This is a genomic window from Pantoea sp. Seng (genome assembly GCF_009829935.1).
Lineage (GTDB): Bacteria > Pseudomonadota > Gammaproteobacteria > Enterobacterales > Enterobacteriaceae > Pantoea > Pantoea communis.
Map to the genome: position 1 here is coordinate 1 of NZ_SZZV01000006.1, position 57497 is coordinate 57497.

55 protein-coding genes (1 of these 55 running past the window's edge) are annotated in these 57497 nt (G+C 54.1%); 35 read left to right on the top strand and 20 right to left on the bottom strand.

Annotation, left to right across the window (positions count from 1 at the left end):
• The first annotated feature begins 857 nt into the window (after positions 1-857).
• Together FD737_RS07395 and FD737_RS07400 are read left to right on the top strand one after the other, a co-directional pair.
• Positions 858-2057 (top strand): AAA family ATPase, encoded by a 1200-nt coding sequence (locus FD737_RS07395; RefSeq protein ID WP_058960453.1) that lies wholly within the window; start codon positions 858-860, stop codon positions 2055-2057.
• 7 nt (positions 2058-2064) lie between these two features.
• The gene (locus FD737_RS07400) at positions 2065-3036 is read left to right on the top strand and encodes a ParB family protein (protein ID WP_160833129.1); all 972 of its coding nucleotides are present in this window, start codon (positions 2065-2067) and stop codon (positions 3034-3036) included.
• A gap of 448 nt (positions 3037-3484) precedes the next feature.
• Here FD737_RS07400 and FD737_RS07405 read toward each other — a convergent pair whose 3' ends face one another.
• Positions 3485-5416, bottom strand: coding sequence for an aliphatic sulfonate ABC transporter substrate-binding protein (locus FD737_RS07405; protein WP_370523040.1), 1932 nt, complete (start codon positions 5414-5416; stop codon positions 3485-3487).
• Between the two features lie 276 nt (positions 5417-5692).
• On the opposite strand from FD737_RS07405, the gene ssuD reads away from it, so the two are divergent.
• The 8 genes from ssuD (at position 5693) to FD737_RS07445 (ending at position 15164) form a co-directional block, all read left to right on the top strand.
• Positions 5693-6865, top strand: coding sequence for an FMNH2-dependent alkanesulfonate monooxygenase (gene ssuD, locus FD737_RS07410; RefSeq protein WP_160833131.1), 1173 nt, complete (start codon positions 5693-5695; stop codon positions 6863-6865).
• Between the two features lie 14 nt (positions 6866-6879).
• Positions 6880-8286 (top strand): FAD/NAD(P)-binding protein, encoded by a 1407-nt coding sequence (locus FD737_RS07415; RefSeq protein WP_160833132.1) that lies wholly within the window; start codon positions 6880-6882, stop codon positions 8284-8286.
• A gap of 75 nt (positions 8287-8361) precedes the next feature.
• Positions 8362-9756 carry an LLM class flavin-dependent oxidoreductase gene (locus tag FD737_RS07420; RefSeq protein ID WP_160833133.1) on the top strand — a complete coding sequence of 465 codons (1395 nt, stop codon included), beginning with the start codon at positions 8362-8364 and terminating at the stop codon, positions 9754-9756.
• Positions 9753-10772: a methionine ABC transporter ATP-binding protein gene (locus FD737_RS07425; protein WP_097117642.1), complete on the top strand. Its 1020-nt coding sequence runs from the start codon at positions 9753-9755 to the stop codon at positions 10770-10772. The genes FD737_RS07420 and FD737_RS07425 overlap by 4 nt, the downstream gene beginning before the upstream one ends.
• Entirely contained in the window at positions 10769-11467 is a 699-nt protein-coding gene (locus FD737_RS07430) for a methionine ABC transporter permease (protein ID WP_160833134.1), read from the top strand. The genes FD737_RS07425 and FD737_RS07430 overlap by 4 nt, the downstream gene beginning before the upstream one ends.
• Entirely contained in the window at positions 11464-12339 is an 876-nt protein-coding gene (locus FD737_RS07435; protein WP_160833135.1) for a MetQ/NlpA family ABC transporter substrate-binding protein, read from the top strand. The genes FD737_RS07430 and FD737_RS07435 overlap by 4 nt, the downstream gene beginning before the upstream one ends.
• Before the next feature lie 174 nt (positions 12340-12513).
• A complete protein-coding gene (locus FD737_RS07440; protein ID WP_160833136.1) occupies positions 12514-13947 on the top strand; it encodes an MFS transporter in 1434 nt (477 codons plus the stop codon).
• Between the two features lie 2 nt (positions 13948-13949).
• A complete protein-coding gene (locus tag FD737_RS07445; protein ID WP_160833137.1) occupies positions 13950-15164 on the top strand; it encodes an acyl-CoA dehydrogenase family protein in 1215 nt (404 codons plus the stop codon).
• Positions 15165-15199: 35 nt separating this feature from the next.
• Here FD737_RS07445 and FD737_RS07450 read toward each other — a convergent pair whose 3' ends face one another.
• Positions 15200-16054: a LysR family transcriptional regulator gene (locus FD737_RS07450; RefSeq protein ID WP_160833138.1), complete on the bottom strand. Its 855-nt coding sequence runs from the start codon at positions 16052-16054 to the stop codon at positions 15200-15202.
• A 108-nt stretch (positions 16055-16162) separates the two neighbouring features.
• Between FD737_RS07450 and FD737_RS07455 the strand changes: the two genes are divergently transcribed.
• On the top strand, positions 16163-17122 hold the full coding sequence (locus FD737_RS07455) for a zinc-binding alcohol dehydrogenase family protein (RefSeq protein ID WP_160833139.1): 960 nt from the start codon (positions 16163-16165) through the stop codon (positions 17120-17122).
• A gap of 33 nt (positions 17123-17155) precedes the next feature.
• On the opposite strand, the gene FD737_RS07460 is transcribed toward FD737_RS07455, so the two are convergent.
• Positions 17156-18103 carry a sulfonate ABC transporter substrate-binding protein gene (locus FD737_RS07460; RefSeq protein ID WP_160833140.1) on the bottom strand — a complete coding sequence of 316 codons (948 nt, stop codon included), beginning with the start codon at positions 18101-18103 and terminating at the stop codon, positions 17156-17158.
• Between the two features lie 252 nt (positions 18104-18355).
• On the opposite strand from FD737_RS07460, the gene FD737_RS07465 reads away from it, so the two are divergent.
• Both FD737_RS07465 and FD737_RS07470 read left to right on the top strand, forming a co-directional pair.
• Positions 18356-20413, top strand: a complete 2058-nt coding sequence (locus FD737_RS07465) for an FUSC family protein (RefSeq protein WP_160833141.1) — start codon at positions 18356-18358, stop codon at positions 20411-20413.
• A 93-nt stretch (positions 20414-20506) separates the two neighbouring features.
• A complete protein-coding gene (locus FD737_RS07470) occupies positions 20507-21202 on the top strand; it encodes an aspartate/glutamate racemase family protein (protein ID WP_034822365.1) in 696 nt (231 codons plus the stop codon).
• A 122-nt stretch (positions 21203-21324) separates the two neighbouring features.
• On the opposite strand, the gene FD737_RS07475 is transcribed toward FD737_RS07470, so the two are convergent.
• The 6 genes from FD737_RS07475 to FD737_RS07500 form a co-directional block, all read right to left on the bottom strand.
• The gene (locus FD737_RS07475; protein ID WP_160833142.1) at positions 21325-22596 is read right to left on the bottom strand and encodes an alanine racemase; all 1272 of its coding nucleotides are present in this window, start codon (positions 22594-22596) and stop codon (positions 21325-21327) included.
• Positions 22597-22607: 11 nt separating this feature from the next.
• Positions 22608-23345, bottom strand: a complete 738-nt coding sequence (locus FD737_RS07480; RefSeq protein ID WP_034822369.1) for an amino acid ABC transporter ATP-binding protein — start codon at positions 23343-23345, stop codon at positions 22608-22610.
• Complete coding sequence (locus FD737_RS07485; RefSeq protein ID WP_045815500.1) at positions 23342-23986, bottom strand: amino acid ABC transporter permease; 645 nt, start codon at positions 23984-23986, stop codon at positions 23342-23344. Before FD737_RS07485 ends, FD737_RS07480 begins: the two co-directional genes overlap by 4 nt.
• Positions 23983-24720: an amino acid ABC transporter permease gene (locus FD737_RS07490; RefSeq protein ID WP_045833600.1), complete on the bottom strand. Its 738-nt coding sequence runs from the start codon at positions 24718-24720 to the stop codon at positions 23983-23985. The genes FD737_RS07485 and FD737_RS07490 overlap by 4 nt, the downstream gene beginning before the upstream one ends.
• A gap of 50 nt (positions 24721-24770) precedes the next feature.
• Positions 24771-25595 carry a transporter substrate-binding domain-containing protein gene (locus FD737_RS07495; RefSeq protein WP_034822375.1) on the bottom strand — a complete coding sequence of 275 codons (825 nt, stop codon included), beginning with the start codon at positions 25593-25595 and terminating at the stop codon, positions 24771-24773.
• Between the two features lie 139 nt (positions 25596-25734).
• Positions 25735-26127, bottom strand: a complete 393-nt coding sequence (locus FD737_RS07500) for a RidA family protein (RefSeq protein WP_058960439.1) — start codon at positions 26125-26127, stop codon at positions 25735-25737.
• Positions 26128-26508: 381 nt separating this feature from the next.
• Between FD737_RS07500 and FD737_RS07505 the strand changes: the two genes are divergently transcribed.
• The 4 genes from FD737_RS07505 (at position 26509) to FD737_RS07520 (ending at position 31330) form a co-directional block, all read left to right on the top strand.
• Positions 26509-27264 carry an IclR family transcriptional regulator gene (locus FD737_RS07505; RefSeq protein WP_034822379.1) on the top strand — a complete coding sequence of 252 codons (756 nt, stop codon included), beginning with the start codon at positions 26509-26511 and terminating at the stop codon, positions 27262-27264.
• A gap of 211 nt (positions 27265-27475) precedes the next feature.
• The gene (locus tag FD737_RS07510) at positions 27476-28582 is read left to right on the top strand and encodes an ABC transporter substrate-binding protein (RefSeq protein WP_160833143.1); all 1107 of its coding nucleotides are present in this window, start codon (positions 27476-27478) and stop codon (positions 28580-28582) included.
• A 160-nt stretch (positions 28583-28742) separates the two neighbouring features.
• A complete protein-coding gene (gene zigA / locus FD737_RS07515; protein WP_160833144.1) occupies positions 28743-29954 on the top strand; it encodes a zinc metallochaperone GTPase ZigA in 1212 nt (403 codons plus the stop codon).
• 185 nt (positions 29955-30139) lie between these two features.
• A complete protein-coding gene (locus FD737_RS07520) occupies positions 30140-31330 on the top strand; it encodes a GTP-binding protein (RefSeq protein ID WP_097117931.1) in 1191 nt (396 codons plus the stop codon).
• 1 nt (position 31331) lies between these two features.
• Here FD737_RS07520 and FD737_RS07525 read toward each other — a convergent pair whose 3' ends face one another.
• Complete coding sequence (locus FD737_RS07525; RefSeq protein WP_097117654.1) at positions 31332-31559, bottom strand: hypothetical protein; 228 nt, start codon at positions 31557-31559, stop codon at positions 31332-31334.
• 72 nt (positions 31560-31631) lie between these two features.
• On the opposite strand from FD737_RS07525, the gene dksA reads away from it, so the two are divergent.
• Positions 31632-32051 (top strand): RNA polymerase-binding protein DksA, encoded by a 420-nt coding sequence (dksA, locus tag FD737_RS07530; protein WP_160833145.1) that lies wholly within the window; start codon positions 31632-31634, stop codon positions 32049-32051.
• 32 nt (positions 32052-32083) lie between these two features.
• On the opposite strand, the gene FD737_RS07535 is transcribed toward dksA, so the two are convergent.
• The gene (locus FD737_RS07535) at positions 32084-32755 is read right to left on the bottom strand and encodes an O-methyltransferase (protein WP_160833146.1); all 672 of its coding nucleotides are present in this window, start codon (positions 32753-32755) and stop codon (positions 32084-32086) included.
• Positions 32756-32836: 81 nt separating this feature from the next.
• Here FD737_RS07535 and FD737_RS07540 point away from each other — a divergent pair, with 81 nt between their 5' ends.
• Together FD737_RS07540 and FD737_RS07545 are read left to right on the top strand one after the other, a co-directional pair.
• The gene (locus tag FD737_RS07540; protein ID WP_370523031.1) at positions 32837-33475 is read left to right on the top strand and encodes a TetR family transcriptional regulator; all 639 of its coding nucleotides are present in this window, start codon (positions 32837-32839) and stop codon (positions 33473-33475) included.
• A 137-nt stretch (positions 33476-33612) separates the two neighbouring features.
• Positions 33613-34434: a Cof-type HAD-IIB family hydrolase gene (locus tag FD737_RS07545; RefSeq protein ID WP_045815508.1), complete on the top strand. Its 822-nt coding sequence runs from the start codon at positions 33613-33615 to the stop codon at positions 34432-34434.
• A gap of 76 nt (positions 34435-34510) precedes the next feature.
• On the opposite strand, the gene FD737_RS07550 is transcribed toward FD737_RS07545, so the two are convergent.
• Positions 34511-35686 carry an MFS transporter gene (locus tag FD737_RS07550; protein ID WP_160833148.1) on the bottom strand — a complete coding sequence of 392 codons (1176 nt, stop codon included), beginning with the start codon at positions 35684-35686 and terminating at the stop codon, positions 34511-34513.
• Positions 35687-35788: 102 nt separating this feature from the next.
• Here FD737_RS07550 and FD737_RS07555 point away from each other — a divergent pair, with 102 nt between their 5' ends.
• Positions 35789-36703, top strand: coding sequence for a LysR family transcriptional regulator (locus FD737_RS07555; RefSeq protein ID WP_160833149.1), 915 nt, complete (start codon positions 35789-35791; stop codon positions 36701-36703).
• Here the strand turns inward: FD737_RS07555 and FD737_RS07560 are convergent.
• A complete protein-coding gene (locus tag FD737_RS07560) occupies positions 36688-37578 on the bottom strand; it encodes an SDR family oxidoreductase (protein ID WP_160833150.1) in 891 nt (296 codons plus the stop codon). The genes FD737_RS07555 and FD737_RS07560 overlap by 16 nt on opposite strands.
• 103 nt (positions 37579-37681) lie before the next feature.
• On the opposite strand from FD737_RS07560, the gene FD737_RS07565 reads away from it, so the two are divergent.
• Positions 37682-38506: a helix-turn-helix transcriptional regulator gene (locus FD737_RS07565; RefSeq protein WP_160833151.1), complete on the top strand. Its 825-nt coding sequence runs from the start codon at positions 37682-37684 to the stop codon at positions 38504-38506.
• On the opposite strand, the gene FD737_RS07570 is transcribed toward FD737_RS07565, so the two are convergent.
• Positions 38448-38879 carry a helix-turn-helix domain-containing protein gene (locus FD737_RS07570; protein WP_097117663.1) on the bottom strand — a complete coding sequence of 144 codons (432 nt, stop codon included), beginning with the start codon at positions 38877-38879 and terminating at the stop codon, positions 38448-38450. The two genes, FD737_RS07565 and FD737_RS07570, sit on opposite strands and share 59 nt — an antisense overlap.
• 110 nt (positions 38880-38989) lie before the next feature.
• Between FD737_RS07570 and FD737_RS07575 the strand changes: the two genes are divergently transcribed.
• A complete protein-coding gene (locus tag FD737_RS07575) occupies positions 38990-40039 on the top strand; it encodes an NAD(P)-dependent alcohol dehydrogenase (RefSeq protein WP_097117664.1) in 1050 nt (349 codons plus the stop codon).
• Between the two features lie 34 nt (positions 40040-40073).
• On the opposite strand, the gene FD737_RS07580 is transcribed toward FD737_RS07575, so the two are convergent.
• The gene (locus FD737_RS07580) at positions 40074-40997 is read right to left on the bottom strand and encodes a formyltransferase family protein (protein WP_097117665.1); all 924 of its coding nucleotides are present in this window, start codon (positions 40995-40997) and stop codon (positions 40074-40076) included.
• A 196-nt stretch (positions 40998-41193) separates the two neighbouring features.
• On the bottom strand, positions 41194-41634 hold the full coding sequence (locus FD737_RS07585) for an ester cyclase (RefSeq protein ID WP_097117666.1): 441 nt from the start codon (positions 41632-41634) through the stop codon (positions 41194-41196).
• Positions 41635-41745: 111 nt separating this feature from the next.
• Here FD737_RS07585 and FD737_RS07590 point away from each other — a divergent pair, with 111 nt between their 5' ends.
• From FD737_RS07590 to FD737_RS07600, 3 genes are all read left to right on the top strand, one after another.
• A complete protein-coding gene (locus FD737_RS07590; RefSeq protein ID WP_160833152.1) occupies positions 41746-42657 on the top strand; it encodes a LysR family transcriptional regulator in 912 nt (303 codons plus the stop codon).
• 117 nt (positions 42658-42774) lie between these two features.
• On the top strand, positions 42775-43416 hold the full coding sequence (locus tag FD737_RS07595; RefSeq protein ID WP_160833153.1) for an aspartate/glutamate racemase family protein: 642 nt from the start codon (positions 42775-42777) through the stop codon (positions 43414-43416).
• A gap of 137 nt (positions 43417-43553) precedes the next feature.
• The gene (locus tag FD737_RS07600) at positions 43554-45389 is read left to right on the top strand and encodes a methyl-accepting chemotaxis protein (RefSeq protein ID WP_097117668.1); all 1836 of its coding nucleotides are present in this window, start codon (positions 43554-43556) and stop codon (positions 45387-45389) included.
• Positions 45390-45429: 40 nt separating this feature from the next.
• Here FD737_RS07600 and FD737_RS07605 read toward each other — a convergent pair whose 3' ends face one another.
• Positions 45430-46692 (bottom strand): MFS transporter, encoded by a 1263-nt coding sequence (locus FD737_RS07605; protein ID WP_160833154.1) that lies wholly within the window; start codon positions 46690-46692, stop codon positions 45430-45432.
• Positions 46693-46833: 141 nt separating this feature from the next.
• Positions 46834-48168 carry a PLP-dependent aminotransferase family protein gene (locus tag FD737_RS07610; protein WP_160833288.1) on the bottom strand — a complete coding sequence of 445 codons (1335 nt, stop codon included), beginning with the start codon at positions 48166-48168 and terminating at the stop codon, positions 46834-46836.
• A 97-nt stretch (positions 48169-48265) separates the two neighbouring features.
• Between FD737_RS07610 and FD737_RS07615 the strand changes: the two genes are divergently transcribed.
• Entirely contained in the window at positions 48266-49165 is a 900-nt protein-coding gene (locus tag FD737_RS07615) for a DMT family transporter (RefSeq protein ID WP_160833155.1), read from the top strand.
• Between the two features lie 126 nt (positions 49166-49291).
• Positions 49292-50377: a diguanylate cyclase gene (locus FD737_RS07620; RefSeq protein ID WP_160833156.1), complete on the top strand. Its 1086-nt coding sequence runs from the start codon at positions 49292-49294 to the stop codon at positions 50375-50377.
• Here the strand turns inward: FD737_RS07620 and FD737_RS07625 are convergent, their stop codons facing one another.
• Both FD737_RS07625 and FD737_RS07630 read right to left on the bottom strand, forming a co-directional pair.
• Positions 50378-50836 carry an OsmC family protein gene (locus FD737_RS07625; protein WP_160833157.1) on the bottom strand — a complete coding sequence of 153 codons (459 nt, stop codon included), beginning with the start codon at positions 50834-50836 and terminating at the stop codon, positions 50378-50380.
• A gap of 72 nt (positions 50837-50908) precedes the next feature.
• On the bottom strand, positions 50909-51568 hold the full coding sequence (locus tag FD737_RS07630) for a helix-turn-helix domain-containing protein (RefSeq protein WP_034822430.1): 660 nt from the start codon (positions 51566-51568) through the stop codon (positions 50909-50911).
• 133 nt (positions 51569-51701) lie between these two features.
• On the opposite strand from FD737_RS07630, the gene FD737_RS07635 reads away from it, so the two are divergent.
• From FD737_RS07635 to FD737_RS07665, 7 genes are all read left to right on the top strand, one after another.
• A complete protein-coding gene (locus FD737_RS07635; protein WP_160833158.1) occupies positions 51702-52619 on the top strand; it encodes a carbon-nitrogen hydrolase family protein in 918 nt (305 codons plus the stop codon).
• Positions 52612-53394 carry an ABC transporter ATP-binding protein gene (locus FD737_RS07640; protein WP_034822435.1) on the top strand — a complete coding sequence of 261 codons (783 nt, stop codon included), beginning with the start codon at positions 52612-52614 and terminating at the stop codon, positions 53392-53394. The genes FD737_RS07635 and FD737_RS07640 overlap by 8 nt, the downstream gene beginning before the upstream one ends.
• 12 nt (positions 53395-53406) lie before the next feature.
• The gene (locus FD737_RS07645) at positions 53407-54249 is read left to right on the top strand and encodes an ABC transporter permease (RefSeq protein WP_160833159.1); all 843 of its coding nucleotides are present in this window, start codon (positions 53407-53409) and stop codon (positions 54247-54249) included.
• A gap of 2 nt (positions 54250-54251) precedes the next feature.
• Positions 54252-55259 carry an ABC transporter substrate-binding protein gene (locus tag FD737_RS07650; RefSeq protein WP_160833160.1) on the top strand — a complete coding sequence of 336 codons (1008 nt, stop codon included), beginning with the start codon at positions 54252-54254 and terminating at the stop codon, positions 55257-55259.
• A gap of 65 nt (positions 55260-55324) precedes the next feature.
• Complete coding sequence (locus FD737_RS07655) at positions 55325-55528, top strand: hypothetical protein (protein WP_097117674.1); 204 nt, start codon at positions 55325-55327, stop codon at positions 55526-55528.
• Entirely contained in the window at positions 55521-56891 is a 1371-nt protein-coding gene (locus FD737_RS07660; RefSeq protein WP_160833161.1) for an amidase, read from the top strand. Before FD737_RS07655 ends, FD737_RS07660 begins: the two co-directional genes overlap by 8 nt.
• Positions 56892-56896: 5 nt before the next feature.
• Positions 56897-57497, top strand: the 5' portion of a protein-coding gene (locus tag FD737_RS07665; protein WP_176505746.1) for a DMT family transporter. It continues 266 nt past the right edge of the window; 601 of the gene's 867 nt are visible here — the first part of the coding sequence; it begins with the start codon at positions 56897-56899; its stop codon lies beyond the right edge, outside the window.

Below are 57497 nucleotides of genomic sequence, written 5' to 3' on the forward strand. Positions count from 1 at the left end.
CTCCTGACTCCTGACTCCTGACTCCTGACTCCTGACTCCTGACTCATGACTCCTGACTCCTGACTCATGACTCCTGACTCCTTTACTGATTACAGTGAACGTTCTCACGTACGCCCTACCCTTTCCGCCGATTATGGCGTATCCATTTAAGACAAAACTGCTGATTATAGTGAACGCTACGCTGAGAGAACGATTTGGGTTACTGATTACAGTGAACGTCTGAATGAGGCTTAGACAAATTGCTGATTACAGTGAATGCCAGCTAGCCATACGAGCTGTTGATTACTGATTACAGTGAACACTCGGATTAAATCAATGCTCCCCACATGCAGTCTACTGATTATAGTGAATGCTTATATTAGGACTAAGCTGTCTCTACTAACCGAAAACGCCTGCAGCCGATTTCGTCATGGAGAGCCCTGGCTTTCAACTGCTCAGCGTGAAAATCAATATCACTGATTACAGTGAACGTAGCGCAATTGTTTACTGATTACAGTGAACCTATTGCCACTTACAGTGAACGTTTACTGATTACAGTGAATCTTATGCCGAATATAGTGAATACAGGCTGTGATTTCGGCCATATCACCCTGCCCGCAAATCTCGTGCAACGGACGATCAAATCTCTGATTACAGTGAATGCTGGAACAAATACGCGAATGAGGCGTTGCTCACACTTTCATCCATTATTCCGCCCTGATTAAAACATCTCCGCTGATTACAGTGAACGTTTGCACTAACACGCTCTTACTCAAGGTATTTTCACAGCGCTAAATGTTTCGCATTAGATGAGATAGATTTGCCTCATGTGCAGGATTTCGGTATAAAGTCATAAATCCTACATGTGTGGAGCAAGTATGGCTAACGATGAGAAGCAAGTTCTGAAAGTCGCACAACGTTCAGAAAAAATGCTAATGAGCCTGACGGAACAGATTCAGGCGCAGAAAGAAGAGTTGCAGGAAAACACTTTTTATCAGGTTTACGCCAAAGCGGCGTTAGCCAAACTCCCTAAATTAACGCGTGCGAGCGTTGATTACGCCGTAAATGAAATGGAAGAGAACGGCTATCCATTCGATAAACGCGCGGCGGGCAGCTCTACCAAGTACGCAATGTCCATCCAAAACATCATTGATATCTACCATCATCGCGGCGTGCCAAAGTATCGCGATCGTCACGCAGAGGCATTCACGCTGTTTGTTGGTAATCTAAAAGGTGGCGTATCGAAAACCGTCTCAACGGTCTCACTGGCCCATGCGCTGCGTGCGCACCCACATCTGTTGTATGAAGATCTGCGCATTCTGGTTATCGACCTCGATCCGCAATCCTCTGCCACCATGTTCCTCAATCATGAGCGTTCGGTCGGACTGGTAGAAGCCACAGCTGCGCAAGCGATGCTGCAAAACGTGGGCCGCGAAGAGTTGCTTAATGAATTCATCGTGCCATCGATTATTCCTGGTGTCGACGTACTGCCGGCCTCCATTGACGACGCCTTCATTGCATCACGTTGGGAAGAACTGTGTGCTGAGCATCTGCCTACGCAGAATGTGCATGCGGTTCTGTATGACAACGTCGTAGCAAAACTGAAGAAAGACTATGACTTCATTTTCATCGACAGTGGCCCACATCTGGATGCCTTCCTGAAGAACGCCATCGCCGCATCTGATTTACTGATGACGCCAGTTCCACCAGCACAAGTTGATTTCCACTCGACGTTGAAGTATCTGACGCGCCTGCCGGAACTGATTGGCATCATTGAGGAATCAGGCGCATCCTGCCGCTTGCAAGGCAACATCGGCTTTATGTCCAAGCTATCGAATAAAGCGGACCACAAGCTTTGTCACAGCCTGGCGAAAGAGATCTTTGGCGGCGACATGCTGGATGCTGCTTTACCGCGCCTGGACGGCTTTGAGCGCTGTGGAGAGTCGTTTGATACTGTAATCTCTGCGAACCCATCGACCTATGTGGGCAGCACCGAAGCCTTAAAGAATGCGCGTTCGGCAGCGGAAGATTTCGCTAAAGCCGTATTTGATCGTATTGAATTTATTCGCCTGAACTGAGGTTACTATGAGCGCAAAACGAATCACGATTGGCCGTACCTTCAGCCAGACACCTTTGCAGACTGAGGATGCTTCAGACGGACATTCTCAAACCTTTATCCTTTCGACCGGTAAACGTGCCCTGTTCACGCTTGAACACATTACGGCGAAGGAAATTGAAGAAAAAACCTATGTGGTAATGGAAACGAATGGCCGCGACCAGTCAGGCTTGACGCCTGAATCGCTGCGCGACATTATCCGCACCATTAAATTGCAGCAGTTCTTCCCTGCTATTGGTGTGAAGCGCGGCGACCGTATCGAAATTTTGGATGGTTCCCGCCGCCGTGCCGCCGCTCTGCACTGCAAAACTGGGCTGGATGTGCTGGTCACTGAGGTTGCCATCACGGCAGATGAAGCACGTCGTCTGGCGCAGGACATCCAAACCGCACGCGAACATAATCTGCGTGAAGTGGGGATGCGCCTGCTGTCATTAAAAGAGAGTGGCCTGTCACAGAAAGAGATTGCTCAGAGCGAAGGCCTCTCGCAGGCAAAAGTTACGCGTGCGTTGCAAGCCGCGAGCGTACCACTGGAGTTGGTTACCCTGTTCCCAAATCATTCGGAGTTAACATACCCGGATTACAAAACGCTGCTGCAGGCGTATGAGAAGCTTCAGGAGATTGGTCATTCGGTTGAAGCCTTAATTGATACCATTGGCATGGATGTCGATACGGTCTGCGCACGTGATGGTCTGGCTGAAGATGAAGTAAAAAATGGGATTTTGCGTCTGGTGCGTAATGGTAGCCAAACACTAATCCAGTCGCCAGCAAAGGACAAAGCGGTCGCCACGCCTCTCTGGACGTTTGCTGATAAAGATCGCTATGCCCGCAAGAAGACACGCGGCCGCATGTTCAGCTACGAATTCAATCGCCAGTCGAAAGAATTGCAAGATGAGTTGGATCGTGTGATAAACGAGACACTCAATAAATTTCTCAATCAGTAGCGAAATGCCGCCTTCGGGCGGTTTTTTTTTGCCTGAATTTCAGCTTTTCGCCAGTGCTATTTCATCGCTAACTGTATGAAAAATAACTAACCTGTGTAGAAATTTCAGGCTGAAATCGCCAACTTTTTCACCGTCTATATGCATAACAATCTTGCGCCGTAGAGTTTAGTGAATCTGTGGTGAAGGCAAAATAACCAGCTGGATAGGAAAGCAACAAAGGCTATCCAGGAGAGGAACTCAGATTGCGAATGCCCTGAAATTTTCTTCATTCGCCATCAGGATTTCACATCTAATGAATTGAATTAAAAGTGTTTTTTAAATTAATTTCAGGCTGAAATCGCCAACATTACAGCAAATTTCAGCGCTGCATCGAGGGTACTAACCCGGTTTAGCCAGATGATATTCAATGATTTATCCACAGAAAAGGTGGATAACTTTATTCGGGTCGTTAAGCTGTAAGTGACAAAACGCTGGGCGATTGCCAAACCGCTTCCCGAACACGGACAGGCTTGTTTATCAGACCCAATGCATAAAAACGATCGGCGATGATTTGTTGCTCTTTAATCACTTCAAATACCATTGAACGGGTTCTATGACTGCGTCGTGTTAAAGCTCTTTCAACGGCCAAAAGGTCAAGACCCAATTCCTGCGCAAGCAGACCAGCAGCTTCCTGCCGATGATTATCAATAAAAATGCCGGTCTGCTGTAAACTCTCCACTAGCTGATGGGCCACGTCGTGATGTTTTTCCACATAATCGCGACGTGCCAGATAAAATTGGTGGTTGCGCACACGCCCCTCACCGTTGGCCAGCACGCGCAACTCAGGATTGCTCTCCGCCGCACTGAGTAAGGGGTCCCACATCATCCATGCATCGACCGCCAGATAATCACTGGCCGTCAGAGGATATTTCGGCGGCGCATACACCACTTTGAGTTCATCAAGGGCGATACCTGCTTCTTCCAGCAGCTGCAGCAATAACCAGTGAACGTTAGAACCTTTATTGACCGAAATACGTTTACCACGTAAATCAGCAATGCTACGGATATCGCTATCGATTGGGACAACTATCCCCACGCTACTGGGCGCAGGGGGTTCCCAGGCGATGTAGGTCACTGCATTGCCATTCGCCTGGGCGAAAATAGGCGGCACCTCGCCGGTGGTACCGAAATCGATCTCGTTATTTTGTAAGGCATAAAGCAGTTGAGGCCCGGCAGGAAATTCGCTCCACAACACGCTGACGCCCTGCTGTGCAAAGCACTGCTCAAGACTTTGCCGTGCTTTTAATACCCCAAGATTACCGAATTTTTGATAACCGATACGTAATTCGCGTTCCTGATGAGGCTCATCAGCAGAGGCAGTTGCAATGCAACTCGCCACCTTACGCCGTCCTTTTATCATTCCCTGGTGAGCAAGATGAGTACGCAGCGTGTGGCGGCTGATGCCAAGCAACGCCGCGGCCTGTGTCTGATTGTGTTCAGTGAAATCCAGCGCGTGAGTAATCAGGCTGGTGATGACGCGATCAAACAGTTGATTGGGCTTAGTGGAGAGTTGTTGACGCAGGAAGTTATCAAGCGTTGATGCTTCCGCGTTGTTAAATCCCTGTTCATTGTATCTTGTCAGTCGCAAATGAGCTGGCGTTAGCGTCTCCTCCCGACTCAGAAGTACTGCGTTGTGAAGCGTATTTTCCAGCTCGCGAATATTGCCCGGCCAACTGTACTCCAGTAGCACTTCTAAAGCATCCGGTGACAAACGACGCACCGGTCGACCTAAACGACGTGCATACAGCGAAAGGAAATGCTGCGCCAGCAGCGGGATATCATCACGACGCTGTCGCAACGGAGGCAGCGGCACCACCGCAATATTGAGGCGATAGTAAAGGTCTTCCCTAAATCGCCGTTCGCGGATCGCCTGTGCCAAATCAACATGGGCGGCCGCAATAACACGCACATCGACTTTAATCGGCTTGCGCGAACCCACGCGCGTAATCTCGCGCTCCTGTAATACGCGTAGTAACTTGACCTGTAGCGACAAACTCAGCTCTCCAATCTCATCCAGCAGCAGAGTGCCGCCCTGCGCAGATTCAAACCAACCGGGATGCGCCTGGGTCGCGCCGGTAAATGCCCCTTTCTCATGACCAAAGAGTTCGGCTTCGGCAAGACTTTCAGTTAAAGCACCGCAGTTAACGGCGAGAAAGGGGCCATGGCGGCGTTGGCTATGATGATGGAGATAGCGTGCGACAACTTCCTTACCCGTGCCGGTCTCGCCGACAATCAATACCGTGGCGTCAGTGGGGGCGAATTTGTCGAGCAATGATTGAAAAGCGAGAGAAGCCGGGTCGACTAAACGCGGTGAATCAGCGTAATTGCTATAGTTGGTCAGCATCTTTTGATGTCCATTAAGGAGTATCAGCACACGCTAATCGTTGCTATTCACTGTGAACAGCAGGAAAAAAGCATAAGCAGTTGCATATGCAGCAATAGCTGTAGGCGGTAAGTTGCCGATGCAACAAACACAAACAGCAGTAGGGGCCTAACCCGCTGAAATAGCGTCATTATCAGGAGAATCAAAGCTGGCACGTTTTTCGCTAACAGCTATATAACTAAAAAAACATCCCAAAATGATCATTTTTTAATAAAGTTATATAGGAAAAGCATAATGGCCGAATCCGCAAACAAGAACATCAATGTCTTCTGGTTTCTCCCGACGCACGGTGACGGTCGCTATCTCGGCACCACAGAAGGTGGGCGCCCGGTTGATTTAGCTTACTTACAGCAGGTGGCATTGGCCGCCGACAATCTCGGTTACTACGGTGTGCTGATTCCCACCGGCAAAAGTTGCGAAGATTCATGGCTGGTTGCTTCTGCACTGGCACCCATCACTAAAAGACTGCGTTACCTGGTTGCCGTTCGCCCTGGACTTCAACCGCCGACACTGGCCGCGCGTATGGCCACAACCCTGGATCGCCTCTCTGAAGGACGTTTGCTGATTAACGTGGTGACGGGCGGTGACCCGGTTGAGAACAAAGGCGACGGCATCTTTCTCAATCACAGTGAACGCTATGAAGTCACCAAAGAGTTTCTCGATGTGTATAGCCGTTTAATGCGTGGAGAGAAGGTTGACTATGAAGGGCAGCATATTCACGTTGAAGGAGCAGAGGTGTTGTTCCCGCCAGTGCAGGAAAATGGCCCACCACTCTATTTTGGCGGCTCGTCGGAGGCCGCGATTGATGTCGCCGCTGAGCAAATCGATACCTATCTGACCTGGGGTGAGCCCCCGGAGCAGGTCGCAGAAAAGCTGGCAGTCGTCCGTGAACGTGCTACAGCGCGCGGGCGCAAACTGGAATACGGCATCCGCCTGCATGTCATCGTGCGTGAAACGGAACAGGAAGCGAAAGCGGCGGCAGAGAAATTAATCGGTCATTTGGATGAAGACACCATCGCGCAGGCGCAGAAGATTTTTGCGCGTATGGACTCTGCAGGTCAGGCACGGATGAGCGCGCTGCACAAAGGCTCGCGCGATAATCTCTACATCTCACCAAACTTATGGGCAGGCGTTGGTCTGGTGCGCGGCGGAGCCGGAACGGCATTGGTAGGAAGTCCTGAGCAGGTTGCCGAACGCATACGGGAATATCAGGCACTGGGTGTGACCAACTTCGTCCTGTCGGGATATCCGCATCTGGAAGAGGCGCATCGTGTGGCAGAATTGCTGCTGCCGCTATTACCGCTGGCAAATGGTCAGCAGCAGCGTGCGCGCACCATTAACACCGGCCCGTTTGGCGAAACCATTGGTGGCGATAAACGTCCTTCAAAACAGGCGAGCGCCAGCTAATGCAGGAGAAGACGATGGCACGACCTCACATTATCATCACAGGTGGCGGGTTCAGCGGAACGGCGCTGGCGATTCATCTCGCGCGGCAATCGTCCTCTCCATTACTGATTACAGTGGTCGAACCGCGTGAGCAACTGGGCGGTGGGGTGGCCTACTCCACGCAGGAACCGGCGCATCGCATCAATGTACCTGCCTCGCGCATGCAACTCAGCGGCGATGAGCAGGGCGCCTTTGACCGCTGGTATCGTCAGCAGCCTGAGTGTTCGCTGGATTCAGTAGCCCATTGTGATGACGGATCAGTCTATCCGCAGCGCGCGATGTTTGGTCGCTATCTGGCAGAGCAGTTTGCCCTTGCGGCAGAACGGCATCCGCAGATTGAGTTACGGCACGTTCAGGCCAGTGCCATGGCATGGGAAGGGCAGCAACTGTTACTCAGCAATGGCGTGACGCTACAGGGCGATGTGCTGGCGTTAGCGATCAGTCACCCACCGCCATCCTTGCCTCGCTCGCTGCAGCCCTTTGCCCATCACCCAGCGCTCATTGCCAATCCATGGCAAGCCGGCGTGCTGGATGCGATAGATCCTGACGCCGCCGTTGCCATTATCGGAACCGGCCTGAGTATGGCGGATGTGGTTGCCTCATTAGGCACTCGGCATCATCAAGGCCCGTTAACCGCTTTCTCACGCCGTGGACAGCTCTCACGCGCTAATCTGCAGGGTGAGTGGCCTGAATGGACGTTAGCGCCTCAGAACGTCCCCAGCGCGCGTCTGTGGCTGCATCACATCAGGGATGAGGTTGCCCGAGCTGCACGGCAGCAATTACCCTGGCAACGCGTGCTGGACGATGTACGCGTACAGGGCCAAACCATCTGGCAAACCTTGCCGCTGCGCGAGCAGCAGCGCTTTGTGCGCCATCTGCGTTCGTGGTGGGATGTACATCGTTATCGTATCGCGCCGCAGGTGTCAGCGGAAATCATCAGACGACAGCAGCAGGGGAGTTTGCAGGTGCTGGCAGCCAGACTGGACACCATCACTGCTCAGGGCCCCCAACTAGCAATCACGCTGCGCACACGCCAGGGTGAAACGGAAACCCGCCTGCTCGATCATCTGATCGTCACCACCGGACCGGGGCATGATGCGCTGACACAAAGCCAGCCGCTGCTACGTTCGCTGAGTAATCAAGGCCTGATTCGCGGTGATCAGCTTGGCTTTGGCCTCGACGTCGATACGCAGTCACACGCACTGAATCACCAAGGCTTGCCCAACGCCCGCCTGCTCGTAGTCGGACCCGCCGCCCGCGCGCGTTTCGGTGAGTTGATGGGCCTGCCACAGGTTGCCGATCACGCCGCTGCCGTTGCTCAGCAAATTCTTGAAGATCTTCACATCGCTCAAGACGAGCGATGTCCCCCTTACGCTTCTTAATCTCTCAAACATCCTAAAAACACACTAACGAACGCCGGGTCGTCGTACGATCACGGCCTCGCTATGGAGATTGCTATGCCATCGCAACGTGAAATTCGCCTGAATGCTTTTGATATGAACTGTGTCGGACACCAGTCACCGGGTTTGTGGGCGCATCCGCGCGACCGTTCCTCGCAATACAAAGATCTGGAGTACTGGGTCGATTTGGCGCGCCTGCTGGAGCGTGGCAAATTTGACGGTTTGTTTATCGCCGATGTGTTGGGTATTTACGATGTGCTGAACGGGAATGGCGATGCCGCGATTCGTCAGGCGACGCAGGTACCGGTCAACGATCCGCTGGCGTTGATTACCCCAATGGCGCTGGTGACCGAGCATCTCGGCTTTGGTCTCACCGCATCGCTATCGTTTGAGCATCCTTATCCCTTTGCGCGCCGTTTATCGACGCTCGATCACCTGACCAAAGGACGCATCGGCTGGAATATTGTGACCTCGTATCTGGAGAGCGGGGCGCGCAATATTGGTCATCAGGCGCAGAGCGATCACGACAGCCGCTACGACTATGCCGATGAATATTTGCAGGTGGTGTACAAGCTGCTGGAAGGCAGTTGGGAACAGGATGCGGTATTGCGCGATCGTGAACGGCGTATCTTCAGCGATCCCCGCAAAATTCACCCCATCAATCACCAGGGCACCTTCTTCAACGTACCGGGCATTCACCTGTGCGAGCCGTCGCCGCAGCGCACGCCAGTGCTATACCAGGCCGGTGCATCGAGCCGAGGCAAACAGTTTGCCGCTGAGCACGCGGAATGCGTGTTTGTTGCCGCGCCGTCGAAAGTGCTGCTGAAGAAAACCGTCGCGGATATTCGTCGCCGTGCAGAAGAAGCAGGGCGCGATCCGCGCAGCATCCTGATCTTCAATCTGCAAACGGTGATCATCGGGGAGACCGATGCCGCCGCGCAGGCGAAGTGGAAAGAATACCAAAGCTATGTCAGTTACGAGGGGGCGCTGGCACTGGTATCCGGCTGGACCGGAATCGACTTCGGTCAATATCAACCTGACCAGGTGCTGAAGTACCTTCACACCAATGCCATCCAATCAGCCGTCGAAACCTTCTCCACCGCCGACCCTGATCGTCAGTGGACGGTAAAAGCGCTGGCGGATTGGGTGGGCATTGGCGGCTTTGGCCCGCTGATTGTCGGCAGTGCAGCAACTGTGGCCGACGAACTGCAAAGCTGGGTGGAAGACACTGACGTTGATGGTTTCAACCTCGCCTACGCTTTAACGCATGAAACCTTTCAAGATGTGGTTGAACTGCTGATCCCAGAGCTGCAAAAGCGCGGTGTTTATAAGAAGGCGTATGCGGAAGGTACGCTGCGCGAGAAGCTGTTTAACGCCGGACCACAGTTAACTGCACCGCATCCCGGCGTGGGCTATCGGGTGAAAAATTCGGTACTGCCGGAGGTCATATGATTGAAATTGACCAGTTGAGTAAGCATTACCGCACCGCGGATGGACGCATCACCGAGGTGCTGAAAGCCATCAACTTGCAGGTACCACAGGCCAACATCACTGCTGTCGTTGGGCCCAGCGGCGCGGGCAAATCCACGCTGGCGAAGTGCATCAGTTTACTGGAGCAGCCCAGCGCGGGCAGTATTCGCATCAATGGCAGCGATCTCTCGCGGCTGAATGGCGAAGCACTGCGTCGCGCGCGCCGTTCGATTGGCACCGTTTTTCAATCTTCTGCCCTATTGCAGCGCAAAAGCGCCTGGGAAAACATCGCGCTGCCGTTGCGTTATCTCGGCGTGGTCGAGCGGGATATTTCCGCACGCGTGGGTGAGTTGCTGGAGAGTGTTGGTCTGAGCCATAAAGCCAAAGCGTATCCCGACCAGCTTTCGGGGGGACAGCGTCAACGGATTGGCATCGCGCGAGCCTTGGCACTAAAGCCTTCCGTGCTGCTGGCCGACGAAGCGACTTCTGGTCTCGATCCTGAAGCCACGGTTGCGGTGCTGGATTTGCTAAAGAAACTGCGTGACGACTATAAGCTGGCAATCGTGCTGATCACCCACGAGATGGATGCAGTGCGTCAGGCGGCGGATGCGGTTGCCGAAATTCGCGATGGGCAGATTGTGCAGTATGGCGTGCTGAAACAGTTACTGGCGCAGCCCGATTCCTCGCTGGGGCAACGTCTATTCCCACTGGTGGCGCAACCTGGCGTGGCGGAATTGATTCTGCAACTGAGTTATCGCACAGATGTACCGGTCATCAGCGACTGGATCTCGCGTCTGAGTGTGCAGTTCAATCTGCGCATCGATCTGCTTGGCGCGCACGTTGAGCAGGTCAATGGTATCCAGGCCGGACGCTTGCAGGTGGGCATTCACTTCCAGCAAGAGCGTGTGCCACTGGCGCGATTGCTGGCGCAGCTCGAACAGTTTGGACTGGTTGCCAGCGTCTCGGGCAGCGTACATCAGCTGCGGGAGGCGGTATGAGCGTTTCCGTGATAAGTCAGGACACGCCGTGGCTGGAAATTCCGGCATTGATGTTACCTGCGATGGGTGAGACCGCGCTGATGGTCGGCATCGTGATGCTGTTCGTGGTGAGCCTCGGCGGTATCGTTGGCGTGGTGTTGTTTAACACCTCAGCACGTGGACTGTTTCCCCATCGCGGCGTGCATCGGGTGCTGAGCTGGATAGTGAATATGGGACGCTCGTTGCCGTTTCTGGTGTTAATGGCGGCGATCATCCCGTTCACCTTCTGGCTGACCGGCACCACCATCGGTATCCCTGCGGCGGTGGTGCCGATGATTGCGGCGGGCATTCCGTTCTTTGGTCGTCTGGTGGATAACGCGTTGCGTGAACTGCCAGGCGAAGTGACCTCGGTGGGTTTGGTATGCGGCGGGTCGCGCTGGCAGATCATCCGTTCGGCGCAGCTGAGTGAGGCATTACCTGCTGTTGTTGCCGCCATCACCCTCAACCTGATTTCCATGATCGAGTACTCCGCCATCGCCGGCACCATCGGCGCGGGCGGTATCGGTTATTTAGCCGTGGTGTACGGCTATCAGCGCTTCGACAACCACATCATGATCGCCACCATTGTGGTGCTGATCGCTTTGATACAAACCATTCAATTTATCGGTGACCGTTTAGTCGCAATTCTACGCCATCCTCAGGGGATATCACGATGACAACACAAGAATTTGAGTTACGTAAGACGCGCCGCTGGCCGTGGCTGCTACTGATTTTAGTGGTCATTGCATTGGCCGCCGCCGCAGGGTTCTGGCGCAGTCAGCAACCGCAAGCGGTGGTCTTTGGCACCACGCTACAAATCCACTTTGAACCGGCAATGGCGGGAGAACAGAAGTTGATTGAGTATGTTGGCGAGCACATCGCGCCGGATTATGGTCTGAAGCTGGAAGCGGTGGGCGTGCAGGATCCGGTGCAGGCGGATCGCGCCGTGGCGCAAGGACAATATGCGGCAACCGTCTATCAGCACCAGTGGTGGTTGAAGCAGGTGGTGGATGCCAACGGTTTCCAGCTCACCTCTGCCTTACCGCTGTTCCAGTGGGCATTTGGCGTCTACTCCGATCGCTATAAATCCATAGCCGACCTGCCGCAGGGGGCCACCATTGTGGTGCCGGATGATGGCGCCAACCAGGGCCAGGCCTTGTGGCTGCTGGCACGTCAGGGTTTGATCACACTCGATCCCAACGTTGAACCGCGTACCGCCAAATTAAAAAACATTATCGGTAATCCGCATGGCTTCGTCTTCAAAGAACTCGATTTGCTAACCATGCCACGCGCGTTGAATTCGGTGGACGCGGCGATTGGCTATGTTTCGCAGTTTGATGCCGGAAAAGTGCCGCGTGATAAAGGCATTCTGTTCCCTCCGGCACCGCGTACTTTTGCCTCGCAGCTGGTGATTGGTACGCCCTATCTGGAGCAGGAGAACATCGTAAAGCTAAAACAGGCGTTCTCCGATCCTCGCGTTCAGCAGTGGCTGAAAACGACGGATGATCCGTTAGTTAAAGGCGTATTAGTGCCGGTCTCTGCAGACTAATTTCCTGGTGTTATCCTTCACCCGGGCTCGCGATGCGCGTCCGGGATTTTGTGTTTGAAAGTTTTTTATATTATTGATTTTAAACAATTTAATATCACTATTTGTTGCTTTGGACCTGAAGGGTAAGCGCTTATAACAACCTCACCTGCACAACTAAAAACAACGTGAGGCATTATGAGTACCGTTTCTTTCGAAAACACCTTACCGACGTCTGAGCCGGTTCGTTCGGTCAGTGATGTGGCAAGGCTGATCAACACCCGCAGTGACAAAAATAATTATGCGCGCATGATTGTGTTCCTCGCGCTCGGCGGCGTCTTCCTCGATGCCTACGATCTCACCACGCTCTCTTATGGAATTGACGATGTGGTACGCGAATTCCAGCTTTCTCCTCTTCTCACCGGATTGGTGACGTCCTCAATCATGGTCGGCACCATCGTCGGTAATCTCATTGGTGGCTGGCTGACCGACAAATATGGCCGTTACTCGGTGTTTATGGCCGATATGCTGTTCTTCGTGGTCTCGGCCATCGCAGCGGGATTAGCGCCCAATGTCTGGGTACTGATTGGCGCACGTTTCCTGATGGGGATTGGCGTGGGTATCGATTTACCCGTGGCGATGTCCTACCTGGCGGAATTTTCTAAATTCGCAGGCAAAGGCAACAAAGCCGCGCGACTCGCCGCCTGGTGCCCGATGTGGTACGCCGCGTCAACGGTGTGTTTCCTGCTGATCTTCGCGCTCTACTTCCTGCTACCGAAGGATCATCTCGATTGGTTGTGGCGTGCATCACTGCTGTTCGGTGCCGTTCCCGCGTTGTTGATCATCGCAGTGCGCAGCAAATTTATGAACGAATCACCGCTGTGGGCAGCCAATCAGGGCGATCTGAAGTCTGCGGTGCGCATTTTGCGTGACTCTTACGGTATTCATGCGCATGAAGCGGAACCCGAAGCACCACCAGCAGAAGCGGCACCCAAAGTAAGTTTCCGCGTGCTGTTCCAGAAACCCTGGCGTGAACGCACCATCGTGGCAGGCGTGATGAACATCTGCATCTCGTTTGAATACACCGCGATCGCCTTCTTCCTGCCTTCGATCCTCGCGCAGTTCCTCGGCGCGGGCGTGTTTGAAACGATCTCCGCATCGCTCGGCCTGAACGCGCTGTTTGCTTTCACCGGCGGTCTGCTGGGCATGCGTCTGGCCTGGAAATATCCGTCTCGCCATGTGGCAATGGCCGGATTTGCACTGCAATTCTTCGCACTGATTGCATTGGCATTGATTGGGCACCCTGAAGCGATTACGGGGATTGTGTTTGCGGTGCTGATGCTTGGCTTGTGGTTGTTTGCTGAAGGCTTTGGTCCGGGTGCGCAGCTGATGGTCTATCCGGCGCTCTCTTATCCAACTTCCATTCGCGCTACTGGCGTGGGCTTCAGTCGTGCGCTGTCAGGGATTGGCAGCGCGCTGGCGCTGTTTATTCTGCCGATTCTGCAAGCGGCGCTGGGCACCAATATGTTCTGGGTGGTGTCGCTTGCCGCCATCATCCCGATCTTTTTCCTGCTCGCGGTGCGCCACGAACCGACGCGCCACGACATCGACGATCTTTCTCATCAGGAGTGATTATGAGCCAACTTTCTACAGGCACCGATTACGCTGCGCTGGCGGCGCATTTCCGCCCACTGTTTGATCGTATTGCTGAGGGCGCAGTGGAGCGCGAACGCAGCCGCACCTTGCCTCATGAAGCAATCACCTGGTTAAAAGAAGCGGGCTTCGGCACCGTGCGCATCCCGAAAGAGCAGGGCGGGTGGGGCGCATCGCTACCGCAGCTGTTCCAATTGCTTACCGAACTGGCGGAAGCGGATTCCAATCTGCCGCAGGCATTACGTGCGCACTTTGCCTTTGTCGAGGACCGCCTCAACCAGCCCGCGAGTGCAGAGCGCGATCGCTGGTTCCGCCGCTTTAACGATGGCGAGCTGGTGGGCAGTGGCTGGACAGAAATTGGCACAGTCAAACTCGGGGATGTGATTACCCGCGTCACGCCCGTCTCAAATGGCTGGACGCTCAACGGCGAGAAGTTTTACAGCACGGGCACGTTGTTTGCGGACTGGATTGATGTGTATGCACGACGCAACGATAACCAGGGTGATGTCATCGCTCTGGTAAGCACTCACCAACCTGGTATAACGCGTGAAGACGATTGGGATGGTTTCGGCCAGCGCTTGACCGGCAGCGGAACCACACGCTTTGACAACGCTCACGTCGAGCAGGAACACGTCTTCGATTTCGCCACGCGCTTCCGCTATCAAACCGCGTTCTATCAACATGTGCTATTGGCAACACTAGCCGGGATCGGGAGGGCAGTCGCACGCGATGGTGCAAAAGCGGTGGCCGCTCGCAATCGTATTTACAGCCACAGCAACGGCGATTCATCACGTCAGGATGTGCAGGTGCTACAGGTCATCGGTGAGATCACCAGCCTGGCGTTTGCCGTCGAAGCGACGGTGATCCGCGCCGCACATTCACTGCAATCAGCGTATGAAGCGCACTTAAGCAGCGACGAAGCGCAACTTCTGGCAGTGAATGCGCTGGCAGAAGCTGAAGCGGGTCAGGCACAGGTGATCGCCAGTGAGCTGGTACCACGCGCAGCAACTGAGTTGTTTAACGCGATCGGCGCGTCGGATACGCGTATCAGCAAAGCGCTAGACCGCCACTGGCGTAATGCGCGTACCGTCTCGTCACACAATCCGGTGATCTATAAAGCACGTGACATCGGTGGCTGGAAGGTTAACGGGACGCCGCCGACAGGGATCTGGCAAATTGGGCGCGGGGAAGGGTAAAACATTTCATGCCGGGCGGCTTGAGCCGCCCACTTCTAATACAACGTTTTTAAACTGTCCTGAATCACATTCAGCGCCGTAGTGACATTGGAATTCGGCCGCCGCGTGACAAACAAACCATATGTCACTTTTACCGGAGCCTGCGCGACATTCACCAGACGCATACTGTCATGACGAATGAGTTCCGCTGGCAGCATGGCCACACCCAATCCGCCTTCAACAGCGGGGATGATCGCACCCAGGTTGGAGCTGGTTACCGCGATCCTAAACTCCTTGCCTGCTTCAATCAGCGCATCAAACATCAAGCTTCGCCATGAACAAGGTTCACCGCAAACAATAGCATCGACCGTCAGCGCGCTATCCCAGGGGTAGTCAATTCCACACACCCAATGCAGGTCGATCTCCCAACTGGTTAACGGGTCTTCACTGAAACCGGCGGTCAGACCCAAGACCATATCAAACGCGCTCTCCTGCCAACGTCTGGCGAGGATGTGATCGCTCTCAATGGAAAGCTCGATGTGCAGACCCGGACACAATCTTCTCAGCCTGCCAAGTGCAAAGGGGAGCAAACTCGATGCCACATCTTCGGACATACCGATGCGAAGCGTGCCGGCGGGCGTACTTTCACTCAGTTGCGCGACCGCCATTTCCCCCAACGCGAGAATTCGCACCGCAAAACTGAGCAGCACTTTTCCCTCTTTGGTGGGGACGACGCCGCGTCCTGTACGACGCAGCAAACGCTGGCCTGTATGTTCCTCTAGTCGACGAATCTGTGCACTGAGTGCGGATTGGGCGCGTCCGGCCTGTTCGGCGGCGCGTGTCAGGCTGCGGTGATGACAAACGGCAACGAAAGTACGAAGCAGCGCGGGTTCAAAATTGTCCGATATCATGATGGGGTTATGTCTGATACATGTGAATGCAGCCTACCAACATATCATCAGCTTCGCTACGCTTTATCTACCGATCATTATTCGTATTCAGCAGTGTGGAGACCAGAGATGAAAGCAGTCACTTACCCCCAACCAGGAGGTCCAGAGGTTTTACAACTGGTGGATGTCGTTGAACCTTCGATTACTCAGGATGAGCTGCTGGTGGCGGTGGAAGCCATTAGTGTTGAGGGTGGCGATATCATTTCGCGCAATAGTCAGCACTTACAAGCGGGCGAGTCACTTGGCTATGCGGCGGCAGGAACCATTCTTGCCATCGGTTCAAACGTGACGGGATTTAAGATCGGTCAGAAAGTGGCAACGTTTAACTGGCGAGGTGCCTATGCAGAACGTCGCGCTGTCGCTGCCTATAACTGTTTTCCTGTTCCAGATGGCCTGGATGCGCGCATTGCTGCCGCCATTCCGGTGGGGCCAGGCACCGCTGCATGGGCGTTTCATTTAGGTCAGCTGCAGCCAGGCCAAACCGTACTCATTCTCGGCGCGGCGGGCGGGGTGGGCATGGCTGCCGTCCAACTGGCATCCCGCATGGGTGCCCGGGTGATTGGAACCGGTACGCGTCCCGAATCACTGGAAAAATTACGTGAATTTGGCCTCAATGACGCCATTGTGGTGGGTGACAAGCAGGCTGGCGAGCAGGTGCGGGAATTGCTGGGCGGCAATAAAGTGGATTTGCTGATCGATACCATCGGCGGCGCAGCATTGTCAGATGGCATTGAAGTATTAAAAGACGGCGGGTCGGCGGTTCTGATCGGCATTCTCGCTGGACGTAATCAGATGGTCGATGCGGAATATCTGCTGTTGCACCGTATTACGTTGATCGGATGCTTGCTGGGACCAGAATGGGGTGAAAAACAGATTGCCCGCGATTTGGTGAATGAACTGATGGTGATGGCGGCGAAAGGCGAACTGATCGTGCCTATCGATAGTACTTTCCCGCTGGAAAAGGTGGTTGAAGCGCATCAACGAGCAGAAACGCGTGGGCGTTTAGGCAGAGTGTTTATGACTGTTTAACAGTGTGCGGCCGTAAGGCCGCACACTATCTGGTCACTGCTTATCCAGTGACCAGGTCGCACTGCGCACATCCACTTTCACCGGCAGCAGTCCGACACGGGTAAATGTATCGGCTAACGCCTGCTGTTCATCGAACACCTGCGGCGTCATACGCGTAGCGCCATACGGCAGGCGTTTCAACGTGGTCTGCCAGATTGCCTTATCTAACCCGGTCGATTTGGACAGAATCGCGGCAGCCTCATCCTGATTGGCGTTCGCCCAGTCACTCAATTTGCTCAATTCATCCACCACCTGTTTCGCGGTGTCAGGATGGCCTTCGGCAAAGGGGCGGCTGGCGAGATAGAAGGTGTAATGCGGCACCAAACCTTCTGCATTACGGATTTCACGCGCGTCGGCGTTCGCTTCCACTTCCGCGAGGAAAGGACCCCAAATCACCCACGCATCAATCGCGCCTTTCTGGAAGGCGGCGCGCGCATCAGCTGGTGGCAGGTAAACGGGTTTCACGTCCTTATCATTCAGTCCGGCATCTTCCAGCGCTTTCACCAGCAAATAATTCACGTCAGAACCCTTGTTCAATCCAATGCGCTTACCTTTCAAATCCGCCACGCTTTTGATCGGCGAATCTTTAGGTACCACGATGGCTTCGGTTTTGGGGTTAGCAGGGGAGTGACCGAGGTAAATCAAATCCGCTTTGGCAGCCTGCGCGAAAGCGGGTGGAGCATCGCCGGTGGCGGCTAAATCGATGCTGCCCACGTTTAGCCCTTCCAGCATCTGCGGCCCGGCCGGAAATTCTACCCAGCGGACATTGATGCCTTCCTTCTTGAAGGTTTCATCCAGCGTGCCGCGATACTTCAGCAGTGCAAAAATATTGGCTTTCTGATAGCCGATGGTCACGGTTTCTGGTTTAGCGGCAAAGGCGTGCGCAGAGAGCAGGCCAAAGCTAAGCGCCAACGCGCTCAGAGCAGGAATTTTTGTTTGCATGATGAGTCTCTCGTGGATTTTTTCTCACCATAGCAAAGCGCTTATATAACCAATAAATAACGAATTTCGATCGCTTATAACCTAATTTTTTGTGATCAAGATCATTCACTGTAATCAGCATGTCATCTTGATTTGCATAGATGCCCAGATAATTAGCACGGTAATAATTTGTATAACAAATCAAAATGTCATCTCGATATGCTTCTGTCAGGATAGACGCTTACGTTGCCTGCTATGGGTTTCCTTCGCTCTATGAAGTGGTTTTCACAAAGCGCAGTGCTGTTTTCTGCCAAAACTTGTCTTGCCGCCTTTCTGGCTTTTTATATTGCTCTGGAACTCAATCTCGATAAACCGGCCTGGTCACTGACTACAATGTACGTTGCCTCACAACTCTATTCGGGTTCGACCGTATCGAAATCGGTGTTTCGCTTTTTCGGCACCTTGCTGGGTGGGCTGTTTACGCTGCTAATCTATCCCACTACCGTAGAGTCACCGATGCTGTTCAGCCTGTGCATCTCTTTATGGGTGGCGGTATGTCTCTATCTGTCGCTGCATGACCGCACGCCGAAAAGCTATGTGTTTATGCTCGCCGGTTACAGTGCGGCGATCATGGGCTTTCCCGACGTCACGTCACCCTCGGCCATCACCTACACGGTGATTTCGCGTATTGAAGAGATCACGGTGGCGATCATCTGCAGCAGCCTGGTGCACCGCTTAATCATGCCGGTGTCGATGCGCAGTCTGTTGGAGCAAAGCGTCAGCCTGTGGTACCAGAATGCGCGCAAGCTGTGCAGCGAGTTAGTCACGGTGATGCCAGCTGATAAATCGGTGGAACGAGAAGATATTCTGGTGCAGATGGCGAACTATCCTCTCAACGTAGAAACCCTGATTACGCACTGTGTTTATGAAGGCGATGCCGCGCGACGTCTGGTGCGGTTGGTCAGCGTGCAGTATCAACACCTCTCCTATTTGATTCCAACGCTGACAGCGATTGAGTCGCGGCTTAATTTGCTGGCGCAGCAGGAAATCCGTTTTCCGGACTATGTTGCAGAGGCATTCCAGCAATTTTTGTTATGGCTGAACGGCGATGACCAGGTTCAGATTCACGATGTTTTGACCGTTACACAGGCGCAGTTGAAGCAGGCCTGGCAGGAGGGGCGGCTCAACAGTGAAGAGAGTATTTTACTAATTGGATTGCTGGAGCGCCTGCTGAATTTTGTGCGCATCGCCAATGCCTATCACAGCGTCAGCGAGCGTGTGAGTGAGTGGACACCGACCGTCAAGCCGGGAAAAACCGTGCGTGCGCATAAGCATGTCGATAAAGGTTTGCTGTTGCTTTCCTGCTTTACTGCGTTTCTGGCCACCTTCGCCACCTGCTTGTTCTGGATCGGCAGCGGCTGGAAAGATGGCTCGACTGCGCCAATGATGGCGGCGGTACTCTGCTCATTCTTTGCCGGGCTGGACAGTCCTATCGCGCCAATGAAGCTATTCCTGAAGGGCGTATTGATCTCAATGGCGATCAGTCTGCTTTACGTCACCGTGTTGATACCACAAGCGGTAACGTTTGAAGCGATGATCATCTGCCTTGCGCCCGGATTATTTGCGCTGGGATTGGTGATTGCCAACCCGGCAACCAATTTGATTGGCCTGATCGTCGCCACGCAGATTCCGGGGCTGATTGGCATGAGCCACCATTTCAAGCCCGATCTTCTGCTTATAGTAAACGCCATGATTTCGACGCTGGTGGGCATTGTCATCGCCCTGGTGCTGACATTGCTTATTCGTAACAAGCGTCCATCGTGGACTGCGAAACGCGCGGTGCGTAAAGGGATCCGCGATTTGCTGCAGTTTATCGCTGCGCTGCGTGTCAACACGGTAACGATGACGGCGCGCCAGCAATTTGTGGCGCGTACGCTGGATAAGGTGAACATTATCTTGCCACGTAAGCGCGTCGATCCCTCGCCCGATCTGGTTTCCGGCGGCAATCTGATTGCCGAGGCCTGGCTTGGTGCCAACTGTTACGACTATTACACGCGGCACAAAGCGCTACTGATCGAGAATGGCATTGAGAGTGCGGCGATGTTCCATGAGCTGAGTGTGTTCCTCAAACGCAGGCTGAAATCCCTGCAGACACAGCCCCATTCGGCGTTGTTGCATGAACTTAATCGCCTGCTGCTGGGTTTAGAAGCGCGAACATTACAGGAACAGGCGTTGTTTTCCCCGATGTTCCATCTGTTCAATATCCGCTTATCGCTGTTTCCCTCAGCGCGCTGGCCGGAAAACGCGTCACTTGAGGTTGATCGCGCATAAGTGTGCCGCAAACCCTGTATTTAAGCTGGGGGCATGCACCAGACTGACAAATCCCGTACAGTGCTGAACAGGCTTGATAAAGGAAAATCGTAGATGAAGATGATCGGTTTGATCGGTGGAATGAGTTGGGAATCGACGGCGCTCTACTACCGCATCATCAATGAACAGGTGAAGCAGCAACTTGGCGGATTGCACTCGGCGCGCAGCCTGATGTACAGCGTCGACTTTCAGGAAATTGAGAAGCTGCAAGTGGCGGGGGAATGGCAGCGAGCCGGCGAGATTCTGGCAGAAGCCGCGCGCAGTCTGGAAAAGGGCGGGGCGGACTTCATTGTGCTCTGTACTAACACCATGCACAAAGTCGCTGACCAGATTACCGGTGCCGTGGCTATCCCGCTGCTCCATATCGCTGATGCGACAGCTCAGCGTATTCAATCCGCTGGCGTGAAGCGTGTGGGCTTACTGGCGACGGCATTTACCATGGAGCAGGAATTCTACAAAGGCCGTCTGGCGCAGTCCGGCATTGATGTGCTGGTACCGGATGCATCGGGCCGGAAGACGGTGCATGACATCATCTATCAGGAGTTGTGTCTTGGCATTATTCGTGAGTCGTCGCGAGCGCGTTATCGTGAGGTGATTGCTGAGCTGGTGGCGCAGGGCGCCGAAGCGATCATTTTGGGTTGCACCGAAATTACCCTGCTGGTGAAGCCCGAAGATGCCAGCGTGCCGCTGTTTGATACCACGTTGATTCATGCCGAGGATGCGGTGAAACTGGCTCTGGCAATAAAATAATTATCCTGCTAATTATTTTGTGTGTTATTATATGCTCATTGAAGGCACAACGTCTGACCCCACATGGTCGTACAAGGATGTGCCAGAACTGGCTGCCAATACGTTGGCAGCCTTTTTTGTGGTCAGAATGCTGTTTCCAGTGAATCTGTGACGCAATAATCGTCGTCCACCAGTGGCAGATAGCGCCATTTATCAAAAGCGGTGCAGGGATGAGAGATACCGCATCCTACCCAATCACCCGGCTGCAACGTTTCATCATCGGGCAGCAGCAGATACGCATGTTGATCGTTGACGTCACTGATACGCAGATGGGTTGCCGCGCGCGGTTCACTGCCATCTGCGTTGCGGATCCACAATGGATTGGGCAGATCCTGGTCGAACGGCACATCACGCCGACCAAAATCGACAAAGGCCAATCCCGGTTCAGGGCGAGATAATACCCGCCCCCAAATCTCCAGCGCTGCATCGAAGTGATGGCTCGAACCCGGTTGCGCGAAGGGTGCAATGCGCGCATACAAGCCGCTGTCATGCGCCATATAGGCACCGGACCGAATCAAGGGTGTCATCGGCAGCGGTAACGTCGCGGCAGTAAAGCATTCGGTCACCACGTCAAACCAGGCGCCACCGCCAGCGCTGAGGATGATGTGATCGCTGCTGAAGAGTTGATGATCTGCAAGCAGTGCAGTGGTGCTGATCATCATCTGACAATACGCTTTCACGCGCTGAATACCGGCTTCATCGCGACCCGCCCCCAGCGCACCTTCATAACCGGCCACGCCCACCAGCTGCAGTGAAGGGCTGTCTTTAATCGCTTCGGCAATCTTTAGCGCTTCCTGTTGTGAACGGCAGCCGGTACGACCGCCACTCACCGACATCTCCAGCAGTACAGAAATCTGTGCATCGCCGAGATGCTGTTCCAGCAATTTTACGCCCTGCAGTGAATCCACATAGCAGAGGAAACCGTGGTCGGGATGCTGCTGCTGCCATTGGCCAATCCAGCGAATGCCCGCCGGATCGACTAGCTGATTGGCGAGAAACACATTGCGGATGCCAAACTGACGCAGCGCACGCACCTGTGCTGGCGTGGCAGCACCCAATCCCCACGCGCCACCTTCGCTAATGGCGCGGCGCAAGATCGCGGGCGACATTGAGGTTTTCCCGTGTGCTGCCAGCATGATGCCGTTCTCCTGGCAAAACGTGGCAAGCTGGTGGAGGTTGTTCTGCAGCGCTGATTGCTTCATCACCATCAACGGCGAGAACACTTCATCACTGGTAAAAACGTTACTGCCCGGCCTTAACGGTTGATCGCCAGCTCCCGCTACCGATTTAAACCGTGGCGCAGGTTGTTGGGCATCCAGCAAACCGTCTGCCTGCAGTGGAAAACGAATCGACATAGTGGCTCCTGTTAGTGCTCAAGCACGCGCGATAAGAATTGTTGAGTGCGCGGGTTCTGCGGATTAACAAAGATTTGCTCCGGCGAACCCTGCTCAGCGATAACGCCTTGATCCATAAACACCACGCGATCGGCCGTTTTACGGGCAAAGCCCATTTCGTGCGTCACCACCACCATGGTCATCCCTTCACGCGCCAGGCTGCGCATCACTTCCATCACTTCGCCAACCAGCTCTGGGTCAAGTGCGGAGGTGGCTTCATCAAAGAACATAATTTTCGGTTCCACCGCCAGCGCGCGCGCAATGGCGACGCGCTGCTGCTGACCACCGGAAAGCTGTGCCGGATAGTGATGCGCGCGCTCCGCCAGCCCAACACGGGTCAGTGCCGCCATGCCGCGTTTGTTGGCTTCCGCTTCCGACAGTTTTTGCGCTTTAATCAGCGCCAGGGTGACGTTACCCAGCGCGGTTTTGTGCGGGAACAGGTTGAACTGCTGGAACACCATGCCGACATGGCCGCAAATTTCGCTGCTGCGCTTACGGTCGTGCAATGGCACTTTGTTAACCCATATTTCGCCGCCATCAGCGGTTTCCAGGCCGCTCATGATGCGCAGCACAGTGCTTTTTCCTGAGCCGGATGCACCAATTAACACCAGCACTTCGCCGGGTGAAACATCCAGACTGATCTCTTTCAGCACCTGAGTGGAGCCAAAGGATTTAGTAATGCGGCTCAGCGTAATCGCAGATTGGCTCATGATATCTGGCTCCTGGTTTGATGATGTTGAACCCAACGTGAAAGCGGGAAGCAAATGGCGAAGTAGAGCAGGGCAACCAGGCCGTAAATCACCACCGGTTGGCCGATGCGATCGACAATCGCCTGGCCCTGATGCATCAGTTCGGACATGCCGATCATGCTGACGATCGAGGTGTCTTTAATCAGCGAAAGATACTGACCGGCCAGCGGCGGCAACACGATGCCACGGGTTTGGGGCAATACCACGCTCATGAAGGTTTGACGTTTGGAAAGCCCGAGAATCCAGGACACCTCCCACTGTCCTTTCGGTACCGCTTCAATCCCGGCGCGGAACACTTCGGCGATATAGGCACCTTGATAGATGCTCAAACCGAGGATCCCGGCGGCAAACAGGTTGATCTCATAACCGAAGTAGGCCACGCCGAAATAGATGAACATCAGCGTGATCAGCACCGGCGTACCGCGAAACAGCTCGGTATAAAGTACGGCGATCTGTTTGGCGACCGGCAATCGGCTGGTGCGCAACACGGCCGCCAGTAAGCCCAGTAACGTGCTGCCGATAATGGCGGCGATGGACAGCAACAGCGTGATACCCAGTCCTTTCAGCAGGATGGGGAAAGAGCTGATGATAAGCTCGCTCATAGCGCATTCTCCTGTTTCACTGGATTAGTCAGCCATTTTTTTGCCCACCACCAGGCGGACTTTTTTACCGGGGTCACCAGCGGCGGGTGGAACATGCGCCGTCCTGCCACCGTGCCCAGCCAGGAGAACAGATTGCTCAGCACCAGATAGACCAGCGCGACCACGCTAAAGGTCTGGATATACAGCAGAGTGCGGGCGTTGATCACCGTGGCGGTGCCGGTCAATTCTGGCAGGGCAATCGCAGAAAGCAGCGAAGTACCGAGCAGCAACTGAATCAGGTTGTTGATGATCGCCGGCCATACGGCGCGTGCCGCCTGCGGCAGCACCACGCTGAGAAAGATTTGCCGACGCGGGATGCCGAGAATATAAGCGGCTTCGAGCTGACCTTTTGGCACCGATTGAATCCCGGCACGAAAGGTTTCAGACAAGTAAGCGCCAACGTTGATGCCCAGCGCCAGCACACCGGCGGTAAAGGCACTCATGGTGATGCCCAGCGAGGGCAGGCCAAAGAAGATGATGAAAATTTGCAGCAGCACCGGCGTGTTGCGAATAAACTCGACGTAGCAGTGACTGATCCAGCGCAGGGGAGCAACAGGCGATGATTTCGCTAATGCCGACAATAAACCCAATGCTACCGCCAGCACGAAGGCCAGCAATGTCACCTGCAGTGTCAGCCATGCGGCCTCAAGAAAGGTGTCGGCATAGCGCCAGAGGGTTAGCCATTGATAACTCATGGTTTGACTCCTTCGAACGGCGCGGCATCAACTGCCGCGCCGCACATCAATCAATATTGCGGATTCAGCGGGTAACGTGGCTTGCTACCGAACCATTTCTGATACAGCTGGGCGTTTTCACCCGATGCATTAATCTCAAACAGGAATTCATTCAGATAGTTGGTCCACACCTGATCCCCCTGTTTCACACCGAAGGCGTTATATTCCAGTGGTACCAGCGCTTCGTTGGTCACGGTTAACGTCGGATCGAGCTTGGCTTGATAGGCGAGGAAGTTGTTGTCTTCGATCATCGCATCGGCTTGGCCCTGCTTCACGGCGAGAATCGCGGCTTGCGATGAATCGTATTCCTGGATTTTCACATCAATGCCGAGGTTACGGACTTCATCCCCGTTGGTTGAACCCTTCACCGTGGCGATAGTTTTACCGGCCATATCATGAGCTGATTGAATGCCGCTGTTTTTGCGCACCAGCATCGCTTCACTGGCCACCACATACGGGTTGGTGAAGCCAATCTCTTTGGCACGTTCCAGATTGCGAGTAAAGTTACAGAACACCACATCCACTTTATTGGTTTGCAGGTTAGGAATACGGTTGGCGCTGGTGGTATTCACCATCTCCAGTTTCACGCCCATCTCCTTGGCCAGAGCTTTAGCTAAATCAACGTCATAACCATCCGGGTTGCCGTCTTTGTCATAAAAACCAAAGGGGGCAAAGCTCAGGCAGTCACCGACACGCAGCGTGCCGCGTTGCAGTACGTTCTGCAGGGCCGATTGCGGTGCGGCGCCAGCCTCTTTTTTTTCTTCGGTGGGTGTGCAGCCAGCTAAAACCAGTAACGCCAGCGCAGCGGCGCCGAATTTAAGCGATGTTGTGTTCATTTTATGCTCTCTATAAAATGGTTATGAGTCGGCGTAACGCCGATATTTCACAGCAAAATGAAAAGCATCAATTAATAACAGGCTGTCCTGGTGTTGGCGAAGAAAATAAAAAATCGTCAGCCTGTTTTAACCGTAATAATTATTTACGATCGGCGCGGAAGCATTTCATATCCACTTCCACTTTGCAGTCGACCACTAAATCCTGCACGCTGCAAATGCGTGCCGGTGGATTTCCACTGAATATCTCACTGAATACTTTATTAAAGGAACTGAAGTAGCGTGCGTCGGTCAGCACGGCTGTGACGTGTACCACATCTTCCACGCGATAACCTGCCTCGCGCATGATGGTCAGGCAGTTATCAAATGCTAACTGGGTCTGTTCAATGATACCGCCTTCCACCACTTCACCGTCGCGCATCGGCGTCTGGCCTGAGATATACAGCCAGCCATCGGCCTCTACCGCACGGGCGAAGGGCAACATTTGCCCGCCAGTGCCGGTCCCGCCTTCAATGCCATAACGTTTTATCGTCATGCAAATTGCCTCATTTCTGGAGTTGTTAGTCTGTCCGATATATCAGACTCAAATCTGCAATACCGGATAGGGCAAGATTTGCACAGTGGATTTGCTTTTGCAATATGTGATCGGCTATTTAATTTTTTGTGATGTAGTCGGGATCGCAAAATAAATTTATTGCGGAGTGTTCGTTTAATAAGAATGTGACCTTCGTCGAACATTTTTAATGTCAGCAAAAAATCGTTGCGCCAAAATGAGGCCCCAAAATAGATCGCCATAATATAACGTCAGTGACTAATTTTTATTTTTACGGGGATGGGTAATTGTTGCATTGGGGTGTATGATGCTTTTCTTTTTTCATGTATTCCAATCGCACCAATGCAACAGGGGAGTAAGCGTATGCCGGATGAAAAACCGTCACGGGCGCGCGGTGTTGACCGGGTTATTGATATTTTCCGTCAGTTGCATATTGCCCGTCAGCCGATGGCGATGCGCGATTTGATCGATGCCACTGGCGCACCCCGATCCAGCGTTTATGAGTTGGTCAGTTTGCTCAGTGAAGCCGGGCTGGTGGAATTAGATGCAGATGGTGCGGTGTTTTTCGGTCGCGAGATGCACTATTACGGTGCGGATTACATGGCGCACAACGATCTGATCCGGCGCGCGCATCAGTTGATGGTCGAGATTGTGGCGCGCCATGGCGAAACTGTGCAGCTTTGTATGCTGGAAGGCAACAAGTACACGGTGGTGCTGTCCGAGAGCAGCAACGCGCACCCCTTCAAGATCACCTCAGATATCGGCGTACGCGTGCCCATTACCTGGACCGCGACTGGCCGCTTGCTACTCAGCAACTGGTCTGATAGCGCGATCCTCGATTTGATTCCAGAAGAAGATTACCGTCTCGCCAGCGGGCAGATTCTCGATAAGCAGGCGTTTCTCGATGAAATCCACCATGCCGGTAAGCTGGGTTATTGCATGACGGAAGGGCTCTCCGAAAGCTTTACCTGCTGTATGGCCGCGCCGATTCGCTCACGCAGCGGCCAGGCGGTGGCGGCGATCTGCTTTATGGTCAGCCGTGATACGTCGCAAGAACGTCGGCAGATGCTGTTGCAGGAGTTGATTACCTCCGGGCAGAAGCTGTCCGATTTCACCTGACGCGCATTTCCCTGCTGCGGCGGCTTGCGGGCTGCCAGCAGGGAACGGATAATCCATCTGCCATCTGCCATCTGCCATCTGCCATCCAACCTTCATCACTCAACATTAATACTCGGTTACAACCCATTGTCCTGGCGTTTATTTTCAGCCCTTAAGGTTGTGTTAAGGTAATTGATAATAATAACTATTCTTTTTACCACGGAGTTTTAGGATGAAAACGCGCCTGCTACTGGCAATGGGATTACTGGCTTCCACGGCGGCTTCGGCTACCACTTACCCGTTAACCGTCACCGATATGGACGGCAACACGCAAACCATCACTAAAGAACCGCAACACATTATCCTGCAGGATGGCCGCGATATTTTGACGCTGGCGCTGCTGGATCGTGATGACCCGTTCAAGCGTGTGGTGGCGTGGAATAACCTGCCGAAGAAACAAGACACCCAAACCTGGGATCTGCTGAAAGGCAAATGGCCTGAAGCGACCAAAATTGTCGATATGGGCTTCAGCGACCAGGGCCAGGTCAATCTGGAAAGCGTGCTGGCGCAAAAGCCCGACATGATGATTGCCCAACTGCGCGCGAAACCGGCGCTGCAACAGTCAGGTGTATTGAGTACGCTGAATAATCTGCATATTCCCGTGGTGTTTGTAGATTATGAACTGCACCCCGCGCAAAACACGGCACCCAGCGTCACGCTGTTGGGCAAAGTGTTGAACCGTGAGAGCCAGGCTAAGGCCTATACCGACTTCTATCAGCAGAGGTTTGATCGCATCACCAAAGGCGTGGCTGAGGTGAAGAACAAACCGACTGTGTTTATTGAGCCGATTGCCGGTAACAGCGATAACTGCTGCTTCACTCACAGTCACAATGGCTGGGGCGGATTAGTCGAAGCCGTAGGCGGTAAGAATATTGGTTCCGAGCTATTGCCGGGCAACGTGGGCTTTATCGCGCTGGAAAAAATTATTGCGATGAAACCGGACGTTTACATCATGACCGGTTCAAAGCGGCCTAACACCAACGTGCTGCCATTCGGCTACGGCGTGCAGCCGAAAGAGGTGAATGCCACTTTCCAGACACTGTTGAAACGTACCGGTCTGGCACAGATCGAGCCGGTGAAAAATGGCCGTGTTTATGGCGTTTACCATCATTTCTATAACCACCCTTACAACATCGTGGGGATGGAAATTCTGGCAAAAGACCTTTATCCGCAACAGTTTGCCGATTTGACGCCTAACGCCGACTTCCGCACCATCGTGAAAAAATTCACTAAGTTACCGGATGAAGCGATCGATCTAAGCCATCCCGATAACAAGTAATGCTTGATAGCGGGCCGAAACGGCCCGCTTTTTATTAGCCTTGAACAACAATCTTTCTTCGACGCAATGACAACCGTAATTGTTATGTTATAACATATCAATTATAACGTTTGGTGTGGCATGTCACCGCACCTGCACTTGTCATGTTGAAGGAGTTGCAATGTCATCATTATCCCCGAATTTTAAAAAGTTGCCGGTTACTGTCCTCTCCGGCTTTCTCGGCGCGGGCAAAACCACGCTGCTTAACCATATTCTCAACAATCGTGAAGGTCGCCGCGTGGCGGTGATCGTTAACGATATGTCGGAAGTGAATATCGATGCCGCTCTGGTGCGTGAGGGCGGGGCGGAGTTGTCGCGCACCGATGAGAAGTTAGTCGAGATGAGTAACGGCTGCATCTGCTGCACGCTGCGTGAAGATCTGCTGCTGGAGGTCGATCGCCTCGCAAAAGATGGCCGTTTCGATAACCTGGTGATCGAGTCTACCGGTATTTCCGAACCGCTGCCGGTGGCGGAAACCTTTACCTTTGCCGATGAAGATGGTCAGAGCCTGTCAGAAGTCGCTGCGCTGGACACCATGGTGACCGTCGTGGACGGCTTCAATTTCCTGCGCGATTACGAATCCAACGAGAGCATCAAATCCCGCGGTGAATCGCTGGGTGAAGAAGATGAACGCACGGTAGTGGATCTGCTGGTGGATCAGATTGAGTTCTGCGACGTGCTGATTCTGAACAAAACCGATTTGATTGATGAAGCGGAAAAAGCCCGCTTGCTGGCGATATTGCATTCTCTCAACCCGCGCGCACGCGTGGTGACCTCTGAGTTTGGCAAGGTTGCACTGAAGGAAGTGCTGAATACCGGTTTATTTGATTTTGATGCGGCCTCACAAGCCCCCGGCTGGTTGCAAGAACTGCGCGGTTCACATACGCCAGAAACCGAAGAGTATGGCATCCGCAACTTTGTGTTCCGCGCGCGCCGTCCTTTCCATCCCACCCGCTTCGCCAGCGTCATTGAAGGCGATCTTAAAGGCGTGGTGCGGTCTAAGGGCTTCTTCTGGCTCGCCAGCCGCCCACGCTATGCCGGTTCCTGGTCACAGGCCGGTGGTGTGATGCGTCAGGGCTTAGCAGGCATGTGGTGGGCCAGCGCGCCAAAAGAGCGCTGGCCGGAAGATCCCGAGACGCTGGAATACATCATGCAGAACTGGGTCGAGGGCACTGGCGATGCGCGTCAGGAAATCGTGTTTATTGGTATTGAGATGGATGAAACTCGTCTGCGCAACCAGCTGGAACATGCGCTGCTGACTGACGAAGAGATGGCGCAGGGCCCGGAAAACTGGGCCGAATATCCGGACCCGTTTGAACCCTGGTTTCACTGAGGAAGATGAACGCGAGGAACCAGGCAGATCGTTGACGGTGCAATGAACTGAGCGCCCGGCCACATATTTCTGCCTGAGCGAAGCGCAGTTCCCCAGCGGGTACTTAGGCAGAACCTGGTTTAACGGAACGGCATGACGCCATGGATGGCAAACCCAGCCGCAACGTGCGGCAGCAAGAGGTCACGATGCAAAAAATCCCCCTTACCATTCTCAACGGTTTTCTGGGTGCAGGCAAAACAACGCTATTAAAAAGTCTGTTGGTTCAGGCGCACAAACAGCAACTTGCAGTCTGCGTCATCGTCAATGATATGAGCGAACTTGACGTCGATGGCGTGCTGATTGCCAACACTGAAATCGTCAACGCCAGTAAACATAATTTCATTACGCTCTCGGCCGACAGTATTAGCAGCCGAACGGGTATCGAAAAACTCGATGCCGCACTTGAGTCGATGCTCAACGCACATCGCCCGGATCTGATCCTGCTGGAAACCTCGGGCAGCAGCCATCCGTTGCCGCTGGTGCGTTATTTCCGCGATCATGCCGAAGTGCAACTCAATGGATTCTTATCGCTGGTCGACAGCGTGATGCTGAATGATGATTACCAGCAGGGCGAAGCGCTGATTCCTCGTTTGCAGGCCAATCTGACTCGTCACGAGCGGCGCATCGAGAATCTGCTGGCAGAACAAATCATGTTTTGCAGCCATCTGCTGCTCACTAAAAATGATCGGCTGCCGTCTTCCAGCATTACCCGCATTGCCCAGGCCATTCATCCACTCAATCCCTATGTGGCAGTGATGGCGGTATCGCGGGGAAATCTCTCTCTGAGTGAACTCATGGCGATGCCGTCCTACGATTTCGGGCGGGTCGCGCAGTTAATTGAAGAATTAGCGGATGAGGTGGATGCCATTGATCCCGGTGCGTGGCAAATGACTTCCGAAGTGATTCACGACGATCGTCCATTCCATCCGCAGCGATTGTGGGATACCTGCCACCACTTTATGGGCGCGGGCATCTATCGCAGTAAAGGCTTTTTCTGGTTGCCGACGCGCGATGATCTAGCGCTGTTGTGGAATCAGGCCACGGGCAGCATCAGTCTGGAATTTATCAGTTACTGGAAAGCGGGAATTCTGAATCATCGTGATAGTCCGCTCACTGCAGAGGAGCGCGCGGCGGTCGAACAGGCAGTGGCAAAAATGCCGGGGCGATTTGGCGATCGGCGCTGCAGTTTAACGGTAATTGGTGAACCGGATGAAGTGAAAGCCTTTACCGTCGCCCTGAAACGCTGCTTTCTTAATGAAGAGGAGCTTGCATGGTGGCAAAGTGGCGGCGAATTTGCCGATCCCTGGCCGCAGCGCGTGGCGCGCGTATCCGCCTGAGTTAGCCCGCCAGCGCACGCATTTGCGTACAGAACGGACACTGGCAGCCGAATACGGGCTTTAACAGCGCCGCATGCACTTCCGCCGTCGCCAGAGGCTGCGTCAAATCGACGTTGGCCACTGCGGTATCCGGCTTTTGCGCCAGTTTTAACGTATCAATCTTTGCCTGAAAGGCACCTGCTTTTGCCGATGCTATGGCGATAAGCAACAGAGGAACAGTAGTCTTCATCGCAGCAACCTCAATGAATGATTTGAAATGTGACGATATAACATTAACACGAAGCTGTTAAGGAATTTCAACATGACCAAACCTACATCAGCCGAGCAGCAAAACCTTCTCAGTATGCCGCCAGAAGAGTATATGAATCCTCACCAGAGTGAGTATTTTTTGCGCTTATTACGTTTTGAGCGTCAGGAACTGCTCGAACATATCGACTACCTGAAAACGCAGCTGCAACGCAGTGAACAGCAAGGAGATGAAGCGGACAAAGCGATCCGCGAAGAGGAGTTACGCTTATTGTTTCGTCAGATTGATCGCGAAAGCCGCCTGCTACCAAAAATTGATGCGGCAGTGCAGCGCATCCATCAAGGCGAATATGGTTACTGTCGTGATACGGGCGATCCCATAGGCCTGGCTCGCCTGTTGCTACGCCCCACCGCAGAACTCTCCATTGATGCCAAGATCAAGCAGGAACGGGTCGAAGCGCAGTATCGGAAATAAAAATCACCCAGAGCACAGGCTCTGGGTGCTGATTACTGTGAACGTCCAAGCCACATTGACACTTCAACGCCGTCGTTAAACGGCAGCGACAGATAGCCACGCCCGCTGTGCACATGTTCGAGATATTCGGGGCTGAAATCCGCATCATCGGCGACGATCAGCGCACCAGGGCGCAAATGTGGTTCAACCAGCGCCAGTATTTCAGGGTAAATTGCCTTGGCGCCATCGAGCACCAGCATATCGATGGCAGCAGGCAGGTCGCGGCTCAACGTATGCAGCGCGTCACCCACGCGCACTTCAATCAAATCACTTACGCCCGCATCGGCAAAATGATTACGTGCTAAGGCAACCTTGCCCGGCTCAAATTCACTGGTGATGATCTTTCCGCCGCCGTTATCGCGTAACGCTGCCGCGAGATGCAGCGTTGAAATCCCAAAGGAGGTACCAAACTCCACTATCGACTGCGCCTTGCTGCTGCGTGCCAGCATATACAGCAGTTTGCCAGTCTCACGCGACACCGCCAGTGGCACATTTTTCAGATGACCATAGAGTTCGAGATAATCTGTTTTGCTCTGCAACAGGCGATTTTGCTCTTCATCGTACATCACGCGGAAGGCTTCATTGGTCGGATGCGCCATATTGTCGGCCAGTTCGAACAGGTAGTTAAGCAGCGGCGCCAATGGCGCGGAAGTTAAGGTCGTCATGATGATTCTCCGTAGATTAATCTGTGCGAACAGAATACGATGAATCATTCGCATTTCACTATTCGTGTTCGGGAGTATCAGGTGGCTGAACGTCGTAACACCAGGATTTCAGAGAGAAAAATTCCTAAACAAGCGCGATCCAGCGAGCTGGTTTCCGCAATATTGCAAGCGGCTACTCAGGTTTTAGAGCAGGAAGGCGCCACGCGGTTTACCACCGCACGCGTGGCGGAACGGGCGGGTGTCAGTATTGGATCGTTGTATCAATACTTTCCCAATAAAGCGGCTATCCTTTTCCGCTTACAAAGTGAGGAATGGCAACGTACCGGCGATCTTTTAGGATCGATCCTGCGCAATCAGGATGTGCCTGCGGGTGAACGTCTGCACCAACTCACGCTCGCTTTCCTGCACTCAGAGTGTGAAGAAGCGGCAATGCGGACCGCACTTAACGATGCAGCGCCGTTATACCGTAATGCACCGGAAGTGGCAGCCGCGCGCGCGGCGGGTGAAAACGTGATGAGTGACTTCCTGTATGAGTTATTGCCCCAGTTGGAAGAGAAACAACGTCTGCGCGCTGCGGACCTGATCAACAGCACATTGGGTAACGTGGGCAAGCATTTTTCCGAAACACCGCGCGCTGAGGCGGAGATTCTCGACTACGCAAAGGACATGGCAGAGATGTTCTGTGTCTGGATCAGGGAAAAAGGGGCGGAATTGCAGTAAAAGATGGCACTGGAAATCTCTGAAAGCGGTTAACAATCTCATTATTACCATTCTCATTAATCCACACCGCGAGTAAGCTCTATGAAAACCTTTTCACAGCTGGATGGAATGCTGGTCAAACGATACGGGAGAGTAAGATGGCAGTAAAAATGATTGCGGTGGATATGGATGGGACTTTTCTCGATGACAACAAACAGTACAACGCTCAACGATTCGCGCGCCAGTACGCCTTGTTGAAAGAGAAAGGCGTTCGTTTTGTGGTCGCCAGTGGCAATCAATATTACCAGTTACAACGCTACTTCCCGGATATCAAAGATGAAATCGCCTTTGTCGCCGAGAACGGTGCCTGGGTGTCAGACAGCAATGAAGAGATCTTCTGCGGCGAACTGGCACCAGAACGCGTCCATCAAATTTTGGATATTCTGGCTAAAGAGCCGGATATCAGCACCGTGGTGTGCGGTCGCAATGGCGCTTATGTGCACACCTCAATGCCGGAGGAAGTGATTGCGATGCTGGCGAATCACTATCATCGGCTGGAAAAGCGCGACAATCTGTACGATATCGATGACACCATCTTTAAGTTTTCGCTGAATCTGGCCCACGAAGGGGTGGATGCCCTGATGGATCGTCTGCACAAAGAACTGGGCGCGATTGAAAACATTATGCATCCGGTCTCCAGCGGCTTTGGTTTTGTCGATCTGATCATTCCTGGCTGCCACAAAGCACATGGTATCGCGCTGCTGCAGGAAAAATGGGGCATCGACGATTGCGAAGTGCTGGCCATTGGCGACAGCGCCAACGACCTCGAAATGCTGCGTCAGGCGTGCTACAGCTTTTCGATGGCCAATGCCGCCGCGCCCGTGGCCGCTGTTGCGCGTTATAAAACCGACAGCAATAACGACGAAGGTGCGCTTAACGTGATAGCACGCTTGCTGGCACGCGAAGAGCCGTTTGGCTAATCCCTCGCGGCAGAGTTTATCGAGCCAGAGCTAAACTTTTAGCTGGGCGATCGATTCTGCCGCTACCTTTATCACCTCAGGCCTCACGTCTCGCTAACCTTTTTTCCATCCTCTTAATCAGCGGTGGCAAGAGTAATGCGCTGCCGGCAACCATCACCCAGAATATGATGGGTAGTGGGGCTGCTATCTCAAAAGTCATGGCCGAAACAAAAAAGGCGAGGGTGGTACTCAATGACATCAGCGCCGTTTGCAGGGACAGGAAACCAGCCCGACTGGCCTCATTTGGAAATCTCGTCGTCACACACGACACCACCACCAATCGTCCGTAAGCCCCGCTCAGAAACAGCCCCATGAATAATGCGCTGGCATGCAAACCTGTCATGGGAAGCAGCATGCTGACCAGTAATATCAGCGTTGAGACAACGGCTAAGGTGTAGCTGGACCAGTGAGCCAATAGCTTTCCGGTAAGCTTTGTCGCCATCAACCCAGCGATGCCACCGATGAAGAACAGCATGGGCAGCGAGGCGTTCACAGCCTGCATGTGTTGGGTCAATAAAGGCACTAAAGCAGGAATGATGAGCATAGGAGTGAATTGCGCGATGGCGTTCCCGCTGGCGAAAAACAACCATTCTGGCGTCATTGTTATCGATGATTTAGGGGCGATTTTGCGCGGGGCATCAGGAATAAACCCGGCAATAAGAAGCAAAGCTATCAGGCACAGCAAACCAATGAGTCTCGTAGCGCTATACCAGCCGAAATGTGTGCTCAAAAACAGCATGGTCGGCATCCCTGCAATGCTGACCACAGAGAAAGCGGCAATGACGGTGGCAATCATCCGTGCTCGTAATGCCGCTGGCGCGAGGCTGATTAATAAACTCATCCCCACACCCATGGTTGTTCCTCCCACTAAGCCCGCCATAAATCGTAGAACCAGCAGCAGGGTATAATCGCTCGTGAAGGTGATCAGCACCGTCAGAGCGCCTAAAAGCGCCATATTCCACAGTAAAAACCGTTTGGCGTTAACGCGGTCAATCCATTTCCAAATACATAACCCGGATAGCACTGAACCCAGGCTGTAAGTCCCCGTGACATAACCTGCATAAGTGACAGGCACTGAAAATTGAGACGCCATGTAGGCAAACAGCGGATTAAACATCATGTATTCGAGGGCATTCGTGAATTGAACAAAAGCGATAATCACAGCGATGCGGATCACAGCGAATGAACCTGATTGCGGAGTGAGGACAGGCATAGTTTGCTCCATTAAGTTACAGGAGGCCTAGTCTATTGCCCGTGCATCATTATGATTAGAGCGATAAAGTGAGAGGATTAATTATCAAAAATGGGATAATCGATGCGCAGTAGAATCGATTTAAATGTTTTGCGGGTATTCGTCACCGTTGCAGAGAAGGGCAGTTTTATCGGCGGCGCGCGTGCCTTGAAAATGCCTGCATCGAATGTGAGTCGCCAGATTTCGCAGCTGGAAGAACGATTAGGGATGCGACTCATACAGCGAAGTACGCGTCAAATGAAGCTTACTGAAGCAGGGCAGATGTTTTTTGACAGCATGCGACCACTGCTGGACTCGGTGAATGAGACGGAAGCCAGGCTAAGCCACGCGAAAATTGAACCGGAAGGATTGCTACGCGTGTGTTTACCGAGTGGCGTAGGGCCGGTGGTGTTTGGCAATCTTCTGGCCGACTTTGCACTGCGGTATCCCAAGATAGAACTCCACTGTATGACCAACCTTCAGGGGGCTGATGCACTGTGGGATGACTGCGATGTTGTCATTGATATCAGTCGCGGCACGCGCGCCAGCAGTGATGTCATAGCTCGACCGCTGGCTTCATTACCCTGCCACATTGTTGCGGCGCCGACTTTACTGCAAAAATACGCCAGACCAACGCAAACAGAACAATTGCTGGCTCTGCCCTGCATCACCACCGTAAGTGCACTTCAGGGGCAAGCGTGGCAATTTATAACCACTGGCAAAGGATTTCGACACATCAATGTGCTGAGTCCTTTCCGTGTCGACAGTGGTGAGATGGCGATGCATGCTGCACTGAAAGGCATCGGGTTTGCCATCCTTTCAGCGCAGGCTTGTGAGCCTTATATTCGAAGTGGGCAGTTAGAAGTGATTGAGCTTGAACTCGCTCCCGCACCCCTTGAGATTGCGCTGCTCTACCAGGAACGGAGTTTTCTTCCCGCAAGAAGCCGCGCGTTTATTGATTTCCTGCAAGAGGCGGTGCGGAATCAACGCGAAAAATAACCCGCCTCACGCATATCCTGCAGCAGTCCCGGTCCGGTGGGCTGCCAGTTAAATGTTTGACGTGTCCATTCACTGGAAGCCGGATTATCAATGGAAGCAAAGAACGCCATCCAGCCCAGCCACTCTTTCGCTTCTTCCATGCTCAGGCTTTTCAGCGGCAGAGACAAACCTGCACCAATGGTTTCGGCGATCTGACGAAATGGGATGCCTCCTTCCTGAATCGCATGCAAAATCGTGCCGGCTTCGGCGTGCTCGGCGGCGAGGCAGAATAACTCCGCCGCATCATCACGATGCACCGCAGGCCAGCGATTCGCACCATCCCCGATATACACCGCCGCGCCTTTCTCTTTCGCCATATTAATGATCATCGGCACAAAGCCGTGGTCGCCTGCGCCGTGTACCGTGGGCGGAAGACGCACTAGCGAGACGCGCACCCCTTTATCCGCCAGCGCGAGTGCGGCGATGTTGGAGTCGGAACGAGGATGGCCGCCGGAAACCGGTTGAGTCTGCTCAACCGCGAGACGTCCTGGCGAGACCAATGCAGTACCGGTGGTCACCACTAGCGGACGGTTTGACCCGGCAAGTACTTCACCCATCGCCAGAATTGCCTGCTGATCGATAGTCGCTGCGTGATCCATGCGGCTGAAATCATGGATATAGCCGGCATGGATCACACCGTCACTCTGTTCAACGGCGCTACGCAGGCTGGCAATATCTTCTAAATCGCCGCGCATCACCTGGACTCCCTGCTGGTGCAGTTTCTCTGCTGACGCGTCACTGCGTGCCAGTCCAAGCACGTCCACGCCGCGTGCCTGCAGTTTTTTCACAATGGCCGAACCGATAAAGCCGCTTGCGCCGGTCACAAAAAGTCGCATATTCGTACTCCTATTTCTGGCTGTTGAAGCACTATGATAAAAGTCTGCGGCGCGGCGAAAAGTCGTGAGCTTATACAGGTATAGGCACTAACAGGATAACGCCATGACCCAACAAGACGACAATCTGCTCGGCAACTACCTGCGTGAACGACGTCAGCGACTGGATGCTGGCAAACTCGGCTATCCGTTGCTGCGGCGTCGTACGCCCGGATTGCGTCGGGAAGAAGTGGCGGTGCGCGCCTGCGTCAGCACCACCTGGTACACCTGGCTGGAGCAGGGCAGAGGTGGTGCGCCCTCCGAAGAGGTATTGGAACGGTTATCCAAAGCGTTGGAGCTAAGTGCCGCCGAGCGCGACCACCTTTTTCTGCTGGCGCAGAATCGTTTGCCGGGCGTCACCTGGCAGGCGGGCGTGGATGTTTCACCCTCGTTGCAACGCGTCCTGGATAGCATGACGCACACGCCCGCGCTGGTGAAAACCGCTGAATGGCAGGTGGTGGCGTGGAACCATGCGGCGACCAAAGTATTTGTGGATTACGCCCAACTGCCGCCGGAACAGCGCAATATTCTATTAATGATGTTCAGCAATGAAGAGATGAAAAAACGCCTGCCGGATTGGCATCAGGTCATGCGTAACATGGTGGCGAATTTCCGTGCCGACGTAGCACGTACCGGTGCCAGCGAGCATGTGCGCACGCTGGTGGAAGAACTCAGCGCGATGAGCGAAACCTTCCGTCAACTGTGGCAATCGCAGGAAGTGAGCCAGCATGGCGAAGGGATAAAGCAACTGTGGCTACCGGACGAAGGCGTGCTGGAACTCGAATACAGCACCTTCGCCGTTGAGGGTAAGCCCGGCCTGAGCCTGGTGGTGTTTAATCCTCGCTTGCCGAGAGATCGTGAGACGGTGGCGCGTCTGATGGCACGTCCGTAGCCGCGCGCAGGTTGGCGTCCATTGCATCCAGCGCCGCCTGATTCTCCAGTCCCCACTGGTACATCTGTTCGATTGGGGCTGCAAAGGTCTGTCCCAGCGGCGTCAAACGGTAATCCACTTTCGGTGGAATCACGTCATACACATGGCGGGCAATCAATCCGCGCTGCTCCAGCTCTTTTAATGTTTGAAACAGCATCTTCTTCGAAATTCCCTGCAGGCTGCGCTGCAACTCGCCGGTGCGCGCACGCTGTCCCGGCCAGTGATAAAGCGCGTGCAGCACCATGCTGCTCCACTTCAGCGAGAACAAATCCATCAAGCGACGCGGCGGGGAATCCGCATAAAAAAACAGCTTGCCGTCAACCCAGGCTGGCATCAGTGTCACTCCTCTATGGTCACCAAAAGGTAACTACTATCATTTCTGCACCACGTTGACTATAGTCTGCCGCCTTCAACTCAATAACGCCAGCACCTTGCGGAGGCACCATGAAAATCAACGCATTAGTCGCACACGACGCGGCAAAACCTTTAGTATCCAGCCAGATCGCGCTGCGTCCACTGCAACCGCAGGACGTTAAAATCGATATTCTGTACTGCGGCGTGTGCCACTCCGATCTGCATATGGCACGTAACGAATGGGCGGTGAGTCGTTATCCGCTGGTGCCGGGCCACGAAATCATCGGTCGCGTGCGGGAAACCGGCGCAGCGGTCACAAACTTCAAGGTCGGTGATGTGGTGGGTGTCGGCGTGATGGTCGATTCCTGTCGTGAATGCCATTTCTGCCAGCAGCAGGAAGAGCAGTACTGCGAAGCCGGATTTACCGCGACCTATAACGGTATCGACAAACACACAGGCGACAGCACCTGGGGCGGCTATGCACAGAATGTGGTGGTCGATCAGCATTTTGTGGTGTCAGTGCCGCAGAACCTGCCGCTGGCAGGCGTTGCGCCGTTGCTGTGTGCGGGCGTCACCGTTTGGTCACCGCTGCGTCACTTCAAGGTGCAGGCCGGCGACAAAGTCGGCGTAGTGGGCTTAGGCGGGCTTGGGCATATGGCGGTAAAACTGGCGAGTGCGATGGGTGCGGAAGTGACGCTGTTCACTACCTCTCCGGAAAAAGGTGCCGATGCGCGACGCCTGGGGGCCAGTCGCGTGGTGGTCTCACGCGATGCGGAACAGATGGCAGCGGCGCGAACCTCTCTCGATTTCATTATCGACTGCGTGTCCGCGCCTCACGATCTCGATCCCTACCTCGCCACGCTCAAAACCAATGGTCGTTTGGTGCTGGTAGGCATTCCGGAACAACCGCATCAGGCACCTGACGTCACGCCGATGGTCTTCCGTCGCCTGAGCATCAGCGGCTCATCCATCGGCAGCATCAAAGAGACGCAGGAGATGCTGGATTTCTGCGGCGAACACAACATCACGGCAGATATCGAATTGATTGCGGGTGAAGCAGTCGAAGATGCATTCGCGCGCATGCTGAAAGGTGATGTGAAATATCGCTTTGTGATTGATATGGCAGCGACCCGCTGGTGATAAAAGTTGGCGATTTCAGCCTGAAATCGCCAGCTCAACATGACTTCAGTTGCATCCCCACGCACAGTGAGAAGTGCTGCACGAGCTGCGCCGCACTAAGATTGTCGTGATGCGATAACCCCGCTGCGACAATTTCCAGCACATTTTCGCCACAGGCGATATACAGCGGATCGATGGAAATAATGCTGCCCGCTGCGTGCTGATGCGACTGGGTAATCACGCGGCTTTTCCACACGATAAAACGCTGTTCTCCCATCAGGCTATACGCCCCTGGCCACGGATAAGCGACGCCGCGAATCAGAGCATGAATCTCATCGGCAGACTGATGCCAGTGAATCTGCCCATCCTCAGGCTTTCGTTGTCCCGGTTCGCTGGCGAGACTTTCATCCTGCACGCGTTCAATCAAACTACCCGCCCGCAGAGCGCGCAGCCAGTTTGGCAACTGTTCACGCGTGGTGCGTACCAGTTTGCGATGTAATGAAAGCGCCTCATCTTCATCAGTGATAGCGACACGGCTTTGCGCCAAAATTGGCCCGCCGTCTGGCACGTCATTAATGCGATGTAGCGTCACCCCGGTTTCACGCTCATTGCGGATAATCACCCAGTTGAGATGCGCACGTCCGCGATAGGCGGGCAGCAGCGAAGCATGCACATTGAATGCGCCTTTTTTGGCGGTGGCAATCATGGCAGGAGAGAGCGCTTGTCGATAAGACAGGGTCAAAATCGCATCGGGTTGCAGCGACGCTACTTTGGCAATCCATTCTGGCGTATTGATATCGTCCGGACAAAACACCGGGATCTGTTGCTGCAGCGCCATGGCTTCAACCGAGTCAAAGAAGCTATTTTCCTGATGGGCTCCCGCGTGGGTGAACACGCACACCACTTCAAATCCCACTTCCTGCAAACTTTCCAGCGCCGCGCATCCCATCTCATGATACGCACATAACACGACTTTCATTCTTCCGCCTGTGAACACTGATTAACGTTTGGTGCTTAGCATAATAGGGGAAGATTATGCCTGGCTTAAACCATGCAGTTGATCGCTGTTAATTCGTCAAAGGCTTGTTTATGTCCTTAACTCTCCGCTGCGTCATTAGTGACTAACAATGCCGAGGACTTCTGCCATGAGTTATACGCTATCTGCAGTGCTTCTTTTAGGGAGTTGGGAATTGCCCAATCTGCTGGAACATGGCAAACCAATCTTCCATATGCCAGGTGGTGGTCACGCGCTCGCCGTTAAGCAAGTGGAATTCGTGCAGGCGCACGCTAATGCGACGACCGGTTGGCGCAATGCCCATAAACTCACCCTGGTGCGTACCGGTAATTTCTGCACGCACAGCAATCTTTCCAGGCTCCTGAAGCATGTCGTGCACGGTGATGTTGATATCCGGGAACGCGGCGATAAAACCTGCCAGCAGTGGCTTAAATCCTTCTGGTCCCGGCCCCTGACCTGGCGCCAGTGGGATGTCATCCCAATCTTGTGTGACCGCCAGATCCAGCAGATCGGGATTTTTGTCACTAAAAGCGCGATAGAGGTTTTCTACCGCAGTACGTTCAGCTTGCAGGCGTTGGTTCAGTGGTTGTGTCGCAGACATGTTGGAAACCTTATTGGATTAGTTAGCGGTGCATCTCACCGGCTTGTGCAGTATTCCTGAATCTGACACTATCCATCTAACAAATGATTGATATAGAGCTTTATACAAAATATGAATTTTGAAGGATTCGATCTCAACTTGCTAGTGGCATTCAATGCCTTAATGCTGGAGCGCAACGTCACTAAAGCGGCGGCACTGGCTGGCGTAAGCCAACCGGCGATGAGTGCCGCGCTTTCTCGCTTGCGCCGTGTCTTTGACGATCCGCTTTTTATCCGCAGCGCAGAAGGCTTGTTGCCCACGGCGAAAGCGCAGGAGATTGCGATACCGGTGGCCGATGCGTTAGGGCAGGTGCGTCATTTAATGAAGCCCGCAGAGGTCTTTGATCCCACAGCCAAACAGCGCAGTTTTACCCTGGGATTGACGGAGTATCCGATGCATGTGCTGCTGCCCGCGTTAACCAAAAAGCTGGCGGCAGTGGCACCTCATTGCACGATTCATGTGCGGTATTTTATTGATCGTGATGAGGTTGTGGCGCTACTCGATGCGGGCAAGATTGATATTGCCGTAGGCGTACCGCCAACCAAAGCAGAAAACCGAATTCTTTCCGAGCCATTGCTACGTGATGACTTTGTCACCTTAGTCGGGCGCGACCACGAAGCCGCGCGTAAAGGCATGAACCTGCAAGCGTTTCTCTCAATGCGCCACATCCTGGTGTCACCGGAAGGCAACCATTACGGCTTGGTGGACCAACAATTGCGAGAGCAAGGTTTAGCGCGCATCATCAGTCTGACGTTGCCCACCATGTTTACCGTGCCCGCGCTCTTACCGGGAACGGATTATGTGGCAACGGTACTGCGCCGCGTGGGCACCACTTCAGCCAGCCAGGGCGACATCATCATGTTTGAACCGCCGTTGGCGCTGCCCTCGATTCCATTTGATCTGCTTTGGCATCGCAGGACGCAGGACAGTGTGGCGCATCAGTGGTTACGCGGTGTGATCGCGGAAGTAGGAGCAGCATTGTAGATCAAACCAGCGGCGGGTACGTGTTGCCGCTTTTGCATAAACCTCCCATGTTACTCGACACAATAAAAACCAGGCCACTTTGCAAACCTGTTTAACATCAGACCAGGAGTAACAGCCATGCTGGGGATAATCCGCGTATTAACCCATCCAGATCAGCACTTTGTCGAAGAACATGGTCGGCTGATTTATCAGGAGTATGCTATCAACTCAATTAGCCGGGCGATCCCCGATCAGCACAAAGGCATTTTTGATGATGCCAGTGAAGCGCTGGCGGTGCCTAAGATCGTTACGCTCGGGCGGCAATTAGAGTCCGACGGCTGCAATGCGCTGTTTCTCAGCTGCGCCGCCGATCCTGGCCTTGCGGCATTGCGCGATGCCGTATCGATTCCTGTCATCAGCGCCGGTTCGGCATCGGCAAGCATTGCGCGTATGCTCAAGCGTCCTGTCGCGGTGATGGGGATTGGCGCGGCGGCCCCGGCGCCTTTCCGTCAGTTGCTGGATGAATCCGTGCGCTACGCGCGTCCGGAAGGGGTGCTGAACACTACGGACTTGCTGAGCGCAGAAGGTCGCGCCAGCGCCCTGGCCTGTGCGGATAGTCTTTATCGCGATGGCATTGAAGTCATCGCCTTCTCATGCACCGGTTTTTCCACCATCGCGCTAGGCGACAGCATTCGCCAGCAGTTAGGGAAAGTGGCGGTGGATGCGGTGAGTGCGGCAGGCCTGTTTATCAGCCAGTTAGCCCCGCAATCCGCGCGATAACCTGCTCGCGCCGCTGCCCGGCGGCGCATAACATCCTGTAATCGTTTTTTTGTGATCTCCGCGATAAACAAATCCCGCCTCGCTCCGATAACTCCCTTACCAGAATTTACAAAAACAACATTCGCAGGAGAGGGAACATGGGGCTGGTATCCCGTTTACGTAATGTACGCATCACCCGAAAATTGTCAGCAGGATTTGGCATCGTGTTGCTGTTAGTGGCATTAGCCACCGGCATCAGCGTGCAGCGTTTCAATGCGATTCATGACATCTATCAGAAAACCAATCTGATCTACGACATCAACATTGAGGTGTTCCAGGCCAAAATTAACCGCCTCAAATACCTGTATGGTGATGATAAATCCGGCAAGGTGATGGCCGAATACGTCGCTCATGCACAGCAACTGAATCGCGAGGCTAAACAACTCTCCTGGACAGACAATGCCCGCGCGCTGGTGGATGAACTGGATACTCATCTCGCCAGCTTCCAAAACAGTATTGGCGCGATGACGCAAGCCACGCAGCAGCTAAATAGCCAGCGAGCACAGCTCGATTCCCTGAGCCAGCAAGACATGACTTCGCGCTATATGCAGTTGATCCGCACGCCAGTGACCAATCCAGAACTGACCAATCAGATCTATGAACAGCTCTTCGCCATCAGCAACGTGCGTGAAGAAGCCTGGGCGCTGCGCTTCAATGTCTCCGATACCCTGCGCAATACCTTGCAAACTCATTTCCAGCAGGCCGATCAGGGTATGAAAGCCTTGTTGGCTCAGCTGCCACCAGAACAGCAGGGCGGATTTACCGCGCTGTGGCAGGATACCGAACGCTTTAAAGATCTCAGCCTGCAAGCGGCGGACAGCTATGGTCAGCTGCGTGCGTCAGAAGACACGGTAAAAGTCGCGGGTGATAAGAGCAGTGCGGCGATCAAAAAGATCATTGCTATCGTCAAGGAGCGCAATGATGAACTGGCGAACGGTTCAGCAACGCTATCCCTGTTGATTGGGGGGCTGGCGATTCTGTTTGGCGTACTGGTAGCGTGGTACATCATCCGTCAGATTACGCGTCCGGTATTCCACAATCTTGAGCTGGCGGAGCGCATTGCCAGCGGCGATTTAAGCTCGCAGTTTACCACCGATCGTCATGATGAACTCGGCAAGCTGACCTCGGCGATGGGGCGGATGAACGACCGTCTGCGCAGTATGATTGGCGATGTGTTGCATAGCGTCAGCAGCGTGTCGCAAGCCGCTAGCGAGATCAATCAGGGCAACCTCGATTTGTCATCACGTACCGAGCAGCAGGCGGCGGCGGTGGTGGAAACGGCTGCCAGCATGGAGCAGTTAACGGCTACCGTTAAAAATAACGCCGAGAACGCGCGGCAGGCCAGCCAGATTGCCGCAGAAGCTTCACACAATGCGAATCAGGGCGGTAAAGCGGTGCGCGATGTGGTCAGCACCATGGGGGAAATCTCCGACAGCTCGAAGAAAATTGCCGACATTACTGCCGTCATTAACAGCATCGCTTTCCAGACCAATATTCTCGCATTGAACGCGGCGGTCGAAGCGGCCCGAGCCGGTGAGCAGGGGCGTGGTTTTGCCGTGGTCGCCAGTGAAGTGCGCAACCTGGCACAGCGTAGCGCCGGTGCAGCGAAAGACATCGAACAGTTGATCAGTGAGTCGGTGAGCCGCATCAGCAACGGGCATCAGCAGGTAGCGCGTGCTGGCGAAACCATGGATCAAATTCTCGGTAGCATTGCGCGCGTGAATGAGATCATGGAGGAAATTTCTGCTGCTTCCGATGAGCAGAGCCGTGGCATTGAGCAAATTGCTCGCGCGGTAGGTGAACTTGATACCACTACCCAGCAAAACGCCACGCTGGTGAGCGCATCCTCGCATTCGGCAAACTCGCTGGAAGAACAAGCGATGATGTTAGAGCGGTTGGTCGCGCAGTTCCGCTTGCAGGGAGCGGGGCGTTAAGTTTGTTCAAGGATGGGGCGGCCTGATGGCCGCCTTCTTTTTATAACGGCCTGCGGTGATCGTCTTTATTCAATGTCCACAGTGCGGCAAAGCTCACCAGCGCTGTGCCCATCACATACCAGGCCGGAATATCCGCATTACCGGTCTGTTTCATCAAACCGGTAATAATCAGCCCCGCACAGCCAGAAAACAGCGCATTCGACAGCGAGTAGGCTAACCCAAGCCCGGTGTAGCGCACGCGCGTCGGGAACATCTCCGCCAGCATCGCGGGCCCCGGCCCTGCAAGCATGCCGACCAATGCCCCGGCCACAAACACCGCCGCCGCTTTGATCAGCAAGCCGTTTAGTGGGTCCTGCAATACTTTCAGCAGCGGGAATGCCAGCACCAGCAACAAGAAGGTCGCCAGTAACATCACTGTGCGTCGTCCTACGCGATCGCTCAGGATACCCGCAGGCAGGATCGTTGCCGCAAAGCCGAGATTCGAGATCACCGCAATCAGCAGCGCCTGATTGAAGCCGGTATGCAGCGCTGCCTGCAAATAGGTGGGCATGATCACCAGATAGGTATAGCCCGCTGCGGACCATACCATCAGTCGTCCGATCCCCAGCATAATGGCGCGTACAGTGGCACTGACCGACGCGCTTTCTGCATTGGTTGCTTGCTCAAACTGTGGAGACTCTTCTAAGCCCGACCGTAGCCAAAGTGCGATAGCGCCTAGTGGCAGTGCGAGCAGAAACGGGATGCGCCACCCCCAGTCAATCATAGCTGCGCCTCCGATGAGCAACGGCAAAACCGCCACCACGGCCACGCCCGCCAGTAATCCAAACGCCACGGTCAGAGACTGCCATGCTCCGTAAAAGCCGCGTTTGCCCGGAGGCGCAAATTCCGTCATCAGTGACACTGCGCCGCCGTACTCTCCACCTGCGAACAACCCTTGCAGGATGCGTAACGCGGTAATCAGCAGCGGTGCAGCAACGCCAATGGAGGCATAAACCGGCACCAGACCGATCGCAGCGGTCGCGAGCGTCATCAATATCAACACAGCGATCAATACCGGCTTGCGTCCATAACGATCGCCCAACCTGCCGAACACTACCGCGCCTAAAGGACGAAAAAAGAAGGCCACGGCAAATGCCGCATAGGTCAGGATGAGACTGGTGAGGGCACTTTCGCCCTCAAGCTGGAAGAAGTTTTTAGCCATCAGCGTGGCCATAAAACCGTAAACGGCGAATTCATACCACTCAATAAAATTGCCAACGGATCCGGCAATGAGCACGCGCTTGTGTGCCGCAGAAAGAGACATGACGTTTTCCTATCAACAGGGGGCAGTGAACATCCTGCGTTCAAGCTGCTGATGTGACAACCGCTGGCGCTAATCAGCTGCTGAAAATCGCTGTGGGTTCAAAGTTTTCACTGATTAAGTGGCTGACAAACAGGCTTCGTCTTACAAACCTTTTTCGTAATTAATCGCTTCCTTTATTTTTATCAAAGCCGATTGCAAATCATGCAGGCTTACAGAACCCAGCGCCAGCCGGATAGCCTGCGGCACGGTCGCCGAGGTACTGAAAGGTTCTGCAGTTGATACGGAAATTCGACTCTGCAGCAGGCGTTTTACCACGCGCTCCGCCCGAGCCTCTTCAGGTAACACAATCCAGATAAAATAGGCATTCGGATGTCCATAGCAGGTAAAATCCTGCAAGATTGTTCGCGCCAGGGTTTGACGTTGCCCGGCATCTCTTCGCTTCTCTTCCTCAAGTTGTGCGACGTATCCCTCTCGCAACCAGTCGCAAACGAGGGAGGTCATTAATGCGGGCGTGTTCCAGCTAGTAGCGCGAATCGCGCGTTCCAGTGCATCACGATGTACCGCAGCAGACACTACGGCACCGACTCTCAACCCCGTCGCCACGTTCTTAGAAAAACCAGTGACATATATCGTCCTTTCAGGGGCGTAATAGGCCAGGGGTGCTGGAGGTCGCGGCTCAAGATAGGCGTAAGCCGCATCCTCAATGATAAGTAAATTATATTTTCGGGCAATTGAACCGATAGTTTCTCTCTGTTCGCTACTGAGCACCCAGCCCAGCTGATTATGCAATGTAGGCATGGTGTAAATGGCGCGAACCCGCCTGCTTTGGCAAACGGTTTCCAAAGCCACAAGATCAGGGCCAGAAGGATTGACGGGGATAGGGACGAGTTCCAGATGGTACAGGCTGGCCAACACTTTAAAGCCCGGATAAGTCAGAGCATCAACCGCGACAACATCACCCGGTCTCAATAAACCCATTACGGTTATCGCCAAACCCTGTTGCGCGCCATTGACCATCAAAACGTTTTTGGCTTGCGTAACAACTCCCATATTGCTCAGGTAAGAGGCAACCGCTTCACGGTCGTTCAAACGCCCGGCATAAGGCTGATAGCGCAATAACGATTTGATGTCACCGCGTGTCGCAAGTTGTCGCAGTGCACTGCGTAGACGGTCAGCTTGCTCTGGCAGGGAAGGGGTGTTGAAATTCAGATCTAATACATCTGGTGCAACTCGCTGTTGATCATCACTTGATCCCAGTGGGCGCAAAATTTCCCTGACAAAGGTTCCCCGACCGGTTTCTCCCTTCACCAGTCCCATGGCTTCCAGCTCACTGTAAATACGCGTTGCGGTGGCTAATGAGATAGCACGCTCGCTGGCGAGTGCTCTGTGCGTGGGCAATCGTGTCCCTGCGGGCAAATGGCCGAGTTGTATCGCGCTGGCGAATTCATCAACGATAACTTTATAGCGAGCCTTCATCCAATGTATCCATGACAATTTTTTGATTGTCATTAATGCTGTCATTTACGCTTTAAAGCGTCAACGGTGGGTAAGTCAATGAATCAAGGTGGCGTTTATGGCGACTAGCAGCAACACAAGCGTATCTCACGCTAACCATTCTGGATTACAAGGATGGATGAGTGGATTTATCGGGATGGTTATTTTTAGTGGATCGTTACCGGCTACGCGTGTGGCGGTACAAAGTTTCGATCCTTTTTTCCTGACTTTCATACGCGCTTCAATTGCAGGAGTGCTGGCGGTCCTGATCATTTTAGCCCTTCGACAACGCCGACCTGCGCCCGGACAGTTTTTTTCATTGCTGATTGTCGCGCTGGGTGTCGTGATAGGTTTTCCTTTGTTCACTGCGCTGGCGTTACAGCATGTCAGCTCAGCACATTCGATCGTTTTTATTGGATTGCTTCCAATGTCTACCGCGCTTTTTGCCGTGATTCGTGGAGGCGAACGGCCGCGAGGAGCATTTTGGTTGTTTTCCACTCTCGGTTGTCTATTGGTGATGGGGTTTGCGCTGGTGCAGAGCGCAGCGGCATCACTGACCGGTGACCTCTTGATGTTAGCGGCGACGTTAGTTTGCGGCCTGGGTTATGCGGAAGGCGCAATGCTTTCTCGACACCTGGGTGGGTGGCAGGTCATATGCTGGTCACTGATCCTTTCACTGCCGATCATGTTGCTGGCAACAGTGATGACGGCTCCTCTCAGTTTTGAACCTGTTCAGGCGTCTGCATGGTGGGCTTTAGGATATGTATCGCTGTTCAGCATGCTGATTGGTTTCATCTTTTGGTACAGGGGGCTGGCAACCGGCGGTATCGCCAGCGTAGGACAACTGCAGCTGTTACAGCCTTTCTTTGGCCTGATTTTCTCAGCCTGGTTACTTCATGAATCCATTCATACATCCATGCTGGTGGTGACGGCAGCCGTTGTATGTTGTTTGGCCGCTGCACGTAAATTTGAGCGGTAGCTTTACAAAATCCTGACGAACCTTGCGCAGTTGTTAAGCGCAAGGTAAATATTCTTAAAATAAACCGCACCGCTCGCGGTTTTTCCCGTTAAACTGCTTTTCTTGTCGATCAGACTTTTCCAGTGAATGAATTATTACTCACCTGATGATAGCCATCTGAAGCGGCGTTCACAGCGCTTCGTTCGTCGTATGTTTATCATGCGCCAGCTTGGCACAATTTTATGTTTCTTCCCGATTCTCTCGGTATTGATGGAGATGCATCGCGGAGTGGCGTTCAGCGCCCTGTTATTTATCAATGCATTTATCTGGCCGTGGGTGGCTTATCGCCGGGCATTGCGTGCCGAAGACGCCACCGGCACCGAACGGCATAACTTAACGCTGGACGCGGCATTTGGCGGTATTTGGGTAGCGCTGATGGCGCTTAGCCCATTGCCGTCATTTATCATTATGGCGGTGCTGGCCTCGGATCGTTATGCGGCAGGAGGCGCAGCGCAGTTAATCGCTGCCATGCAGGCTTTCCTCTGCGCTTTCGTTATGGTCTGGCTGGTGGATGGCGCGGGTGTCAATCTCACATTCAGCCCGCAAACCGTCTGGCTGACATTGCCGCTGGCAACCTGCTATATGCTGGTATTGAGCGTGACGTCCTACAATTTGACCTGGCAATTACGTAAACGAAACCGTGAACTGGAGCGTATTGCGTTAATGGACCCTGGTCTGGAGATCCCTAACCGCCGTCTGTTTGAACGTCGTCTGGAGAGCGAATTCCTGAGTACGCGTCGTGGCGACAGCGCGGGGTATCTGCTGCTGATGGATCTTGATTACTTCAAGTCGGTGAATGATACCTGGGGCCACGAAGCCGGGGATTTTTTACTGGCAGAGATTTCGGCACTGCTTCGTAATCATGTGGGATTGCAGGATATTCCCGCGCGTTTCGGCGGTGATGAGCTGGGCGTGATCGTGCACCATGCGACCGATGAGACGGTGGTAGCGTTGGCAAATCGCTTAAAGGAAAAAATCGCTCAGGTGCGCCTGCCAGCGTCGGCGGAGTTTCGCTGCTCGGTGAGTATCGGCATTGCTTCAGCCGCCAACGCCGAGTCCTTGCGCCATTGGTTACGCCATGCAGATGAAGCGTTATACGAGGTAAAACGCGCCGGACGAAATGGTGTGCGGCTGTGGGTCCCGCCGCAACCACCGTTGGCCGGCGCCGCCTGATCAGGCAAACGTCGGTTCGCAATTCACCGGGAAGTTGAGTGAATTGGCCACATAACAGGCCTCATGTGCCTGATGATGTAACTCACGCGCGCGATCCGCATCTGCCGGATCGCGCAGCGAAATGCGCGGTTTCAGCGTGATTTGCGTGAAACGACCCCGAGCGCCTTCCACCATGGTGCCTTCCGCGGCATCCTCATAAGCTTCCACCACAATTCCCGCGTCCGCGCACAGGTGCAAATACCACAGTTTGTGACAGGCGGAGGCCGAAGCCAGCAATAACTCTTCAGGATTCCAGCGCGTGGCATCGCCACGAAATGCCGGATCGGCGCTCAAAGGCATTATGGGTTTGCCGTCTGCCAGCATCTCACTGTTACGATCGTAAGCGGTGTAAGAGGAGGTGCCGGTGCCGCGATTGCCGGTCCAGCGGACCGTGACCTGATAGTGGTGTTCCCGTGCCATAGCTGAAGTTCCTTTTGTGGGGTAATCGGCGGTCAGTTTACTGTGTTTGCTGGCGTGGCGGGAAGGCTCTGATCAGCCACCGCGCGTCAAATCCTCAATATCCAGCGTTTCAGTCTGACAAATGGAGATCAGGCTGGCGGCTTCATCACTTAGCCGTACAAAGGTATGGCGCATCGTACTGTCGATGTAAGCGCTGTCACCTTGTGCCAGCCGCAGCGGTGCATAGAGCTGCGTATGCAACATCACTTCGCCTGACAAAACATAAATGAACTCTTCACCGGCATGCTGGGACCATGCTTCCGGCGGCGGCAACTCGCGCGTCTCAATTCCCATCACCACCGGAATCATCCCTTTCACCAGCAGTTCGGCAGCATGCACTTCATAACGAAAATAGGGGTTGGTAAAGGCTAATCCTTTACCGGCCAGTGTGTAAGTGCGGCGGCCCTGAATGGCGGTGCTCGCCACCGAAGGCAGGGGCAACTCTTCGGCGAACAGTTCGGCCAGAGAGTAATCAAACGCGCTGGCAATCTTGGCAATGGTATCGAATGAAGCGGATACCTGGCCTTTTTCAATCTTCGAAAGTGTCGAAATAGACACGCCACTCAACTCGGCGACCTGCTCCAGCGTCAATTCTCGCGCCTGACGTATCGTTTTGATTCGCAGTCCAAAATCTTGTTCGCCGGTTAAGGCGGCGCCCAGCCCGGAGGCTTCATGCTGTCGGGTGGTTTTCATTGGCAATGATTCTTCTGCTAAGTGAACTGGACAGTTAATTTCTCACATATGATAAAAATTATCACATAAGAAAATTGTATTGGTCTAAATGTGAGCAGAGTAGCAGTTTAAAAGAAAACTTCTGGGAGCTGCTATGAACATAACCACCATCGCCAGCATTACACTGCCCGCGTTTTACGATAAAGCCCGCAACCTCAACAACCTGCTGAGTTGGATGGAACAGGCAGCACAGGAAGGTGCCGACCTGGTGGTGTTTCCGGAGCAGGTTTTACAAGGCTATCTGCCGGATACGCTCAACTGGAACGGCGAAGCGGTGGCGTGGCAAATGGCGCAAGCCGAAGTGGTGACCGAAGGTGAGAGCGTGCAGGCCATGCAAAAGCTCGCCACGCAACTGGGCTTGCATGTGGTTTTCGGCATGACCGAGCGCCATCCTGAACGTGCCGAAGTACTGTTTAACAGTGCGGTGCTATTGGGGCCAGACGGTTTGCTCGGCGTGTATCGCAAAGTGCATCAGCCGGGCGATGAGAAGCACGTCTACTATCCTGGCAGCGATTTTCCGGTGTTCAGCACGCCAATTGGCCGCATTGGTATGTTGATTTGCTACGACAAAGTGTTCCCGGAAAGCACTCGCGAGCTGGCGCTGAAAGGCGCGGACATCATGATCATGCCCACCGCATGGGGCTATGCCGGAGACGGCAGTGCAGGCGATGCCGATCCCATGGTGGATAGCTACACGCTGTTTGGCCGTGTGCGCGCACTGGAAAATCAATGCTGGATGATCGAATCCAATCTGTGCGGCCAGCACGGCAATCTTCACTATCACGGCCACAGCCGCATTATCGATCCGCTGGGAAATATCGTGGCTGACAGTGGCACCACGGAAGGCATGGCGATTGCCCGCGTCGAGGTGCAGTCCGCCATCCTGCGCGCCCGCAGCAGCGACTATCTCGGCTATCACTTCCTGAAAGATTACGTTCCGGTGCAGGCCCCGCCTTCGCCGTTGACGGTTCACAATCGCCACGCGCGACCTTTGGGGGAAAACCATGAGTAAAGTTCTGGAAGCCGCTGGCATCCACAAAAGCTATCCCACGCCGGAGGGTGAGGTGACGGTGCTGCGCAACCTCAACTTCCATGCCAATCGCAATGAATTCGTCTCATTTGTCGGGCCCAGCGGCTGCGGCAAATCGACGCTGTTCAACATCATCACCGGGCTGCTAATGCCCGACAGCGGCAGCATTTTGCTGAAGAATCGCGAAACCACCGGCACGCCGTCACCGGAACTCGGTTATGTGCTGCAAAAAGACCTGCTGTTCCCGTGGCGTACGGTGATCGACAACGTGATCCTCGGTCTGGAAGTGCGCGGCATGCCCAAAGCACAGGCGCGAGCCAAAGCGCGTGAACTGTTCGAACTCTACAAAATGACCGGTTACGAGCAGAAGTATCCGTCGCAGCTTTCCGGCGGCATGAAACAGCGTGTGGCATTGATGCGCACCATGGTCACCAACCCGGAAATCATCCTGATGGATGAGGCTTATAAGGCGCTGGACTACCCGCTCAAAATCTCGCTGGAAAGTGAATTGCTGAGTGTGGTGAAAGAGCAGCACAAGACGGTGATCTTCATTACGCATGATATCGAAGAGGCGGTCACGCTGTCGGATCGTGTTTACGTGATGAAAGCGCGCCCCGGTGAAATTGTGCAGGAGATTGAGGTCGATCTCGGCACGGATAGCCTGTCGATACCCGAACGCCGCCTGTCGCCGCGTTTCAATGAGTATTACGAGCATATCTGGCGCAGCATCGGCATTCAGCCTGAGCCGGTTAACTAACGAGAGGACGACATGACAATGAACTCAGTGTCTACACGCCCTACGGCTGCGGCGACGGCAAATCGCAGTTCGCGAGAAACCTTTTTCCGCTCAGCTAACGCACGTCGCTACACGCTGCTGTTCTTACAGGTGGCGATTGTGGTGCTGCTGTTGGGAGGGTGGGAGCTCGGTGTGCGCAGTGGCAACATCAACGCCTTCCTGTTCTCCAGCCCCTCGCAGGTATGGGAGGTGCTGGTCCAGCGCTTTCAGTCCGGTGAAATGGTGACTGATGTGCGCGTCACCGCCGTTGAAACCCTGGTGGGGTTTGCCGTGGGCGCGATTGGCGGCTCGATCCTGGGGTTGCTGCTGTGGTACTCGCGCTTTATCTCTGACCTTGCCGCGCCGTTTATCGCCGCGATTGGCTCAATTCCGGTACTGGCGATTGCGCCGATGACCATCATCTGGTTCGGCACGGAGATGCTTTCCAAAGTGGTGATTGTGGCGTTTTCCTGCGTGGTGGTGTCACTGACCACCTCTTATAAAGGCGCGATGCGCACCGATCCCGATCTCATCAACCTCCTGCGATCCTTCAACGCCGGACGCGGCACCATTTTCTTCAAGCTGGTGGTGCCATCCGCGATGTTGTGGGTGCTGTCGGGCTTACGGCTTAACGTTGGCTTCGCGCTGGTCGGTGCCATCGTCGGTGAATACATCTCTTCGGATAGCGGCGTGGGTCATATGATCCTGCTGGGGAGTTCCAATTTCGGTATGAACATTGTGCTGGCTGGCATCGTGCTGGTCATGCTGATGATGCTGTGTTTCAACGCGCTGGTGGCATTTATTGAACGCCTCATTCTCTCCTGGGACAGGAAATAATCATGAAAAAATTCCGTTTAGCTACGATCTCTGCCGCAGTTTGTCTGGCTTCTCTGGTGAGTGCGCACGCGGCTGACACGCCAGTGCGCATCAACCAGGCGTTTCAATCGCTGCTCTATCTGCCGCTGTATGTGGCACAAGAGCAGGGCTTTTTTAAGCAGCAGGGCGTTGATGTGAAAATCAGCACCGGTGGCGGCGGGGCGCAATCCTGGGCGGCGGTGATTGGCGGCTCGGCAGATTTCTCGATTCAGGATCCGGTGTTTGTGCCGAAAACCCGTGAAAACGGCGGCAAGGGGGTGGTGGTGGCCGGGGTACAGAACGCGCCAACCATCTTCATCTTCGGCAAAGAAGCGGCTTCTTTGCAGGACAATTTGTCACTGCTCGCGGGCAAACGTGTGGTGACCAGCCCGCAACCGGATACCACCTGGGCGTTTATGAGTTATCTGATCAAACAGAACAACCTCAAAGACGTGAAGCTGGTGCATGTGGCGATTGGCAATGAGATCCCGGCGGTGGCGGCAGGTCGTGCAGATTACGCGTTAGCGGCGGAGCCACAGGTCACCATGGCCGAAAAGCAGAACGGCTTGCATGTGGCTTATTCGTTCTCAGCCGCGCAATCCTGGTATCCGTTTGCCTTCTCTAGCCTGACGACCACACAACAATATATTGATAAGAATCCAAAGGCCGCGCAGGCCGTCGTGACCGCCTTTGAACAGGCCTCACGCTTTATCTACAAGCATCCGGCTGAGTCGGTGACCATTGCACGTAAATACTTCCCCGCGTTGCCCGAGGAGGTGGTGAAAACCGCAGTGCAGCGTGAAATCGATGCCAAAGGCTATCCGGAGAACGTGCTGGTGTCGCAGAAGGCCTGGGATAACAACATGAACATCGCGCTATATGCCAAAAACATTAAAGCCTATCCCTCAGAAGCTACGTCGTATCAGAACAACGTAAATACCGAGTTGGCGACCAAGGCCAAAGAAGCGGTTGATGCGATGGGTGATAAATAAGCCATCACCGACTGTCGCCAGGTTACGGGCGTACCGCTGTGCGCCCGCATTTAAGAGGAATGATTATGGATGCACTGACACTTCGACTGGCATTGATACAGCGCCATTGTGCGGCTGATGCGGTAGAGCTGGAACACCTGCTCACCGATTGTGAAGCGCGTGCGGCGGGCGTTAGCGCCTTTGCTGCGCAACATTTCGCGCCAACGTTGCTGCCGGCAAACGCGTGGGTTTCATCGCTGCATCCGCCGCTGGAGTTGCCCCATGAGTGAGTTGATCGATGTCTCGATGCTGACGCTGGCACAGCAGTTGCGCACACGGCAGACCAGCGTGCCAGAACTGGTTGAAGCCTGTCTGGCGCGTGAGGAAATTACACGCGATCTCAATGCGTTCAATGAAGTTTATGTGTCTCAGGTCCGTCAGACGGCCAAAGCCAGCCAGCGCTTACTGGAACAGGGCTACGATCTGGGCCCGCTGCATGGCATGCCGATTGCCATTAAAGCCAATATCGATTTGGCCGGTGAGGAGATGCACGCGGGCAGTCAGATACTCAGTGGCAATATCGCCCAGCGTGATGCGGTGGTCGTGCAGCGTCTGAAGCAGGCGGGCGCGTTAATCATCGGCAGCACCAATATGCATGAGTTCGCCTGGGGCGGCACCACCAACAATCCGCACTACGGTGCCAGCAGCAATCCCTGGGATGATGCCCGCATTCCTGCCGGTTCCAGCGGCGGTTCGGGTGTCGCCGCCTCGGTGCGCAGTGCGCTGGCAACGCTGGGCACCGATACCGGGGGATCGATTCGTTTACCGGCGTCGATGAACGGGATCACCGGTTTGCGCCCGGGCGTGGGGCGACTCTCAACGGAGGGCATTTTTCCCCTCGCCACCAGTCTTGATACCGTCGGGCCGCTGGCTCGTTATGCCGAAGAGTGTGAAGTGCTGTTTAATGTGCTCGACGGCAAAACACAGCCGCTGACAGCATTACCGGAACTGGCCGGATTGCGTATTGGCTTACTGCCGGATGTGCATCAGCAGGTACAGCCCGATGTCGGCACTGCTTATGATCAAATGGTGCAGTGGTTTAGCGCAGCAGGTGCACGCTGCCAGACGCTGAGTTTGACCGGGCTTGAGCAGGCGGTGAACGCGCTGGTGCTAATCAACCTTGCGGAACCGGCTTCATTGCACGCCGCCTGGCTTGATGACCGTCAGCAAGAATACGGTGCGGATGTGCGTAAGCTGCTGCAAGCGGGACTCGCCATTACCGCAGTGGAGTATCTGCAGGCACAACGTTTCCGCACCGGTTTACGCCAGCAGTTGTTGCAGCATTTGAATCAGGTGGATGTGATTCTGGTGCCGACGCTGCCGTTTACCGCACCGCATAAAGGACTGGAAGCGATTCAAATGGGAGACCGCGAAGAGAGCGTGTTGACCGGCAACATGCGTTACAACGCGCTGGCAAGTCTGTCAGCACTGCCCGCTATCAGTCTGCCTTCCGGGTTTGATCATGCAGGGATGCCCATTGGCATGCAGCTCATTGGACGTGATGGCGCTGAGCGCAAACTGCTCGCTTTTGCGCGTCGATTCCAGCAGGAGCACGATTATCATCTGCAAACACCAACCCGGCTAAGTGCGTGAAACCCATTCCGCTGCGCGACCTGTTAATCCTGCTGCTGGTGGTCAACGGCTGGGCTTTTAACGTTATCGCCATGAAGTTTGGCCTGATGGAACTGCCGCCGCTGTTCATGCTGACGCTGCGTTTTGTGCTAGTGGCGGCGCTGTTGCTGCCGTTTCATCGCCTGACGTGGCGTCAGTTACCTGGCATGATGCTGCTGGGATTCACCTTTGGCTTTGTGCATTTCGGGTTAATGGTGATTGGCATGCAAACCACCGATGCGGGCACCACCGCCGTGTTTATCCAGATGGGCACGCCGATCGCCATGCTGCTGGCAGCATTCTGGCTCAAAGAGCGGCTGCGCTATCAGCAAATCGGCGGCGTAGTGGTGGCGTTTTTGGGCGTGATGATTCTTGCAGGCAGTCCGGCGCTGTCGCACTGGCAAAGCATTATGTGGTTATTGATGAGCGCCTGTGGTTGGGCATGCAGCACGGTGCTGATCAAGCGTTTGCCGCCGATTGCACCGCTGGCGATGACGGGCTGGCTGTCACTGTTTGCCATTCCATTGGTGGGGGTGAGTTCGCTACTCACCGAGCAGCACCAGTTCACTTTGCTACTCGCAGCGGGTT

Coding starts and splice junctions, on each gene's coding strand:
- FD737_RS07395 (WP_058960453.1), top strand. CDS start 858: ATGGCTAACGATGAGAAGCAAGTTCTGAAAGTCGCACAACGTTCAGAA.
- FD737_RS07400 (WP_160833129.1), top strand. CDS start 2,065: ATGAGCGCAAAACGAATCACGATTGGCCGTACCTTCAGCCAGACACCT.
- ssuD (WP_160833131.1), top strand. CDS start 5,693: ATGGCCGAATCCGCAAACAAGAACATCAATGTCTTCTGGTTTCTCCCG.
- FD737_RS07415 (WP_160833132.1), top strand. CDS start 6,880: ATGGCACGACCTCACATTATCATCACAGGTGGCGGGTTCAGCGGAACG.
- FD737_RS07420 (WP_160833133.1), top strand. CDS start 8,362: ATGCCATCGCAACGTGAAATTCGCCTGAATGCTTTTGATATGAACTGT.
- FD737_RS07425 (WP_097117642.1), top strand. CDS start 9,753: ATGATTGAAATTGACCAGTTGAGTAAGCATTACCGCACCGCGGATGGA.
- FD737_RS07430 (WP_160833134.1), top strand. CDS start 10,769: ATGAGCGTTTCCGTGATAAGTCAGGACACGCCGTGGCTGGAAATTCCG.
- FD737_RS07435 (WP_160833135.1), top strand. CDS start 11,464: ATGACAACACAAGAATTTGAGTTACGTAAGACGCGCCGCTGGCCGTGG.
- FD737_RS07440 (WP_160833136.1), top strand. CDS start 12,514: ATGAGTACCGTTTCTTTCGAAAACACCTTACCGACGTCTGAGCCGGTT.
- FD737_RS07445 (WP_160833137.1), top strand. CDS start 13,950: ATGAGCCAACTTTCTACAGGCACCGATTACGCTGCGCTGGCGGCGCAT.
- FD737_RS07450 (WP_160833138.1), bottom strand. CDS start 16,054: ATGATATCGGACAATTTTGAACCCGCGCTGCTTCGTACTTTCGTTGCC.
- FD737_RS07455 (WP_160833139.1), top strand. CDS start 16,163: ATGAAAGCAGTCACTTACCCCCAACCAGGAGGTCCAGAGGTTTTACAA.
- FD737_RS07460 (WP_160833140.1), bottom strand. CDS start 18,103: ATGCAAACAAAAATTCCTGCTCTGAGCGCGTTGGCGCTTAGCTTTGGC.
- FD737_RS07465 (WP_160833141.1), top strand. CDS start 18,356: ATGAAGTGGTTTTCACAAAGCGCAGTGCTGTTTTCTGCCAAAACTTGT.
- FD737_RS07470 (WP_034822365.1), top strand. CDS start 20,507: ATGAAGATGATCGGTTTGATCGGTGGAATGAGTTGGGAATCGACGGCG.
- FD737_RS07475 (WP_160833142.1), bottom strand. CDS start 22,596: ATGTCGATTCGTTTTCCACTGCAGGCAGACGGTTTGCTGGATGCCCAA.
- FD737_RS07480 (WP_034822369.1), bottom strand. CDS start 23,345: ATGAGCCAATCTGCGATTACGCTGAGCCGCATTACTAAATCCTTTGGC.
- FD737_RS07485 (WP_045815500.1), bottom strand. CDS start 23,986: ATGAGCGAGCTTATCATCAGCTCTTTCCCCATCCTGCTGAAAGGACTG.
- FD737_RS07490 (WP_045833600.1), bottom strand. CDS start 24,720: ATGAGTTATCAATGGCTAACCCTCTGGCGCTATGCCGACACCTTTCTT.
- FD737_RS07495 (WP_034822375.1), bottom strand. CDS start 25,595: ATGAACACAACATCGCTTAAATTCGGCGCCGCTGCGCTGGCGTTACTG.
- FD737_RS07500 (WP_058960439.1), bottom strand. CDS start 26,127: ATGACGATAAAACGTTATGGCATTGAAGGCGGGACCGGCACTGGCGGG.
- FD737_RS07505 (WP_034822379.1), top strand. CDS start 26,509: ATGCCGGATGAAAAACCGTCACGGGCGCGCGGTGTTGACCGGGTTATT.
- FD737_RS07510 (WP_160833143.1), top strand. CDS start 27,476: ATGAAAACGCGCCTGCTACTGGCAATGGGATTACTGGCTTCCACGGCG.
- zigA (WP_160833144.1), top strand. CDS start 28,743: ATGTCATCATTATCCCCGAATTTTAAAAAGTTGCCGGTTACTGTCCTC.
- FD737_RS07520 (WP_097117931.1), top strand. CDS start 30,140: ATGCAAAAAATCCCCCTTACCATTCTCAACGGTTTTCTGGGTGCAGGC.
- FD737_RS07525 (WP_097117654.1), bottom strand. CDS start 31,559: ATGAAGACTACTGTTCCTCTGTTGCTTATCGCCATAGCATCGGCAAAA.
- dksA (WP_160833145.1), top strand. CDS start 31,632: ATGACCAAACCTACATCAGCCGAGCAGCAAAACCTTCTCAGTATGCCG.
- FD737_RS07535 (WP_160833146.1), bottom strand. CDS start 32,755: ATGACGACCTTAACTTCCGCGCCATTGGCGCCGCTGCTTAACTACCTG.
- FD737_RS07545 (WP_045815508.1), top strand. CDS start 33,613: ATGGCAGTAAAAATGATTGCGGTGGATATGGATGGGACTTTTCTCGAT.
- FD737_RS07550 (WP_160833148.1), bottom strand. CDS start 35,686: ATGCCTGTCCTCACTCCGCAATCAGGTTCATTCGCTGTGATCCGCATC.
- FD737_RS07555 (WP_160833149.1), top strand. CDS start 35,789: ATGCGCAGTAGAATCGATTTAAATGTTTTGCGGGTATTCGTCACCGTT.
- FD737_RS07560 (WP_160833150.1), bottom strand. CDS start 37,578: ATGCGACTTTTTGTGACCGGCGCAAGCGGCTTTATCGGTTCGGCCATT.
- FD737_RS07565 (WP_160833151.1), top strand. CDS start 37,682: ATGACCCAACAAGACGACAATCTGCTCGGCAACTACCTGCGTGAACGA.
- FD737_RS07570 (WP_097117663.1), bottom strand. CDS start 38,879: ATGCCAGCCTGGGTTGACGGCAAGCTGTTTTTTTATGCGGATTCCCCG.
- FD737_RS07575 (WP_097117664.1), top strand. CDS start 38,990: ATGAAAATCAACGCATTAGTCGCACACGACGCGGCAAAACCTTTAGTA.
- FD737_RS07580 (WP_097117665.1), bottom strand. CDS start 40,997: ATGAAAGTCGTGTTATGTGCGTATCATGAGATGGGATGCGCGGCGCTG.
- FD737_RS07585 (WP_097117666.1), bottom strand. CDS start 41,634: ATGTCTGCGACACAACCACTGAACCAACGCCTGCAAGCTGAACGTACT.
- FD737_RS07590 (WP_160833152.1), top strand. CDS start 41,746: ATGAATTTTGAAGGATTCGATCTCAACTTGCTAGTGGCATTCAATGCC.
- FD737_RS07595 (WP_160833153.1), top strand. CDS start 42,775: ATGCTGGGGATAATCCGCGTATTAACCCATCCAGATCAGCACTTTGTC.
- FD737_RS07600 (WP_097117668.1), top strand. CDS start 43,554: ATGGGGCTGGTATCCCGTTTACGTAATGTACGCATCACCCGAAAATTG.
- FD737_RS07605 (WP_160833154.1), bottom strand. CDS start 46,692: ATGTCTCTTTCTGCGGCACACAAGCGCGTGCTCATTGCCGGATCCGTT.
- FD737_RS07610 (WP_160833288.1), bottom strand. CDS start 48,168: ATGAAGGCTCGCTATAAAGTTATCGTTGATGAATTCGCCAGCGCGATA.
- FD737_RS07615 (WP_160833155.1), top strand. CDS start 48,266: ATGGCGACTAGCAGCAACACAAGCGTATCTCACGCTAACCATTCTGGA.
- FD737_RS07620 (WP_160833156.1), top strand. CDS start 49,292: ATGAATTATTACTCACCTGATGATAGCCATCTGAAGCGGCGTTCACAG.
- FD737_RS07625 (WP_160833157.1), bottom strand. CDS start 50,836: ATGGCACGGGAACACCACTATCAGGTCACGGTCCGCTGGACCGGCAAT.
- FD737_RS07630 (WP_034822430.1), bottom strand. CDS start 51,568: ATGAAAACCACCCGACAGCATGAAGCCTCCGGGCTGGGCGCCGCCTTA.
- FD737_RS07635 (WP_160833158.1), top strand. CDS start 51,702: ATGAACATAACCACCATCGCCAGCATTACACTGCCCGCGTTTTACGAT.
- FD737_RS07640 (WP_034822435.1), top strand. CDS start 52,612: ATGAGTAAAGTTCTGGAAGCCGCTGGCATCCACAAAAGCTATCCCACG.
- FD737_RS07645 (WP_160833159.1), top strand. CDS start 53,407: ATGACAATGAACTCAGTGTCTACACGCCCTACGGCTGCGGCGACGGCA.
- FD737_RS07650 (WP_160833160.1), top strand. CDS start 54,252: ATGAAAAAATTCCGTTTAGCTACGATCTCTGCCGCAGTTTGTCTGGCT.
- FD737_RS07655 (WP_097117674.1), top strand. CDS start 55,325: ATGGATGCACTGACACTTCGACTGGCATTGATACAGCGCCATTGTGCG.
- FD737_RS07660 (WP_160833161.1), top strand. CDS start 55,521: ATGAGTGAGTTGATCGATGTCTCGATGCTGACGCTGGCACAGCAGTTG.